Origin of the sequence: Paucibacter sp. PLA-PC-4, assembly GCF_026241155.1 — a bacterium.
GTDB lineage: Bacteria > Pseudomonadota > Gammaproteobacteria > Burkholderiales > Burkholderiaceae_C > Roseateles_E.
Genome location: NZ_JAPFGP010000013.1, coordinates 111,913 through 169,583 on the forward strand (window position 1 = coordinate 111,913; position 57,671 = coordinate 169,583).

The 57,671-nt window shown below is 66.2% G+C and carries 44 protein-coding genes and 1 riboswitch (2 of these 45 only partly in view); of the genes, 19 read left to right on the forward strand and 25 right to left on the reverse strand.

From position 1 onward, the window contains the following. Positions 1-298, reverse strand: the 5' portion of a protein-coding gene (locus OOZ63_RS19615; protein WP_266007285.1) for a (2Fe-2S)-binding protein. 176 nt of this gene lie to the left of the window's left edge; only the first 298 of its 474 coding nucleotides appear in the window; it begins with the start codon at positions 296-298; the stop codon falls past the left edge of the window. Between the two features lie 57 nt (positions 299-355). Between OOZ63_RS19615 and ypfH the strand changes: the two genes are divergently transcribed. The 5 genes from ypfH to OOZ63_RS19640 all read left to right on the forward strand — a co-directional run bounded on the left by ypfH (position 356) and on the right by OOZ63_RS19640 (position 9,252). Beyond that, positions 356-1,075, forward strand: a complete 720-nt coding sequence (gene ypfH, locus OOZ63_RS19620; RefSeq protein WP_266007286.1) for an esterase — start codon at positions 356-358, stop codon at positions 1,073-1,075. A 16-nt stretch (positions 1,076-1,091) separates the two neighbouring features. After that, on the forward strand, positions 1,092-4,109 hold the full coding sequence (locus OOZ63_RS19625) for an ATP-binding protein (protein ID WP_266007287.1): 3,018 nt from the start codon (positions 1,092-1,094) through the stop codon (positions 4,107-4,109). Positions 4,110-4,275: 166 nt separating this feature from the next. Next, on the forward strand, positions 4,276-4,968 hold the full coding sequence (locus tag OOZ63_RS19630) for a PEP-CTERM sorting domain-containing protein (RefSeq protein WP_266007288.1): 693 nt from the start codon (positions 4,276-4,278) through the stop codon (positions 4,966-4,968). Between the two features lies 1 nt (position 4,969). Next, positions 4,970-8,455: a beta strand repeat-containing protein gene (locus OOZ63_RS19635; RefSeq protein WP_266007290.1), complete on the forward strand. Its 3,486-nt coding sequence runs from the start codon at positions 4,970-4,972 to the stop codon at positions 8,453-8,455. A gap of 65 nt (positions 8,456-8,520) precedes the next feature. Continuing rightward, positions 8,521-9,252 carry a PEP-CTERM sorting domain-containing protein gene (locus OOZ63_RS19640; protein WP_266007291.1) on the forward strand — a complete coding sequence of 244 codons (732 nt, stop codon included), beginning with the start codon at positions 8,521-8,523 and terminating at the stop codon, positions 9,250-9,252. A gap of 67 nt (positions 9,253-9,319) precedes the next feature. On the opposite strand, the gene OOZ63_RS19645 is transcribed toward OOZ63_RS19640, so the two are convergent. The 10 genes from OOZ63_RS19645 to OOZ63_RS19690 form a co-directional block, all read right to left on the reverse strand. After that, positions 9,320-11,023 (reverse strand): M14 family metallopeptidase, encoded by a 1,704-nt coding sequence (locus OOZ63_RS19645; protein WP_266007292.1) that lies wholly within the window; start codon positions 11,021-11,023, stop codon positions 9,320-9,322. 104 nt (positions 11,024-11,127) lie between these two features. Next, complete coding sequence (locus tag OOZ63_RS19650; RefSeq protein ID WP_266007293.1) at positions 11,128-13,515, reverse strand: putative Ig domain-containing protein; 2,388 nt, start codon at positions 13,513-13,515, stop codon at positions 11,128-11,130. Between the two features lie 62 nt (positions 13,516-13,577). After that, positions 13,578-13,664, reverse strand: a riboswitch (cyclic di-GMP riboswitch). A gap of 200 nt (positions 13,665-13,864) precedes the next feature. After that, entirely contained in the window at positions 13,865-14,620 is a 756-nt protein-coding gene (locus OOZ63_RS19655) for a LytR/AlgR family response regulator transcription factor (RefSeq protein WP_266007294.1), read from the reverse strand. Further along, positions 14,617-15,690 carry a sensor histidine kinase gene (locus tag OOZ63_RS19660; RefSeq protein WP_266007295.1) on the reverse strand — a complete coding sequence of 358 codons (1,074 nt, stop codon included), beginning with the start codon at positions 15,688-15,690 and terminating at the stop codon, positions 14,617-14,619. The genes OOZ63_RS19655 and OOZ63_RS19660 overlap by 4 nt, the downstream gene beginning before the upstream one ends. Before the next feature lie 78 nt (positions 15,691-15,768). Further along, positions 15,769-16,527, reverse strand: coding sequence for a class II glutamine amidotransferase (locus tag OOZ63_RS19665; RefSeq protein WP_266007296.1), 759 nt, complete (start codon positions 16,525-16,527; stop codon positions 15,769-15,771). A gap of 5 nt (positions 16,528-16,532) precedes the next feature. Then, positions 16,533-17,753 carry an NAD(P)/FAD-dependent oxidoreductase gene (locus OOZ63_RS19670; RefSeq protein WP_266007298.1) on the reverse strand — a complete coding sequence of 407 codons (1,221 nt, stop codon included), beginning with the start codon at positions 17,751-17,753 and terminating at the stop codon, positions 16,533-16,535. A gap of 84 nt (positions 17,754-17,837) precedes the next feature. After that, positions 17,838-20,513, reverse strand: a complete 2,676-nt coding sequence (locus tag OOZ63_RS19675; RefSeq protein ID WP_266007300.1) for a TonB-dependent receptor — start codon at positions 20,511-20,513, stop codon at positions 17,838-17,840. Between the two features lie 335 nt (positions 20,514-20,848). After that, complete coding sequence (locus OOZ63_RS19680) at positions 20,849-23,803, reverse strand: TonB-dependent receptor plug domain-containing protein (RefSeq protein WP_266007301.1); 2,955 nt, start codon at positions 23,801-23,803, stop codon at positions 20,849-20,851. Between the two features lie 240 nt (positions 23,804-24,043). After that, entirely contained in the window at positions 24,044-26,221 is a 2,178-nt protein-coding gene (locus tag OOZ63_RS19685) for a malate synthase G (RefSeq protein ID WP_266007302.1), read from the reverse strand. Between the two features lie 190 nt (positions 26,222-26,411). Further along, complete coding sequence (locus tag OOZ63_RS19690) at positions 26,412-29,309, reverse strand: TonB-dependent receptor domain-containing protein (protein ID WP_266007303.1); 2,898 nt, start codon at positions 29,307-29,309, stop codon at positions 26,412-26,414. A 432-nt stretch (positions 29,310-29,741) separates the two neighbouring features. On the opposite strand from OOZ63_RS19690, the gene OOZ63_RS19695 reads away from it, so the two are divergent. Further along, positions 29,742-30,665 carry a LysR family transcriptional regulator gene (locus OOZ63_RS19695; RefSeq protein ID WP_266007304.1) on the forward strand — a complete coding sequence of 308 codons (924 nt, stop codon included), beginning with the start codon at positions 29,742-29,744 and terminating at the stop codon, positions 30,663-30,665. A gap of 4 nt (positions 30,666-30,669) precedes the next feature. On the opposite strand, the gene OOZ63_RS19700 is transcribed toward OOZ63_RS19695, so the two are convergent. Next, positions 30,670-30,966 carry a PsiF family protein gene (locus tag OOZ63_RS19700; protein ID WP_416234763.1) on the reverse strand — a complete coding sequence of 99 codons (297 nt, stop codon included), beginning with the start codon at positions 30,964-30,966 and terminating at the stop codon, positions 30,670-30,672. A gap of 103 nt (positions 30,967-31,069) precedes the next feature. Beyond that, complete coding sequence (locus OOZ63_RS19705; RefSeq protein WP_266007305.1) at positions 31,070-32,437, reverse strand: serine/threonine-protein kinase; 1,368 nt, start codon at positions 32,435-32,437, stop codon at positions 31,070-31,072. 37 nt (positions 32,438-32,474) lie between these two features. Here OOZ63_RS19705 and argS point away from each other — a divergent pair, with 37 nt between their 5' ends. The 9 genes from argS (at position 32,475) to OOZ63_RS19750 (ending at position 43,105) form a co-directional block, all read left to right on the forward strand. Beyond that, positions 32,475-34,181 (forward strand): arginine--tRNA ligase, encoded by a 1,707-nt coding sequence (gene argS / locus OOZ63_RS19710; protein ID WP_266007306.1) that lies wholly within the window; start codon positions 32,475-32,477, stop codon positions 34,179-34,181. Beyond that, positions 34,178-34,837 carry an SPOR domain-containing protein gene (locus OOZ63_RS19715; RefSeq protein ID WP_266007307.1) on the forward strand — a complete coding sequence of 220 codons (660 nt, stop codon included), beginning with the start codon at positions 34,178-34,180 and terminating at the stop codon, positions 34,835-34,837. Before argS ends, OOZ63_RS19715 begins: the two co-directional genes overlap by 4 nt. Positions 34,838-34,899: 62 nt before the next feature. Beyond that, the gene (locus OOZ63_RS19720; RefSeq protein ID WP_266007308.1) at positions 34,900-35,568 is read left to right on the forward strand and encodes a thiol:disulfide interchange protein DsbA/DsbL; all 669 of its coding nucleotides are present in this window, start codon (positions 34,900-34,902) and stop codon (positions 35,566-35,568) included. Between the two features lie 83 nt (positions 35,569-35,651). Next, positions 35,652-36,251: a lipopolysaccharide transport periplasmic protein LptA gene (gene lptA / locus OOZ63_RS19725; protein ID WP_266007309.1), complete on the forward strand. Its 600-nt coding sequence runs from the start codon at positions 35,652-35,654 to the stop codon at positions 36,249-36,251. Then, positions 36,248-37,021 (forward strand): LPS export ABC transporter ATP-binding protein, encoded by a 774-nt coding sequence (gene lptB / locus OOZ63_RS19730; RefSeq protein WP_266007310.1) that lies wholly within the window; start codon positions 36,248-36,250, stop codon positions 37,019-37,021. The genes lptA and lptB overlap by 4 nt, the downstream gene beginning before the upstream one ends. 4 nt (positions 37,022-37,025) lie before the next feature. Further along, positions 37,026-38,531 (forward strand): RNA polymerase factor sigma-54, encoded by a 1,506-nt coding sequence (locus OOZ63_RS19735; protein WP_266007311.1) that lies wholly within the window; start codon positions 37,026-37,028, stop codon positions 38,529-38,531. 22 nt (positions 38,532-38,553) lie between these two features. Further along, complete coding sequence (locus OOZ63_RS19740) at positions 38,554-38,997, forward strand: hypothetical protein (RefSeq protein ID WP_266007312.1); 444 nt, start codon at positions 38,554-38,556, stop codon at positions 38,995-38,997. Positions 38,998-39,068: 71 nt separating this feature from the next. Next, positions 39,069-41,792 (forward strand): EAL domain-containing protein, encoded by a 2,724-nt coding sequence (locus tag OOZ63_RS19745; RefSeq protein WP_266007313.1) that lies wholly within the window; start codon positions 39,069-39,071, stop codon positions 41,790-41,792. 44 nt (positions 41,793-41,836) lie between these two features. After that, positions 41,837-43,105, forward strand: coding sequence for a THUMP domain-containing class I SAM-dependent RNA methyltransferase (locus OOZ63_RS19750; RefSeq protein ID WP_266007314.1), 1,269 nt, complete (start codon positions 41,837-41,839; stop codon positions 43,103-43,105). On the opposite strand, the gene OOZ63_RS19755 is transcribed toward OOZ63_RS19750, so the two are convergent. Beyond that, on the reverse strand, positions 43,099-43,647 hold the full coding sequence (locus OOZ63_RS19755; protein ID WP_266007315.1) for a PEP-CTERM sorting domain-containing protein: 549 nt from the start codon (positions 43,645-43,647) through the stop codon (positions 43,099-43,101). The two genes, OOZ63_RS19750 and OOZ63_RS19755, sit on opposite strands and share 7 nt — an antisense overlap. 120 nt (positions 43,648-43,767) lie before the next feature. Beyond that, positions 43,768-44,835 carry an alpha/beta fold hydrolase gene (locus OOZ63_RS19760; RefSeq protein ID WP_266007316.1) on the reverse strand — a complete coding sequence of 356 codons (1,068 nt, stop codon included), beginning with the start codon at positions 44,833-44,835 and terminating at the stop codon, positions 43,768-43,770. 168 nt (positions 44,836-45,003) lie between these two features. Here OOZ63_RS19760 and OOZ63_RS19765 point away from each other — a divergent pair, with 168 nt between their 5' ends. Continuing rightward, positions 45,004-45,138: a hypothetical protein gene (locus OOZ63_RS19765; protein WP_266007317.1), complete on the forward strand. Its 135-nt coding sequence runs from the start codon at positions 45,004-45,006 to the stop codon at positions 45,136-45,138. Between the two features lie 69 nt (positions 45,139-45,207). On the opposite strand, the gene OOZ63_RS19770 is transcribed toward OOZ63_RS19765, so the two are convergent. The 6 genes from OOZ63_RS19770 to OOZ63_RS19795 form a co-directional block, all read right to left on the reverse strand. Beyond that, positions 45,208-45,930, reverse strand: coding sequence for a 16S rRNA (uracil(1498)-N(3))-methyltransferase (locus OOZ63_RS19770; protein ID WP_266007318.1), 723 nt, complete (start codon positions 45,928-45,930; stop codon positions 45,208-45,210). A gap of 46 nt (positions 45,931-45,976) precedes the next feature. Continuing rightward, a complete protein-coding gene (locus tag OOZ63_RS19775; protein WP_266007319.1) occupies positions 45,977-46,465 on the reverse strand; it encodes a hypothetical protein in 489 nt (162 codons plus the stop codon). Positions 46,466-46,535: 70 nt separating this feature from the next. Further along, on the reverse strand, positions 46,536-48,209 hold the full coding sequence (locus tag OOZ63_RS19780; RefSeq protein ID WP_266007320.1) for a long-chain-fatty-acid--CoA ligase: 1,674 nt from the start codon (positions 48,207-48,209) through the stop codon (positions 46,536-46,538). Between the two features lie 132 nt (positions 48,210-48,341). After that, positions 48,342-49,766, reverse strand: coding sequence for an NAD(P)(+) transhydrogenase (Re/Si-specific) subunit beta (locus OOZ63_RS19785; protein WP_266007321.1), 1,425 nt, complete (start codon positions 49,764-49,766; stop codon positions 48,342-48,344). Continuing rightward, positions 49,766-50,083, reverse strand: coding sequence for an NAD(P) transhydrogenase subunit alpha (locus OOZ63_RS19790; protein WP_266007322.1), 318 nt, complete (start codon positions 50,081-50,083; stop codon positions 49,766-49,768). Before OOZ63_RS19790 ends, OOZ63_RS19785 begins: the two co-directional genes overlap by 1 nt. 5 nt (positions 50,084-50,088) lie before the next feature. Beyond that, positions 50,089-51,219 (reverse strand): Re/Si-specific NAD(P)(+) transhydrogenase subunit alpha, encoded by a 1,131-nt coding sequence (locus OOZ63_RS19795; RefSeq protein WP_266007323.1) that lies wholly within the window; start codon positions 51,217-51,219, stop codon positions 50,089-50,091. Between the two features lie 147 nt (positions 51,220-51,366). Here OOZ63_RS19795 and OOZ63_RS19800 point away from each other — a divergent pair, with 147 nt between their 5' ends. After that, positions 51,367-51,876 (forward strand): NUDIX domain-containing protein, encoded by a 510-nt coding sequence (locus tag OOZ63_RS19800; protein WP_266007324.1) that lies wholly within the window; start codon positions 51,367-51,369, stop codon positions 51,874-51,876. Here OOZ63_RS19800 and OOZ63_RS19805 read toward each other — a convergent pair. From OOZ63_RS19805 to OOZ63_RS19820, 4 genes are all read right to left on the reverse strand, one after another. Next, a complete protein-coding gene (locus OOZ63_RS19805) occupies positions 51,866-52,714 on the reverse strand; it encodes a lysophospholipid acyltransferase family protein (RefSeq protein WP_266007325.1) in 849 nt (282 codons plus the stop codon). The genes OOZ63_RS19800 and OOZ63_RS19805 overlap by 11 nt on opposite strands. Position 52,715: 1 nt before the next feature. After that, positions 52,716-52,985, reverse strand: coding sequence for an acyl carrier protein (locus OOZ63_RS19810; protein ID WP_266007326.1), 270 nt, complete (start codon positions 52,983-52,985; stop codon positions 52,716-52,718). A gap of 225 nt (positions 52,986-53,210) precedes the next feature. After that, positions 53,211-53,798 (reverse strand): PEP-CTERM sorting domain-containing protein, encoded by a 588-nt coding sequence (locus OOZ63_RS19815; RefSeq protein WP_266007327.1) that lies wholly within the window; start codon positions 53,796-53,798, stop codon positions 53,211-53,213. 58 nt (positions 53,799-53,856) lie between these two features. Further along, positions 53,857-55,953: a family 10 glycosylhydrolase gene (locus OOZ63_RS19820; protein ID WP_266007328.1), complete on the reverse strand. Its 2,097-nt coding sequence runs from the start codon at positions 55,951-55,953 to the stop codon at positions 53,857-53,859. A gap of 272 nt (positions 55,954-56,225) precedes the next feature. On the opposite strand from OOZ63_RS19820, the gene mnmA reads away from it, so the two are divergent. Continuing rightward, positions 56,226-57,347: a tRNA 2-thiouridine(34) synthase MnmA gene (gene mnmA, locus OOZ63_RS19825; protein ID WP_266007329.1), complete on the forward strand. Its 1,122-nt coding sequence runs from the start codon at positions 56,226-56,228 to the stop codon at positions 57,345-57,347. Positions 57,348-57,408: 61 nt separating this feature from the next. Further along, on the forward strand, positions 57,409-57,671 hold the start of the coding sequence (locus OOZ63_RS19830) for a sensor histidine kinase (RefSeq protein WP_266007330.1). Its footprint extends 982 nt past the window's final position; only the first 263 of its 1,245 coding nucleotides appear in the window; the start codon lies at positions 57,409-57,411; its stop codon lies off the right edge, out of view.

The window sequence follows — 57,671 nt, forward strand, 5'->3', positions numbered from 1 at the left end:
TCTGGCAGTAGCCGCACTGCGGCACCTGATGAGCGATCCAGGCCTGCTGCAGCGCGCCGGCGGCCAGACCCTCGATGGTGGTAATTGCCTTGCCCTGCACGCTGGCCAGCGGCGTCACGCAGGCACGCGCGGCCTGGCCGTCGACATGCACGGTGCAGGCACCGCAGGCCGCGACGCCGCAGCCGTACTTGGTGCCAGTCAGGTTCAGGCCGTCACGCAGCACCCACAGCAGCGGCATCGCGGCATCGTTCGCATGCGCGGGCAGCGCGTGGGCCTGCCCATTGACCTTCAGCTCCATTCCCGCCCTCTCTCCGCTTGAGACGCCGCTTGGCGTTCTGCGATTCACAATAGCACCATGAGCAAGCCCAACCTCCACACGCCCACCCTGATGCTGCTGCCCGATGGCCAGGCGCCGCAGCTGCTGTTCCTGCTGTTTCACGGCCTGGGCCGCGACGGCTCGCAGATGGCGCCGCTGGCCCAGGCCCTGCGCGCTCAGTATCCGCAGGCAGCGGTGCTGAGTATCGACGCCCCGGAGCGCTTTGACGGCGCGGCCGATGGGGAGACAGGTTACCAATGGTTCTCGCTGCAGCGGATCGACGACGCCAGCCGCATCGAGCGGGTCGCTGCGGCGCTGCCCAGTTTCATCGCCAGCGTGAGGCACTGGGCCGCCCACTTCGAGCTGCCCTGGGAGCGCGTGGCTCTGGGCGGCTTCTCACAAGGCGCCATCATGGCGCTGGAGGCGGTACAAGTCGAGCCTCGGCTGGCCGGCCGCGTGCTGGCCTTCGGCGGCCGCTATGCCAGGCTGCCTCAGCACGTGCCCGAGGAGGTCAGCCTGCACTTGCTGCACGGCATGGCCGACGAGCGCATGCCCTACCGCGACATCGTGCAGGCCGCCCAGATTTTGGTGCAGCTGGGCGCCGATGTCACCGCCGACGTCAAGCCCGGCATCGGCCATGAGCTGCACCCCGAGCTGATCGCCAAGGCGATGGAGCAGCTGCGCACATTTGTGCCGGCCCGGCTGTGGCGCGAGGCGGTGCTGGCGGCGGCCGAGCAGGACCGCCAACAGCAGGGCTGAGCGCAGCGGCCCGCCGATGCTGCGCCTGACGGATCTGCCGGCCTGGGTGCCCCCGAGCGGGACGCCACAGCCGCTGCCGTGCACCCTGCCGGGCGCGCTGCTTCTGGTGCTGGCCGCCAGCGAGGGCTGGCAGTCCCGCGAGCGGCTGGCCGCCCTGCTCTGGCCCGACTGCGAGCCCGCCGAGGGCCTGCACCATCTGCGCGTCAATCTGCACCGCAGTCGCGTCCTGCTGCAACGCTGGGGTGTGGCGGACCGGCTGCTGACCCAGGGCTCGCAGCTGCAGCTTCAGCTGCCCACTGACCTGCCGGCCTGGCAGGCTGCGGCCGAGGGCCCGCCCCTGGACCCGCAGGACTGGCCGCGCGGCTGGCGGCTGACGGGCCACGAGGGCCTGGCGCAGTGGTGCTTGCAAACCGCCCAGGCCCTACACCGGCGCTGGCTGCAGCAGGGCCGCCAGATGCGCCCTACCAGCGATCAGGAGGCGCCACCGCCGCCCGCGCGCGAGGCCCAGCACCGGCAGCTGCGCGGCAGCCCCGCACCCGCCCTGCTGCTGCTGGGCGAGCCCGGCGCCGGCAAAAGCAGCCTGCTGGCCGCCGCCTTCCCGCATGCGCCCTGCCTGCGCGGCCTGGAGGGTCTGCACGGGATGCCCTACCGACCGCTACTGGATGCGCTGCGGGCGCAGCGCCCGCGGCTGGAGGCTGCCCTGCAGGATGCGCACGGTGGCCTGCGCCCCTATCGCCTGGACCTCGCCCGCGTGCTGCCCGAACTGGCTCCCGAGGAGCCCCTGCCCCCGCTGGACGCACTCACAGCTCAGGCGCGCCTGGCGGAAGCGCTGACGCGCGCCTTCGAGGCCCTGACGCCGGTGCTGCTGGTGGACGACCTGCAGTGGTGCGACCCGGCCACCCTCGAGTGGCTGCAGATGCTGGCCCATGGCGAGCGCCTGCGCTGGCGCGCCGCCGCGCGCCCGCACGAGATGCCCGAGGCGCTGCGCCAGGCCCTGCAGCCGCTGGAGGCCGCCGGCCGCCTGGAGCAGCTGGCACTGCCAGCGCTGAGCCGAGCCGAGCTGGCCCGGGTCTGCCAGGCGCGCTGGCCCGCGCAGCGCTTTAGCGACGCTCAGCTGGACCGTCTACACGCAGCCAGCGCCGGCAACCCCTTTGCGCTAGGCGAGCTGGTGAAGGCCGGCGGTGCCGAGGCGCAGGACAGCGCCGGCGCCTTGCCGGAGCGGGTGCGCCAGATGGTGAACCGCCGCCTGCAGGCCTTGACGCCGGCAGCGCGTCAGGCCGTCGAGGCCGCCGCCGTCGGCCTACAGCCTCTGCCTGAGTCGGCGCTGCGCATGATGATGGGACTGCCCGAGGGGACAGCAGGCGACGCCGCTTGGGCCGTGGCGCGCGACGAGGCCCTGGCCGCCGGCATGCTGCGGCCACAGGCGCCAGGCCTGGCCTGCTCGCACGACCTGATTCGCCATGCCACCGTGGCCGGCCTGGCGGCGCCGCGCCGCCTTGTGCTGCACCGCCATGCCGCGCTCTGGCTGGCCCAGCAGCCATGGGCCGACGCCATGGCGGTGGCCGAACACTGGCGCGTCGCCGGCGAGCCGCAGACCGCTCTGGGCTGGCAGCACCTGGGTGCGGAGCAGCTCAAGGCGCTGGGCCAGTACGAGCGGGCGCGGGCGGTCTGGCAGGCCGTGGCCGAGGACTCGCTGGACATGGCCCAGTCGCTGCGCGCCCGGCTGGAGCTGGCTGCCTGCGACCTGCTGGAGGACCTGTCCCGCGCCGAGCAGGCGTTGCTGGCCATCCGGGTCCAACTCGACGGGGTGGCCGACGCCGAGCAGCGCCAGCAGATCGAAGGCCGGCTGTGCGCCGCCTTGGTGGACAACCGCGTCTTCGCCGGCGACCTGCCCAGCGCCATCCGGCATGCCGCCCGGCTGCGCGAACTGCTGCCGGCGCTGCCGGCGCGCGAACGCATCCACGCCTTCGAGGTGCTGATCGAGCTGGCGATGCGCGAGCCCGACATCCCCGCCGCCTGGCGCCTGCTGGCCCAGCTTCGCGAGGCCGCGCCGCGGCTGCCTGCGACTTTGAGCTTCGAAGGCCAGATTCACTGGTTCGGCGGCCAGGTGCGCGCTGCGCATGACGCGCTGGCGCGCCTCCTGGAGCTGCATCCTGACTACTGCCGAGGCATCACAGTCGAGAACGATCTCGCCGTGATGCTGCAGGCCATGGGCGAGGTGGCGCAGGCCGAGGCCCTGGCCCGGCGCAGCCTGCAGAGCTGGGCCGGCGTGGTGCACACCGAATGCCTGTCCAAGCTCGTGCTGGGCAGCGTGCTGACCAGCGCGGGGCGCCATGCCGAGGCCGAGGCAGCCCTGCGCGAGGCGCTGGACCTGGCGCAAGCGCAGTCCAGCGGTCTGTTCGAGGCCGAGGCCCGGCTGCGCCTGGCACGGCTGTGGCTGCAATGCGGCCGTCCCGGCGACGCCGCCCAGGCGCTGGCCGCCGCCACGCCGCTGCTGCGAGAGGCCCGGGAGCCGCTGCGCGTGTCGAACTGGGCGCTGGTGTCGGTGCTGGTGGCCTGCGCCCTGGACCGGCACCCGGCTGCAGAGGCCCTGGACCGCCTGCGCGACGCCAGCCAGCGCCTGCAGCACCCGATGGTGCAGGCGCGCGAGGCTCGCGCCGATGCCGAGCTGGCCCTGCTGAGAGGCGACGGGCCTGCCGCAGCCGCCGCCGCCGAGCGCCAGGCCGCAGTGGCGCGCAGCGCCGGCATGCAGGAATGGGCCACCGAGGCAGCGCTGCTGAGCGTGCGCGCCCGCGTGCTCAGCGGCGAGCCAGACGAGGCGCTGCGCCCGCTGGCCCAGCAGACCGCCGACCTGGCGGCCGCCAAGGGCTATGCCGACCTGCACTGGCGCGCCTGCGCCTGGCTGGCCGCCCACGGCGGCACGCCCGCCGACGCCCGACGTGCGCGCGCCGCACTGGCGGCGCTGCGTGGCAGCGAGCACCCCTCGCTGTTCGACGCCCGGGCCGCTGCCCGCCGCGAGCCGCGCTGGGCCTGAGCACGGGCTGATCGGTACCGACACCCCTCGGGTGCGGGGGGCGTCTGCGGCCCGGCATGCCAATCCCCGACACGGCTGAGACGCCGCTGAGACGCCGGCTGGGCAACATGGTGGCCTTCATTCACCGCCGCACGAGCGCCCCCACAACGCCTGAGCTGACACGACCATGACCCAAGCCCCCCGCACGTTCCCCGCACGGCCGCAAGCCACCACGGCCCGCCGCATGCTGGCACTGATCGCCACGCTGGCCCTCGCAGCCAGCGCGCAGGCGGCCTCCAAGGTTTACACCAGCGAGGCTGACTTCCTGGCCGCCGTCGGCGTGGTCCGCACGGAGGACTTCAACCGCTTCGGCCGCGACATCTCTGGCGCCTCCGACCACCCGGCCTCGGGCGGCAATTTCGGCGGCGACTTCACACTGCAGGGCTCCTGGCGGATCGACTCGCCCGACACCGCGCGGGACATCGACGGCAGCACCAACCTGTTCTTCGGCATGAGCTCCGCCAGCTGGGCGGACCTGAATTTCAACGCTCCCCTGCGGGCCTTCGGCGCCTGGTTCAACGGCGCGCCGCCCGTCTTCAAGATCGACGCCAACAGCCTGGAGGGCCTGGGCTCTTACCGCCACGTCGCCACGCTGGAACCCACCGGTAGCGGCCTGCAGTTCATCGGCTTCACCTCGGACCAGACCTTCAATCGCCTGGTGTTCGAAAGCGCGCTCTGCTGCGCGGCCAGCTTCGCCATTGACAAGCTCAGCTACGCCGCCACCCTGGCCCCGGTGCCCGAGCCCAAGAGCTGGGCGCTGATGGCCGCAGGTCTGGCCGGCCTGGGCCTGTGGACGCGCCGCCGCGCGCTGAGGAGCTGACATGCGCCGACACCTCGCCTTGCAGGCTCTGCCCGCCGCCCTGTCCACCGCGTTCGCACTGGTCGGCCTGCTTCCCGCCCCGGGCGGCGCCGCCGTCCACCTGTGGACCGGCAGCGCCAGCACCAAATGGAGCGAGGCCGCCAACTGGACGGGCGGCCTGCCCGTGGCCGGCGGTGAGCTGCTGATGGACAGCGCCGCCCGCCCGGCCAGTTTCAACGACCTGGCCGGCGGCTTGACGCTGCTGGGGCTGACGCTGGGCGTCAACGCTGCGGCGCCCACGCTCAGCGGCAATGCGCTGCGCTTCGGGGGCTCGGGCGCCTACCTGCGCATGCTGTCCAACGGCGGCCACGGTACGGTGGACAACGCACTGGCGCTGGACGGCACGCTCAACATCACCGGCGGCCCGAGCGCGGGCAGCCAGCTCTTTCTGCGTGGCGACATCGGCGGCAGCGGCGGCTTGACCGTGGCGGGCGGCCGCACGGTGTTGAGCGGCAACAACAGCTTTGCCGGGATCACCACCGTGGCCTCAGGTGCCGCGCTGGGCATCGCAGGTGGCGCGCTGGCGGGCAGCAGCGGCATCGAGGTGGCGACCGGCGGCGAGCTGCAGTTCGTCAGCGCCAACGTCTCGACCTCGCTGAACCGGCCCGTTGCGCTGGGTGGCCGCCTGAGCAGCAGCGCGGCGGACGTCAGCACACCGTTCGGCAAGGTGGCCGGCGCCAGCGTGGCCGGCGCCATCACACTGACGGCCCGCGCCGAGGTCGTGGCATTGGCCGGCACTGCGCCCGCGCCCGTGCGCTTGGTGGTGAACGGCCCGGTCGACCGCGCCGGCCAGACCCTCACGGTCGCCACGGCAGGCGCGAACAACATGGTCAGCGTCGCCACAGTCACCGGCGCCGGCGAGCTGGTGCTTCGGCCCAACGGCGGCACGGTCAGTATCGGCGATGTCGCCGGCTCAGGCGAGCTTGCGGCGATAGGCCCGGCCGGCACCGCCACCGTGGGCAGCCTGGGCGGCGACGGCCGCGTGCTGGTGAACTTCGATGACAGCTTCGGCCGGCTCATCATCACCGGCGCGCTGGACGGTCAGCGCGATCTCGATGTGCGCAACGGCACACTGACCCTGGCCACCAACACCCCGCGCAGCCTCACGGGCCAGATCACGCTGCGCGGCAACGGCACGCTGGACATCGGCCGCGAAAGCGCGCTGGGTAGCGCCAGCCCGGTGCTGAGCTTCGAGGGTGGCGGCCGCCTCCTGGTGCGCGATGGCTTCCACCTGGCGCGCGACATTGTCACCACCGGCGGCAACGGCACGCTGCAGCTGGGCGGCGGCAGCAACACCGTGAGCAGCAATATCAGCGGCGACGGCGGCTTCAGTCTCATCGGCGGCATCATCACAGCCACCGGCAACAACAGCTTCTCGGGCGGGCTGGGGGTCTTCAACGACGGCACCATCAATTCGAACGGCCAACCTAACACGACGACGCTGCGCTTCGTGCACGATGGCAACCTGGGCCAGGCCGGCCAGGGCATCAAGCTAGGCGGCAGCCTGGCGCTGCCCGACGGCTACGACCTGAGCCGCCCGCTCACGCTGGCCGGTACGGCCGCCGGGATCAACGGCAGCGGCGACCACACCATCAGCAGCACGATCAGCGGCGACGGCCGTCTCAACCTCGGCGGCGCCGCACGCTACGTGCTGGCCGGCAGTGCCAGCCACAGCGGTGGCGTGACGCTGGCCGGGCAATCCAGCGGCCAAGCCGCGGTGCTGGTGATCGACGGCGACGCCCGGCTGGGCGCGGCGACCGGCGTGCTGAACATCGGCCGCGCCAGCGGCTTCTTCTCGCTGCCCGGCACCCTGGTGGCCGCCGGTCACCTGGACATTGCCGTCACGCGCAGCACGAGCTTTCGCGACATGACGGTGGACAGCAACGGCTTCGACGTCGTGTTCAACCAGCCGATCAACGGACTGGGCATGACCAAGGCCGGCGCCGGCCGCTGGACGCTCAATACCGCCAACACCAACAGCAGCGGCGACAACCGGGTCGAGGTGCAGCAAGGCACGCTGGCCCTGGGCGTGAACGAAGCGCTCGGTACGCGCAGTCTGGTGAACGTGGCCACCGGCGCGCAGCTGGCGCTGGGCGGGCGGCTGCTGACCATCACCTCGCTGGACAGCGCCGCCGGCAGCAGCGTGGACCTGGGCGCGGGCGGCACGCTGCGCCCGCTGTTCGGCACGCTGGACGGCATATTGGCTGGCCAGGGCCACCTCGTCGTCGGCCGCGCGGGCTTCTCGCCCGGAGCTGTCACGTTGGGCGGCGCCAACGGCTTCACCGGCACGGTGGAGGTCACCAACGGCAGCCGCCTGACGCTGAACCACGCGCAGGCGCTAGGCGCCGCCGGCAACCTGATCCTGCTGGACAACGGCTCGCTGGAGGTCACCAACCGGTTGGCGGTGCCGCTGGTTATCACGGCAGCCACCAACCTGCAGATCGGCCCCGGCGGCGCAGGCTTCGTCGCCAACGGCCAGTCCATCATCGTCCAGAGCGCCCTCGGCGGCGGCGCGCCGCTGCGAATTCAGGGCGGCAGCCTGCCAGGCAGCACCGACAAATTCGACGTGCGCCTGGCCCACAGCGCCAACAGCTTCAGCGGCGACCTGGTACTGGGCGACCCGCAGGGCTTTGGCAGCGCGGTGTTGGGCATCACAGCCGACGGCTCGCTGGGCGCGGCGGGCAACCGGCTGGTGCTGGGCAGGAGCTTCTACGACGGCGAAACCACCCGCAGCGCCCAGGGGGGCCTGCGCGCCTGGGACTCGCTAACGCTGGCCGCCACGCGCAGCGTGCTGCTGGACGGCGAGTCAGGCAGCGACGCCGGCTTCATCGACACCAACGGCCACACGCTGGTGGTGGCCGGCAGCATCGGCGAGCTGGCCTCGGGCCTGGGCCTGCTCAAGACGGGCGAGGGTACGCTGGTGCTCAACGGCGTGCAGGCCTACACCGGCCTCACCCAGATCAAGGCCGGCACGCTGGGCGGGCGCGGCGAGGTGGAGCGGCTGGCCGTGCAGGCCGCCACGCTGGCACCGGGCGACAGCGCCGGTCTGTTCAGCGTGCGCCAGGACCTGAGCTTCAGCGGCGGCGCCCTGCTGTCCTTGACGCTGGGCGGCCCCACGCGCGACAGCGGCCATGGCGCACTGAGCGTGGGCGCGCTGCTGGACCTGGGGCAGGACACTACGTTGCGCTTGAGCTTGAGCCAGGGCTTCAGCGCCCAAGCCGGTCAGCAGTTCGACCTGCTGGACTGGGGCATCCTGCAAGGCCAGTTCAGCACGATCGACAGCAGCGGCCTCGTGCTGGCGCAAGGCATGCGACTGGACGTGTCGCGCCTGTACATCGACGGTGTGGTCGGTGTGACGGCCGTGCCCGAGCCCCAGTCCTGGGCCTTGCTGCTGAGCGGCGTGCTGGGCCTGCTGGCCTGGCGGCGTCGCGAGCTCCGTCCGGCCTGAACCGCACGGCTCGCACACCCGTGCCTGGCTCAACTCTTTCTGTCACTCCCAGGGAGTTCTCACTCATGACACTGCACAAGACCCCAGAACGCCGGGGCCGCCGTCTCGGCACTGGGCTGGCGCTGCTCGCAGCCGCCACCGGCAGCCTGGCCGCCGAGCCCGTTTTCTTCGGCCCGACCGCCTATCTGTCGGCAGCCGACATCCCGGTAGGCTTTTACGCCGGTGGCTCGCCCAACCTGCTCGACACTCTGGAGGACGGCAGCCTGCATGCCAGTCTGGCAGGCAGCGACGGCAGCGTGCTGACGGGCCGCGGGCCTAGCGGCGTCGACTCGGTGGATGCCGACGACGGCGCGATCGACGGTTCCTGCGCAACCGCAGCCCCCTTGCTGTGCCGCAGCTGGTTCTTTGGTGACGGCAACAAAGGTGTGCGCTTCAGCTACCAGGGCAACGGTCCGCTGCCCACGGCCTTCGGTCTGGTCTGGACCGACGGGGTGGGCACCATCAGCTTCAGCGCCACAGGCTCGGACGGCCAGAACCTGGGCAGCTTCACCGCCACTGGCTTTGCCGATGGCAGCTTTGGCGGCACCACCGGCGAAGACCGCTTCTTCGGCGTTCAGTTCGCAGGCGGCATCCGCTCCATTCACATCAGCAACAGCGCCGGCGGCATCGAGGTGGATCACATCCAGTACGGCCAGAGGGCCCCGGTGCCTGAGCCCGCCGCCTGGGCGCTGATGACCGCCGGGCTACTGGGTATCGCCGCCCGGCGCCGCCTCGCCACCACCGGGCGGCGATCATGAGCCGCTGATCCGCCCTTGCTGCGCACTCAGCCTCGGACAAGCCACTTGGCTTGTCCTCGGTTCGATCTCAGTCCAGCACCACCTCGGTCCGGACCGTCCCGGCGCGCTCGGCGCTGGCGCTGAGCGCCAGCCGGGTGCCCTTGGGCGCGCGCACCACCCACTCGCCGACGGCCCGGTCGGCCGTGACGTCGCGACTGGGCAGGAAGGCCTGCTGCGACTGCTTGGGCGCGTGGCCCTCCAGCTGCGGGCCTTCGATGCGCTCCTTGCCGCCGAGCAGGCTGATCTCCGGATTGCCGGGCGGCAGATGGATTTCGAACATCACGCCGCGCACCACCTTGCGCTCCAGCGCCCGCTTGGTGATGTAGGCAGGCAGATAGCCACTATTGGCCACCGCCAGACGCACGCGCCAGGTGTCTGATCCGAGCGCGCGCACCTCGGTGCGCAGGAGCTCCAGCTTGGGCAGGGACAGCGCGATCTGGTTCATCCAGCCCGGGAAACGAGCGGCCTCGCGCTCGCGCAAATGCGGCGGCGGATTGCGCCAGTAGTTCATCTTGTCCCAGCCGCCGATCTCGACCGCGCCGAGCTGCGGGTGCTGAAAGGGTCGCCAGTCCACATGGGCCCGGCCCTCGCACTGCTCGTCGCTCCACTTCAGAAGCTTCAGGTCGTCCTCGACCGGATGGTCGCGATACCAGTCGATCCACTTATAGCCCTCGATGCCGGCCTCCTTGTTGGGCGACCAGATCTCGACCACCCAGAACAGCGCGCCCAGGTGCTCGTAGACCCAGTCCTGAGTGCCGGAGATGACTTCCTTGGGGTGGTATTTGAAGTCGTGCCAGATGCTGATGGCAGGGTAGCCGCTGTGCTTGACGCCCAGCTCCGAGAAGCGCTTGTAGGCCCACAGGTCCTCGGGAATCATGTCCTCGTCGCTGTGACCGCCCATCGGGCGCAGGATCACGCCACTGTGGGTGTGATAGCTGATGGCCGCGCCGATATTGGGGTGGCAGGTGATGAAGTCCACCATGGCCCGCACCTCGGGCTCGCTGGTCGGGTAGGGTCCGGCGCCGACCTGCTTGTACTCCTGGCGCCACTCGCTAGGGAAGTTGCGGTTCAGGTCCAGGCCCTCGCGGTCGCGGTTGACGGCGACCGTCAGGCCGTCATGGTTCTTGATGAATCCTTCGGGGATCAGCCGGTAATACTCCCCGCCGAACTCGCCGGGCTCGCGCGCGACCATCAGGCGCGGGTCCTGCTCATGCTTCTTGTAGCCGCCGTGGGGATCGGGTACCCGCATGGTCAGGATGCGGCCGTCGCCGTCAACGTCCTCGATGGTCAGGCCCTCGACCGGCTCCTCGTCGTAAGGGTAGCGGCGGGTCGAGGAGCGGATGTGGCGGGGGCGGTCGGCCAGGGCCAGCTCGGCGCCATCGGGATTCAGGCGCGGCACCATATAGATCACGCGCGTGTCCAGCAGCTGGGTCACCTGCGCATCGTGGCCGTACTTGAGCAGCAGGTCGTTGAGGTAGTACAGGCAAGTGGTCGAGGCGGTCAGCTCGGCGGCGTGGATATTGCCGTCCAGCCAGAAGGCTGGCTTGTCGACATCGGCGCCGGTAGCCGTATTGGTCAGAACCAACACCCAGATGTCGCGACCCTCGTAGCTCTTGCCGATGCTGCGCACCGAGACTAGATTGGGCCGCGCCTCGGCATAGGCGAACAGGAGCTGGGTCAGCTCCTCGTAGCGGTAGAACTCGTCGAAACGGGGAGCAGGGAACGCAGCCATCGGTTCTTCTTTGCATCGGGTGAAAACGATGCGGGCATTGTGCCCAAGCGCGGGGCTTCGTGCGGTGGGGACTCCCCTGCCTGCCGCAGCGGCTTCCAGGCCGCCTACCTGGCCGCGATGGTGATCGGCAGGGTGGCCGTGGCGGTTTGACCGGTGTTGTCCCGCACCACAATGTTCAAGCTATAGCGGCCCGACACCGGCTTGGCCCAGCTGAGGCTGACGGTCGATCCGCTGGCGGAGAACATCATGCCCAGAGGGGCTCCCGAGATCGAGATCGACAGGGCCGTGGCGCCGGGCGCGGACACATTGATGCGGCCGGTGAGCGCCTTGCCGGCCACGCCGTTGAGGGCCGCGGCGCTAATCTGCGGCGCGCCGGCCGTGATGTTCAGGCTGATTGCGGCCTGGGCGCTCAAGGCGGTCTTACTGTCCTTGACCGTCACCGTCACCTTGTGGGCCCCAAGCACCGGCTTGGCCCAACTCAACACGCCGCTGGCATTCACGCTCAAGCCGCCAGGCGCGGCGCCGAGGCTGTAGGTCAGCGGATTGAGGGACTTCGTGACCAGGGCGTAGCTCAAGGGCACGCCAGCCCTGCCGGCCAGCGTGGCGGCGGCGACCTGGGGGCTGGCCCCAACAGGCGCTGCGCTCACACTGATGCTGTAGACCGCCTGCCCGCTCAGCCCGGTCATGCCGTCCTTGGCGACCACCGTGACCGCATAGCTGCCGGCCACCGGGCTGGGCCAGCTGACCACGCCGGAGCTGGCCGAGATCGACATGCCGGCCGGCGCTCCGCTGAGGCTGAAGCTCAGCACATTCGGGCCGCTGGCGGAGGCGGTAAAGCTCAGCGCTGTACCGACCTTGCCGCTGATGCCGGCGGGTGTCACCACCGGGGCAGCGGCTGCAGGGTTGGCGACGCCGCTGCCGAGCACACTCAGCAAGCCGGCACCATGGGGCGTGCCCAGACCGGTAGCGGTGTCGTAGCCGATCTTGGCAGCGCAGGTGCTGCAGCTGCCATTGGCACCGCGATTGATGTCGGAAAAGCTGGCTGCGTAGTGCCCGGGAACGCTGGCGATGCTGCCGTACAGGGTCGGGTGGGCGGCGCCCAGGACCGCCTTGCCAGCCAGCGCTCGCACCGAATTGGCCACGGCCAGCAGGCCGGCCCATTGCGGGGTGGCCAGGCTGGTGCCACCGGCACTGATCCAGCTGAGGGCGCCGCTGGTCGACTGAACCGCAACATACTGCCCGGTGCTGGGGTCGGCGTTGAAGGCGACATCGGCCACGCTGCGCCGCAGCGGCGTGCCCATGCCGGGCACGGCAGCGCTCTGGTAGGCCGGCTTGCTGGTGTAGGCGCTGACGCCACCGCCGGTGCCGGTCCAGGCCACTTCGCTGCGGGGTCCGCTGCCGCTGTAGCTCAGGCTGGTACCGCTGACGGCCAGGACATTGGGCGACACGGCCGGCCAGGAGACGGCCGCGCCGGAGTCGCCGGTGGCAGCCAGATAGCTCATGCCGGCGGCGGAGAAGGCCGCATCCACCGAGGCGGTGTAGCCGCCCTCGTTGGCGCCGAAGCTCATGGACACCACGCCGGGGCCCATGGCGTTGGCCAGCTTGATGCCACCAAGAAGACTGTTGAGCGAGGCATCTGCGGCTTCGATCAAGACGATGCGGGCCAGCGGCGCCGTGGCATGGGCCCATTGCACATCGAGCGCGATCTCGGTCGCCCACCCCGCGTTATAGGGCGGGGCGCTAGACGTCATCCTGCCTGCTGCCGTGCTGTAGACCTGGCTGAATTCACACGCGGTGCCGGAGGCCTTGGCCAGCGGCAAAGGCGCATTGCTGGCGATTGCCTTGCTCGTGCAGGCCGGCAGCCCGAAGCGTTGGTTGAAGGCGGCCAACTCAGCGACGATATAGGGGTCGTGCATGGCATTGACGATGTAGATCGTCTGCCCGGCGCCCAGCTGGGCGGCTTGCGCCGACGTCAGGGCCGCGCCGACCGCAGGCAAAGGCGGCAAGCCATAGGCTGCGCGGATCTGCGCCGGCGTGAAAGTGGAGACGACGCCGCTGCCTGCCATAGGCTTGAGCACATCGGTCGGTTTGGCGCTAAGGGCCTGGCGGCGTATCGAAGCCTCCAGGACTTGCACCGTCAGGCCGTGCGTGGGCAGGCCGCTGAGTTCCGCGGGTACGACTTGCTGACGTGGCCCCATCGCTGCCGATGCGTTGGGATTGCGCATGTCGAGCTCGCCGGGCGCGTCCAGAATCACCGGCGCCATATGAAAACTCGGTCTGGCCTCCAGCTGAGCAGCAGCGTCGGGCCAGTCGTCCGGCTGCAGTTCCAAGCTGCTGGTCGCACTGGCCAAAGGCGCCATGCTGGGCTCGGCACTGCTTTCGGGCTGCCCGCCGCCGCAGGCGCTCAGCAGCAAACACCAGAATCCGGCCAGTGCCGCAAGGGTGGAACGCGAGCGCGAGCCAACGTGTGAAGGGCGAAGAGACTGCTGCATGACCAAGGCGCTCCTGAAAAAATTGAGCGAGGGCCACGCCTGATCAAGAACTCCAAAGAGTTCCTGGCAACCCCGCTGCCCTGGCGCTGCTGCGCGGTAGGCCGGTGGCTTTGCGTCCCCGCCTTTCGACGGGTTTGCCCTCTGATTCCTCACCCTGCCGGACATGATTGCATGGCAGGATGATTATCAAATGTATCGTTTTAAACAGAAAAACTCACATTTCAGCAGGAGAATATCATGATTTATTCAACGCATTTCGGCAAAAATGCTGAGATCAAGTCAGGTGAGTTGGTATCGAATTTGTCATTTGATACCCTGCCAGAGCCGAGCCGCCCGGTACGTCCACGCTTCATTGTCCCTTGAACAGCCCCTGGAACTGCCGCGACACCGGCAGTGTCTCGGCCCGGCCCTTGAGGGTGATGTGCATGCTGTTCTCGTCCACCCGCACCGCGCTGGCGATGCAGCGGCTGTTGACCAGCACCGAGCGGTGCACCTGCCAGAACTGCTGCTCATCCAGTGTGGCCAGCAGCTCCTTCAGCGGCGTGCGGATCAGGGCCTCGCCGCCGTGGTGGACGACCCGGGTGTAGCGGTTGTCGCTCTCGAAATAGATCACCTCCTCGGGGGCGATCATTTTCACCTCGCGGCCCAGCGAAGCCTGGATCATGCGCGGCCGCTGCGGCGCCGGCAGCAACTGCTCGAGCAAGGCCTGTAGATCCGGGCCCGGCTGCATGCGCTGCAACCGGGTCTTGACGCGGCCGATGGCCTGGCGCAAGCGTTCGTCATCCACCGGTTTCATCACATAGTCCACCGCGCCGGCATCGAAGGCCGACAGCGCATGGTCGCCATAGGCGGTGACGAACACCACCTGCGGAGGCCGGTCGGTGGCCGCCATGCGGCGGGCCACTTCCAGGCCGTTCAGACCGGGCATGCGGATGTCGAGGAAGCAGACCTGCGGCTCATGGGCCAGGAAATCGTCCCAGGCATCCACCCCGTGGATGCTGGCGGCCGCAATCTCCAGCTCGGGCCACAGGCGCGCCAGCGCGGTGCGCAGCTGTTCGCGCGGGCCTTCTTCATCATCGGCAATCAGGGCTTTGATCTGGTTCATGGATTTCGGGCAAGGATGATGCGGGACAGACAGCCAGGCTGCTGCGGCAGGACTTCGAGCCGGGCCTGATCGCCATGCAGCTGGGCCAGGCGGGCGCGGGTGTTGGCGAGGCCGACGCCATCACAGGGCGTGCCCACAAGGCCGGCACCGTCGTCGCGAACCTCGATCAGCACCTGGCCGTGTTCGGCGAGCACCTGCAGCTCGATACGGCCGCCGCGAAGGCTGGGCTCGATGCCATGGGCGATCGCGTTCTCGACCAGAGTCAGTAGAGCGCCGGGCGGCAGCAGCAGCGCATCAAGCCCCGGCTCGGCCCGCAACTCCCAGTTCAGCCGCTCGCCGAGCCGGGCCTGCATCACTTCCAGATAACTGCGCACGATGGCGAGCTCGTCTGTCAGGCTCAGCGCATCGCGCTCGAACATCGGCAGGGTGGCACGCAGATAACGGGTGAAGGAGCGCAAGGTGGGGCCGGCGCGGCTGTCCTGCGTATCAACCCAGTGCTGCAGCGAGGCCAGGGTGTTGAACAGGAAGTGCGGCTGGATCTGGGCTGCGGCCAGGCGGCGCGCCAGACTCAGGCTGCGGGCCTGCTCGCCCAGCTCTGCCAGCCGGGCCTCGATCTGCTGCACCCGGTACAGGGTCAGAAACCACCAGGCGCTCAGCGCCGTCACCAGCGCGCCGGTCACCACCAGCAGCGGCAGCATCGGCACCGGATGACCCCAACCCTGGTAGAGCAGCAGGCCCAGCAGGAACACCAGGGTGAGCAACCAGCTAGCCAGGTTCAGACGCAGCCGGCTCGGCTGTCGCCACAGCCAGCGGGCGACCCCCAGCGCGCCCGCCGCTGCACCGAGGCTCAGCAGCAGCACCGGCAGGCCCCAGCCCTCGGGCAGCTCGGCACTGAAGATCAGCAGCATCATCAGGGCGTTGCCGTAGACATAGTGGTCGATGCCGCGCGGCCAGGCTTGGGTGCCGGCGCGCGCCAGTTCCTCGGCGGCGAAGACCCGGCGCGGGCCGGGGCACAGCCACTGGGTCCAGTCCAGCGCGGCGGGCTTGCGGGTGGCGGGAGATTCGCTCATAGGCGCAGTCTAGGCAGACGCCGGACACCGGACGCCGGTGCTGCGGCGAATGGCGGATTCGGCGGATGGGTGGAGACTTCAGCGCGACAGCAGGACGCCATCGACAAAGACCTTCAGCTCGCCGGGCGCGAACGCAACCCAGGCTTCATCGCGAGTCAGCGGCTCAGTTGCGATCACCGCGACGCGGTCGCGCGCGGTCGTGTGGTGGGCAAAGTCGACGCTCAGGTCCTCGTCGCTAAGCCGGGCCGGACCGAAGGGATGGGCCCGCAGCAGATAGTGCAGATGGGTGGAGCCATGAGCCCACAGCGCCTGGCCGTTGGACAAAAGCATATTGAAGGTGCCGTGGCGCGCCAGTTGCGGCATCAGCTCGGCCAGCGTGGCGCTGAGCTCGGCGATGCTGGGCACATCGCAATGGGCCTTGGCCAGCTCCTGCATCAGCCAGCAGAAGGCGCGCTCGCTGTCGGTCTGGCCGACCGGCTTGAAGGCTGCATGCAGGCGCGGGTTGAAGTCGACCAGATTGCCGTTGTGCGCGAACACCCAGTAGCGCCCCCACAGCTCACGCTGGAAGGGATGGGTGTTCTCCAGCGCCACCTGGCCCTGCGTGGCCTTGCGGATATGGGCGATGACGTTGTCGCTCTTGATCGGGTAGTGCTTGACCAGCTCAGCCAGCGGCGAGGCGCGGGCGCTGCAGTGGTCGACGAAATGGCGCAGGCCGCGGCCCTCGAAGAAGGCGATGCCGAAGCCGTCCTTGTGCTCGTCGGCGCGGGTGGCCAGGCCGGTGAAGCTGAACATCACATCGGTCGGCGTGTTGGCATTCATGCCCAGCAACTGACACATGAGAGCTACTCCAGAAACAAGCGGGTAAGCCCCCTGACAGTGATCAGGCTGCCGGGGTTGCTCGTCTCGTTGAGCACGCCGCTCATGCGCCGCAGGATGCGCGGGCTTTTCTGTGCGCGCCAGATCAGCAAGTCGACCAGCCAGGGCGTGCCATTGATGCGGTCGGCTCGGGCATAGAGATCGAATTTGGGTTTGAGTCCGCGCAGGCCCTGCTCGTAGAGCGCGCGCGCGGCGGCATCGTCCTCGCGATGGGCCAGCACCGCTTCGGCGGCCAGCATGCCGGTCTCCAACGCCTTGCCGATGCCCTCGCCTGTGAACGAGTATGTGGAGCCCGCCGCTTCGCCGGTCACCATCAGGCCGGGGCGGCTCCAACGCGCGCCCTCCAGGCTAAAGCGCAGTGGCGCGCCCTTCAACTCACCGACCAGTTCGCCCTCGCGCATCAGCTGGGCGGCGGGCTCGTAGTGCGTGGTGAAGGCATCGAAGATGGCCCGCAGATTCAACGCCTTCTTGGCACCCTTGCCGGCGGCGGAGCTGTGGCTGCCGGTCACACCGACACCGATATTGAAGCAGTCACCGGGCGCCGGAAAGATCCAGCCATAACCAGGCCGAAGCGCCCGGCTCCAGACCACGTCCATCGCCTTGATGCGGCCCACCATAGAGGGGGCCCGCACATACCCACGCAAGGCCACGCCGCTAGGCGTGTGGCGTTCACACATGCCGGCAGCACTGAGGGCCATCGGCGTCGCGCCGGTAGCGAGCAGTACCCAGCGGGCCTGGATCTCGATCAGCTGCTCGTCCTTGCGCAGCCGAGCACCGACGACACGGCCCTGCCCATCCTCGATCGGCGCCTCGAAACGCCAGGGCGTCAGCACGCGCGCGCCGGCCGCCTGCGCCGCCTCCACCAGCAGCAGATCCAGCACGCGCCGCGGCAGCACCGCCAGATTCCCCGGCACATCGATGCGGCCGCCGCGCGGGCCTATGCAGCCCACGTGCGCGATGCGCTGCGCCTTGGCCATGACCGCGTCCAGTACGCCGAGCCGCGACAGCGCGGCATGGGCATCCGGAATCAGGCCATCGCCGCAGATCTTGTCACGGCCGGGCTTGTGCTGGTCGACCAGCAGCACATCGAGGCCCTGTTGAGCCAGACGCCGAGCGGCTGCCGAGCCGGCCGGGCCGGCGCCGATGATCAGGACATCACAGGAAATGGGCGGCTGGGTGTCTGGCATGGTCAGCATTCTAGGGACAGCACACCAAAAAAAAGCGAGGAGACCTCGCGGCCTCCTCGCTTCTGATGCAAGCCTGAAAAGAACTCAGAACTTGTAATTGCCGCGCAGGTAGAAGGTGCGGCCGATAGCGTCCGCGAAGCGCGGATCGTAGTTGGCCTGGAACAGTTCTTCCTGATTGGAGTACGGAGCTTCCTTGTCCGCCAGATTGCGAATACCAAAGGTCAGAGACGCGGACTTCGTGGCCATCCACGTTCCATACGCGTCAAAGGTAGCGTAGCCGCCAACCTTGTTGCTCGGGTCCTGATCCAAGTAGCCAGACTTGTAGTGAGCGGCAAAGCCTGCCGCGAACTGGCCTTGCGACCAGGTGACCGTGGCGTTGTGCTGCCAGCGGAACACCGGGCCCTCGCCGGAGTAGACACCGACGCGGTTATTCCAGTTCCCACCGGCTTCGGTCTGGTACTTGAACTTAGACACATAGGTGCTGTTGAGCAGGAAGCCAAAATCGCCAACGGAAGCAGTACGCAGGCGATAGTTGGCGCTGAGATCAACACCATTGGTCTTAACGCCGCCCAGGTTCTGGGTTCGCAGGTCGATGTAGCCGCAGGTTGCCGGCAACGGGCATTGCGAGCCGTCGGTCGACAGATCGCCAGCCGGATTGCGATTGAACAGACCGGCATACTTGGTCGGGTTACCGAACACCGTTGTTTCGCTCAGGGCGTTGATCTGCTGCTCAACCTTGACCCACCAGAAATCCGCACCCAGGCTCAGATTCTGAGCGGGCTCGACCACGAAGCCGAAGGTGGCATTCTTGGCCTCTTCTGGCTTCAGATTCAGATTGCCGCCGGTCAGACGCTGGAACTGCACTTGGCAGTTACTGGCCCGTGGCTTGCCGGCAATCGGCGTTCCGCCCGGGCAATTGACCGGGTCGTTCCACTGTCCGGTGTTGGTGTAGGTCTGGGCAGCGTTGAGCTCATAAAGCGAGGGAGCCCGGAAACCGGTCGAGTAGGAGCCGCGCATCAGCACTTCCTTGGTGGGCTGGAAGCGGAAGCTGAATTTCGGGTTGGTCGTCCCGCCGAAGTCGCTGTAATCGTCGTAACGCACGGCGGCCGTGACATCAAGCGTCTTGAGCAGCGGCACGTTCAGTTCGGCATATGTAGCATAGACCTTGCGAGTACCAGCGTTCAATGTCGCCGGATCGAAGCCGGTGCTGGCAATGACCTTCTCGGCAAACTCGACATTGGCGGCATTGCGGAACTTCTCCCGACGCGCCTCCGCGCCGATGGCCACAGCGGCTGCGCGACCCGCACCGAACCAATCGGACAGCTCGCGGCTGGCGCGGGCATCGAGGGTCGTGACCGTGCCCTTGGCAGTCTGCAGAGTACCTGCCAGCGTCGCCTGTTCCAGCAAGGCCGCGCCAGCAGCGGACTGGTCGCCGAATGGGTTGATCACGCCATCCAGCACGCCCTTGGTGATCAGATCACCGTTGCTGTAGCCGGCGAGTTTGTCGGTGAGCTTGTTTTCATTGAAGCTGATCGCGGTCTGGTAGTCCCAGCCGGCCAGCATGCCTTCCAGCGACGCGGTAAAGCGCTGCTGCTTGTTATCGGTGATGCCCTGACGCGGGCCATGGAACAGATCGCGCCACTTGACCGTGATGAAGCCAGGCAGCACGCCCGGCGGCATGAAGGCTTCTGTGTAAGTCGGACTCAGCGGGATGGTAGGCGCGAACGCGCTGCCCGGGTTGCCCGGGTAGTAGGGGTTAGGCGTGCCATCCGGGCGCAGGCGGTTCATCTTCAGGTTGCCGTATGGCACGGGCGCGATCACGCTGTCCACCTCGGCACGGGTGGCAAAGTACTCCAGGCCGAGCTGATGGTTGTCGGTCAGCTTGACCGTCCCCTTGAGCATGCCGGAGACACGCTCGGTTTTAGGGATGTAGTTGACGAAGGCCGCAGTGGCCATGGTGCAGCCCAGTGCACCGTCCGAGATCAGGTTGGGACTGGAGTTGCAATTCGGTGCGGCTGGGTTGGCGCTGTCACCGTCTTGGAAATAGTTGGCGGGGTAGGGAGTCGGCGACAGGCCGCCAGGGGCACGGCTGTTGTAGACACGATCAGGTCCGAGGATGCGGTCTTGCTTTTGGAAGTCCAGGAAGCCAAAGACATTGAAGCCGTTCTTCTCGACGTCGCCGAAACCGTAGCCGAGGTTCACATTGCTGGACTTGCCCCCCTTGTCCTTGGGCGAATCGGCACCGACCGTGATCGTGCCGCCAACGAAGTCCTTGCGGGTGATGAAGTTGATCACACCGCCGATGGCGTCAGTGCCGTACAGCGCCGATGCCCCGTCGCGCAACACCTCGATGCGCTGGATGGCTGCGAACGGGATCGTGTTCAGATCCGGGGCAGAACTGTCGAGTGCGTTATTGGCAATGCGGCGACCGTTGAGCAGCACCAGGGTCTTGTTCGCGCCAATGCCGCGCATGTCGGCAAAGGAGGCACCGCCGGTGCCAGCACCGACAACCTGGCTCGAACCCTGTTGCATCTGCACAGCCGACAGGGCCGTCATCACCTGCTCCACCGAGGTGATGCCTTGCTGCTTCAGGTCCTCGAAGCGGATAACCGTCACCGGGACGGCGGTCTCGGCGTCGATGCGCTTGATCGCTGAGCCGGTCACGACGACGCGCTCCAGCTGTTGGTCTTGGGCCTGGGCCGGCATTGCGGCGGCGGCGGCGGCTGCAATCGCCAGATTCACCGCGTTGAGCTTAAACATGAGAACTCCTTGGATGCTGAAGGTGGCTGCTCGTCAGAGCAGCCTCGCAAACGAATAAAGCTCCGGACAGATTGCCGAAGCTTTGGACTACCAAGTTTGCATGGCAGCACACTCGCGAACGTTTCCGGCTACGCACAGTTGTGCGCAAACAGCCCAGAAGCGAGCCCATCCAAGGGTTTACGCGAAGCTACAAGGCGATGAAAGTTGCAAACAAGCAACGCTCCGCTACCCGCAACATCCGCGCTATGCACAAGCAAAAAAACCCCCGAGGTGAGGACCCCGGGGTTTGACTTGTGCTCGGGCTGTCGCCTCACCGGCGACAGCGGCAGCAGCACTTACATGCTGTAACGCACACCGATGTAGTAGCGACGGCCGATCGGGTCATAGACGCTGGCGTTCGTCTCAGCTCCGGTCGTGTTGCCCGGCAGGCCCGAGATGATCGGAGGGGCCTTGGTGCCCAGCGCATTGTCGATACCCAGGTAGACCTCAGCCTTGCCGAAACGGTAGTGGCCCTGCAGATCCAGGTAGGCCTTTGCCTTCACCTTGGCATCCGACTTCTTCCAGCCCGGGAAGTTGCTATTCATGAACGTGTCGTCCAGATAGACCGTCCCGAAGTAGGTCGTGGTTGCCGCAACGCCCCAGTTACCCATGCTGTAACCCAAGTTCAGGATCCAGCGATTGCGCGGGTTAGTGACGTCGTTTTGCATCTGTCCCTGCGAATAATCCTTGGCAGCTTGAGGGGTCGCCTGGTTGTACGCGGTCATGATGTAGGTGTAGGCCAGGCGCGAGTTCAACGTGCCACCGCCCAGACGGGTCTGATACGAGGCGGTCACGTCAACCCCCTCGACACGGTCACCGCCGGTATTGGCCGCCGTCTCGTCGATGAACTCGATCGACCCGGCGCTGTTCGGGCCGATATCGGCCGGACGGCGCTTGATGAACTGGCAGAACGAGGTGTTGCCGCCGCCATAGCACTGATCCAGAGCGTACTGACGTCCCGGGGTGTTGATGGCGTCCTTGATCTTGATGTCGTAGTAGTCGGCAGTGAAGGTGAAGTTGCGCAGCAGGTCGATCGTCTTAGGCGTGATCACGAAGCCAAAGGTGGTGGACTTGCCCTTCTCAGCCTTCAGGTTCGGATTGCCGCTGTCAAAGCCGCTGATGCCTTGCTGGTCGGGTTGAGTCAGCGTGAACACCCCGCCGTTGGCTGCCATATTGGCCGCCACACCCGGTACGGCCTTGCAGGCCACCGCCGTCGCGCTGGTGTCGGTCGACTTGACGCCCTCGCAAGGATCGGCCAGACCGGTGGGGAAGGTCTGCGACGGCGCCTGGAACAGCTCGTCAATATTCGGTGCACGGGTGGACACCGAGTAGTTGGCACGAACCCGGAAGGTCGAGTTCAGGGCCCAGTCCATCCCGGTATTCCAACTGGTGGTGTTGCCAACCGTCGAGTACTTGCCATGGCGAACCGCAGCTGCAGCATCGAGCGACTTCACGAGGGGCAGATTCTTCAACAAGGGCAGGCGCACTTCGGCGAACAGCTCCTTGACATCAAACTCGCCCTTGGTGTTGGGAAGAGCGTTGCCTGCATTCAAGCCAGTCTGAGTCAGCGCGTCGAATTCAGTGCTCGATGTTTCCTTGCGATACTCCGCGCCAAAAGCCAGGCCCACAGGGCCAGCAGGTAGGGAGAATGGCTCGCCATTGACAGACGCGCCGAGCAGGTTCTGGGTCAGGCGCGTGTTCAAGGACGACGGCGCGTGAATGTACTTGGATGCCTCTGCACTCAGGGTGTTAGCGCCGAAGATGTTCGCCGGCACGCATCCTTGAGCACGTGCGATAGCGTCCTTGCAAATGGCATCAGTCGTACTGCCGTTACCGTTGATGTCATTGACGTCTTGAACGGCGCTGAGCGCGTTCATAAAGTTCATCACATTGACCTGGCCGGTACCGGTCTGACCTTCCTTGGTGAAGGAATGGACCGCATAGGCGTCGTAGGACCAGGTCTTGTTCAGTTCACCCTTCAGCCCACCGACCACACGGAATGTATCTCGGTTGGCCTTGTTGCCACGCACCTCAACATCCGACATCCGGCGTGTGAAGTTGTAGTCCTTCAGACCATCACCATCGCGGTCAACGGCGTTGTTGTAAATCGTATTCGGCACCAATGGGTTGCGGAGCTTCACGCCATTGACCATGAACTCGGCCGGGATCAACCCGCCAAGATCTGTCGAGTCAAGCGGGTAAGGTTCCAGACGGGTCTTCGTCTTGGTAGCCGCGTAATTCGCCTCGAAGTAAACCGAGTGCGCATCGTTCAAGCCGAACTCGCCCTTGCTCGCAAGCATCAGACGGTCCGTAGGGACCGCGATCGTGCGTACCGCAGAACGGTTGTAGCCGGTCGCGCCGACGCCATCTCCGGCGGGACCGTTGGTCGAGAACGGGATTTCAGCGCCGGCGGCGTTATAGGTGAAATTGCGATTGGCAGTTCCGTCGTTGTAGAAGAAACGGCCTTGCGGCGCAAAGCTTGAAAAGAAGGGGCGCTGGATAACGAAGATGTCGCCTACTTCGCCCGTAACAAAGGCACCCTTAGACGCCTGGTCCACAGCGGCGAAGGATCGATCTCGCGAATAGACAGCGCCTTGCTGGCTAGCCGACAGATTGAACATCAGGTTGCTGCGACCGTCGCTGCCGTTCATACCGAAGGTGGCGCTGACTTTCTTCTTCGTATCGTCGCCCTCCTCGCTCTGGCCAACTTGTGCATCGAACTTCATGCCTTGCAAGTTGCGCTTCAGAATCACGTTGACCACGCCAGCCACAGCATCCGAGCCGTAGGTCGACGAGGCGCCGCCTGTCATGATCTCGACGCGCTCGATGAAGTCTGCGGGAATGGTGTTGAAGTCCACCGCAGAAGACCCCGGAACGCCGGACACATAGCGCCGGCCATTGACAAGCACCAAGGTGCGGTTGGAGCCAAGATTGCGCAAGTCAACCGTGGCCACACCGGCGCTGGAAGTGCTGAAGTTCGAGTTATTCCGGCTGATCGCGGGAGTCCCGAACACCGGGCTCTTCAGGAGGAGCTCCTGCAAATTGGCAGCGCCAGACGATGCGATGTCGGCCGCGGACAAGACCTGAATCGGGGCTGCCGACTCAGCATTGAGCGACGAGATACGACTACCGGTCACTTCGACACGCTCGAGTTGGGCGCTTCCGGGCTGGCCCTGTTGAGCGAGCACTGGCGTGGCGTGCAGCGCCACTGTCGCGGCAATCGCAATGGAAATCGGGTTGAGCTTGAACATCAGAAACCTCCAGCTAGTTTCAATAGCCGTCTGGATCAGCGGCTACATAAAAAAATCCCCCTGCGGTTCAGGGGGTGCACAGAGAGTTTCATGTCAGCACAACAACTTTACGTTGCGGGTTATCCCGAAAGTCATGGCGCCGTTGGCGATAAACAACGGCGAACCCGCATAAACCCGACACTATTTGCGATTTCCCGCAGTCGGCCATGCACAGGAAGGGAGCGACTTACTCCACCACAATCAAGCGCGCTCTTTCACCTTTAAGCGCCACGCGTGCAACAGCGGCTCCGTATACCCGCTCGGCTGCTCCTTGCCCTTGAAGACCAGATCCAGCGCCGCCTGGAAGGCCGCGCCTTGCGGGTGGGCGACCAGGCTCTTGTAGGCAGCGTCGCCGGCGTTCTGGCCATCCACCACTGCGGCCATGCGCGCGAAGGTCTCACGCACCTGCGCCTCGCTGACCACGCCGTGGTGCAGCCAGTTGGCGATGTGCTGGCTGGAGATTCGCAGCGTGGCGCGGTCTTCCATCAGGCCAACATTGTGGATGTCAGGCACCTTGGAGCAACCCACACCCTGGTCGATCCAGCGCACCACGTAGCCCAGGATGCCCTGCACGTTGTTGTCCAGTTCCTGCTGGCGCTCGGCGGCGCTCCAGCTGGCCTCGGCCACGACGGGAATGCTCAGCAGCTTGTTCAGGATCTCCTCGCGCTCGCCGTCAGCATCGATCTTCTCCAGCTCCAGTTGCACAGCCGCGACGCTGACCTGGTGGTAGTGCAGCGCATGAAGGGTCGCTGCGGTCGGCGACGGCACCCAGGCGGTGTTGGCGCCGGCCTTGGGGTGGGCGATCTTTTGTTCCAGCATCGCCGCCATCAGATCTGGCATGGCCCACATGCCCTTGCCGATCTGGGCCCGGCCGCGCAAGCCGCAGGACAGGCCAGTCAGTACATTGCTGCGCTCGTAGGCCTGGATCCAGGCACTGCTTTTCATATCACCCTTGCGCAGCATCGGCCCCGCCAGCATCGCGGTGTGCATCTCGTCCCCTGTGCGGTCCAGGAAGCCGGTGTTGATGAAGGCCACGCGGCTGGAGGCCGCGGCGATGCAGGCCTTCAGATTGACGCTGGTGCGGCGCTCCTCGTCCATGATACCCAGCTTGACTGTGCTGTCGGGCAGACCCAGCAGCCGCTCGACGCGGCCGAACAACTCGGCCGCGAACGCCACCTCGGCCGGGCCGTGCATCTTGGGCTTGACGATATAGATCGAGCCGGCGCGCGAGTTGCCGCGCCTCTTCAGATCGTGCAGCGCTATCGTCACCGTGATGACCGCGTCCATGATGCCCTCGGGAATCTCGGCGCCGCCGTCCAGAAGGATGGCCGGATTCGTCATCAGATGACCGACATTGCGCACGAACATCAAGGAGCGTCCATGCAGCACGACTTCGCCGCCGTTAGGGCCGCTGTACTTGCGGTCCGGATTCAGGCGGCGCGTGAAAGTCTTGCCCCCCTTGCTGAGCTCTTCGGCCAAAGTGCCCTGCTGAATGCCCAGCCAGTTGCTATAAGCCAGCAGCTTGTCCTCGGCGTCGACCGCGGCGATCGAGTCTTCCAGATCAAGAATGGTGGACAAGGCCGCTTCGAGCACCAAATCGCTGATACCGGCGGCGTCGCTGGCGCCGATCGGCGTGCTGCGGTCGATCTGGAGATCCAGATGCAGCCCGTTGTGGACCAGGAGCACCGACGAGGGCGCGGCCGCGTCACCCTGATAGCCGACGAACTGGGCCACATCCGCGAGACCCGTGGCCGAACCACCAAGCAAGGCCACCACCAGGCGGCCGCCCTCGACCCGGTAGCCGACCGCGTCCTTGTGCGAGGCACCAGCCAGCGGCGCCGCCTGGTCAAGCACCTGGCGGGCAAAGGCGATCACCTTGGCGCCGCGCACCGGGTTATAGGTGCCGGCCCTCTCGGCACCATCGGCCTGCGAGATCGCATCGGTGCCGTAGAGCGCGTCATACAGCGAGCCCCAGCGCGCATTGGCCGCGTTCAGCGCATACCGGGCATTGAGGATCGGCACAACCAGCTGCGGGCCAGCCTGCTGGGCCAGTTCGGCATCGACATTCGAGGTGCTGACGCGCACTGCACTGGGCAGCGGAACCAGATAGCCGATGCGCTCCAGAAACGCACGGTAAGCCGGCATGTCGGTGATTGGCCCTGGGTGGGCGCGATGCCAGGTGTCGAGCTCGATCTGCAGACGGTCGCGCTCGGCCAGCAGCGCGGCATTCTTGGGCGCCAGATCATGGGCGATGGCATCGAAGCCGGCCCAGAAGGTAGCGCTTGCGATACCCGTGTCAGGCAAGACCTGCTGTTCGATGAAGCGGTGCAGCGAGGTCGCGATCTGAAGGCGATGAACGGCGGTATAGGAAGTACTCATGGCGAGGCCCGATGAAGGTTGGTGACGATGGGTGTTGGCAGCTGCCGGAGCGCCCGCCATTCTGGAAGAAACTGTAGGGCTTGCTTCGCCAAGATTCGATATGGACAGGACACAAGATCTTTGCGCCCGCCGCACAAACAAAAAAAGCGGGCCCGAAGGCCCGCTTTGCTAGGAGGCATGTGCTGCCGGCTCAGAACTTCAGAGTCGCGCCCACCGTGATGTAACGTCCGACGACGTCGTAGACCTGCGGGAAGGTGTTACCGCTATTGGCCGTGGTCGTGCCGATGGTGTTGCCCACCTCGGGCGCCTTCTCATCAAACGCGTTGTTGACGCTCAGGTTCAAGCGCAGGTTCTTGTGCACATTCCAGGCTGCAGACAGGTCCACATAGTTGTAGGCCTTGATCTTGGAGTAGGCCGGCAGGAAGTTCGTGCCGCCCGGCTCCTCAAGCATCTTGCCGATACGCCGCCAGTTGTAGCCCAGAGTCCAGTCGCCAAACATCCAGGTGGCGCGCTGGGTGAACTTCGACTTAGGCATAAAGCCCGAGGCCGTACCGTTCAAGTTGCCGCAGGCGATCGAGTAATAGCCCAGGCAGTCACGCTTGACCGAAGCCGGTGTCGGCTGGATGGCGTGCTTCTCGGCGATATTGGCATTCAAGCCGATGTCGACCTTGCCCCACTTCGGGTCAGCACCGAGCTTGCGCAGATCCACCAGATAGCTGACGCCGATGTCGACACCTGCGGTCCACAGCTTGCCCAGATTCGACTGGGGCGTCACGACGCCGGGAGAGTCTGCGCCGTTGAAGGTCCCCAGCGGGCCACGCAGCACCAGTTGGCAGGCGGCGTTCAGTGCCAGGCCGGTGTTGCGGGACGGGTCATAGCAGTCTGTCAGGATGTCGGTGACGCTAGGGCTGGAGACCGCCTTCTTCAGGTTGATCTTGTAGTAGTCCAGCGACAAGGTCAGGTTGTCCACCATCGAGGGCTGGAACACGAAGCCAACCGTAGTGGTGTCAGCCTCCTCTGGGCCGAGGGTTGGGTTGCCGCCGGTGCGGTTGTTGATCTGGCCGGCCGCCGGCGCAGGCAGATTACCCACCGAAGCCAGCGGCACGCCGGTCAGTCGGCACAGGTTGGACAGCGTGCCTGCGGTATTGGCATCGCCCTGATTGATTCGATTGCCCTGGCAGGGATCGGTGGCCAGGTTCGACAGACCCGACACCAACGGCGCATAGAGCTCGTTAATGTTAGGCGCACGGGTGGCGCGCTGCTGCATCGCGCGGACGCGGAAGCCCTTCACCGGCTCCCAGTCGCCACCGACCTTCCAGCTGCCATAGTCAACGCTGTTGGTGGTCTTGAACTCAGTGTGTCGATAACCCAACTCAAGTCCCAACTTGTGGGCCAGCGGCTTGTTCTTCAGCAGGGGAATGCTGGCTTCAACATACAGCTCGTCGAGCTTGAGCTTGCCCGAACGGTCCGGCGTCGGTGCGCCCGTGCCCAGCACTTCACCCTGGATCTGGGACGCGCTGTCGGAGAAGTTTGACGCCGTGACCTCACGGCTCTCGATACCGGCGGCAACGCCGATCGGATCGGTCGACCAGGGGCTCTTGAAGCGCCCCAGGTCACCCGACACATTGGCGGCCATGACCTGCTGCTCGACCTTGCTCTGCAAAATCGCGCTGAGGTTGATGAAGCGCAGCATTTCCGGCGTGATCGAGCCCTCGGCGCCGAAAACATTCAGGGGCACGCAACCGTTGGCAGTATTGCGGCAGGTCGTGGTGTTGACCGCATCCAGCGCCTGACGGACCTTGGAGAGCGAACCCCAGTTGCCGCGAGTCTGCACCTGGGTCGATTCGCCCTTGGAGATATAGGCGTCGTAACTCCAGGTGTCGTTGATCGCACCCTTCAGGCCGACCGTGCCCTGCATGGACTTGTTGTTGAAGTCATTGATACGGGGACCGAGCTCGGTGAAGCGACGGCCGATGGCCATCGGCACCATTGTGGTGTTGCCCAGCACGCAGTTGGCCGCGTCGATGCCGCGCACCTGGCAGATCTGCTGGCGAGCCGTCTCCGGGATGAAGGGGTTGCCGATAGGCACCTGGTAGGTATTCAGGAAGCTGCCGCTGGGCGCCAAATTCGACAGCACATCCGACCGCGAATAGAACAGGTCGGCATAGACCTCGGCATGGTCATTGATGACGAAGTTGCCGAGCGCCGTCGCCTGCATGCGATCCAGCGGCGTGACGTAAAAGTTCAGCGGGTTGAAGTTGTAGGTGTTGAACGGTGCATCCAACCGACCGGTGGCCGGGTTAATCTGCACATCGGCCAGGCTGGGCGTTCCGGCCGGCAGTCCGAGGATGGAGCCGATCTGGATTGCCGAGGGCACACCGGTCGGCGAACCCTGGGGCAAACCGGTACCCGAGGAACGCGAAGTCGAACCGATAGAGCGATCGCCTTGACGCAGCTCATCGGTCTTGGTTGTGCCGAGACTCAGCACCATGCTGCCACGGCCATCGCCGAAGGCGCCGCCCATGGTCAGATCAGTGCGGCGGCGGCCGGCATCGCCGCGGTCGGACTTGCCATAAGTCGTGCTGAGCTCAACGCCCTTGAACTGGCGGTTCAGCACAAAATTGGCCACACCAGACACGGCGTCGGCGCCATAAACGGCCGAGGCACCACCGGTCACCAGATCAATGCGGCGCAGCAGGGCCACCGGGATGGAGTTGGTGTCGACCTGGGCATTCAGGTCAAACGGCACCATGCGACGGCCGTCCACCAGGACCAGCGAGCGGTAGCTTCCCAAGCCGCGCAAGTCGATGGTGGCGCCACCGCCGCTGCCGTTGTTGGTAGCGGCACCGATTGCAGGCACGGCAGCCGGCAATCCCTTGATCACCTCTTCAATCGCCACCGGCTGACTTGAATTGATCTCAGCCACGCCGATCGAGGTCACAGGACTGCTCGAGACCGCGCTGATGGTCTTGATGCGCGTGCCGGTGATCTCGACCCGTTCCAGGGTCTCTTGCGCCAGCACGGGCGCATACATGGCCGCACCGAGGCACAAAAGTGCGGCGGTGCTGAGGGGACTGCGTTTAAACATGGGCGCTCCTTATGAAAGCTTGCCGGTGGCGCCGCCCGGCTAGGCCGGTCGGTGCGATTGGGGGTAGGGATGAAACGCTTGTGCGTTGTGCGTTCACGAGATGCGGAGTCTTCACGTTCCCTTCACCCCCAACGACTCGGGTTCGCCCCAATAGAGTCTCTGTGCGGCGCTCTTCCCTGGGATTTCAGAGCAAATTCAGGAGAAAACCCCTAGCTCTTGAGCACCGCCAATTGCATCCATTTGTTGTCGATGCGCGACAAGCGCCCAAAGTCGCCAGTCCATCAACCCGAGCGGTCAATGGCTCCATGACGAATCGCACTGTTCAAGCGCCATGGAACTTGTGTGCTTCGTCACTTCAATTGCGATTAAAAAAGTTCTGAATTAGCAAACAATTTTGTTGATTCAGCCGCAAAAAATACTTACCCTGGCGTCATGGACCGCCTCAAGCAGATCGAATCCTTCGCCCTGGTGGCCACCAAGGGCAGCCTCACGGCGGCCGCCCAGACCGAGGGGGTGGCGCCGGCGGTGATGGGGCGGCGTATCGATGCGCTGGAGGAGCGGCTGGGGGTCAAGCTCTTGGTGCGCACGACGCGGCGCATCACCCTGACGCACGAGGGCAGCGCTTTTCTGGAGGACTGCCAGCGCCTGCTGGTCGAGTTCGCCGATGCCGAGGCCAGCGTCAGCGCCGGCGGGCTCAAGGCCAGCGGTCATTTACGCATCACTGCGCCGGCCGGCTTCGGGCGCCGCCATGTGGCGCCACTGGTGCCCGAGTTCCTTGCCAGCCATCAGGAACTGAGCATCTCGCTGAACCTCAGTGACCGGGTGGTGGACATCGCCGGCGAGGGCTTCGACTGCGCGGTGCGGGTCGGCGATCTGGTCGACTCCAGCCTGGTCAGCATGCGTCTGGCCGACAACCGGCGCCTGTGCGTGGCCACGCCGGGCTATCTGAAGCGCGCCGGCGTGCCGCAGCACCCGTCCGAGCTGGCGCGCCAGCAATGCCTGGGCCTGAGCTCGGACGCCAGCCAGACGCGTGGCTGGGCTTTCATGGTGGACGGCGAGTTGCTGCACTGGCGGCCCAGCGGCCGACTCGATTGCAGCGATGGCCAGGTGCTGCACGACTGGTGCCTGGCCGGCCTGGGCCTGGCATGGCGCAGCATCTGGGAAGTTGAGTCCGACATCAAGGCCGGACGGCTGCAGGCGGTACTGGAGGACTTTGCCGCGCCACCCAACGGCATCTTCGCGGTGGTGCCCCAGCGTAAGCACCTGCCGCTGCGGGTGCGGCTGTGGATAGATTTCCTAAAGCTCAATTACGGGGACCCTGGCTACTGGGCCCGGGCCGCCGGTAGGGAGCGCTGATCGCTCAGCCCTTGGCGCTCAGACACTCCTTCATGAAGGCCTTGCGCTCATCGCCGGTCTTGCCCTTGGCATCGGCATTACAGGTCTTCATTTTCTCCTGCTGAGGCGTACCCTGGGCCGCAGCGGTAGGCTTGGCCGACAGACATTCCTTCATGAAGGCCTTGCGCTCGTCGCCGGTCTTCCCCTTCGCATCGGCATTGCAGGTCTTCATCTTCTGCTGCTGCGGCGTGACCGCCTTCTCTTCGGCATGGGCACCGAAGGCGGCGATCGCCAGGCCGAGCATGATGGTGATGGACTTCATGGGCTGTTCCTTCCCTGTGGGGGTATGGGTTGCGGATCCGGCGAGGACCCTGACGGATTCCAACACAGCAACGCCAGCGACTCAACACCGGTTTACTGGGTCATCACAGAATGCGGCGCGGGTGCGCAATGGTTTCATGGGCCGCATGCAGACGACGCACCAGCACCTGGATGAAAGCGCGGTCGAATCGATGCTGGCATTCGGGGCTCAGCAAGCCCAGCGACTCGGGCGTGAACGAGATCGTCGTACAGATCTCGCTGACCTTGATGTCGGTGCTGTGGCGGCGCAGATCGGGGTTAGGCGCCAAGTAAGCCATCTCTCCGACCGAAGTGCCGGCGCCCAAGGTGGCCACCTTGGCGCCGTCGCGAAACACCTCGACCTCGCCCTGGGCAATGATGTGGAAGGTATTGCCCTCCTGGCCGCGCTTGTAGAGCGCATGCTCAAGCGGAAAGCGCCGCCAACGGGCCCGGTGCACCACCTCCCACAGCTCGACATCGCCGAAGTCGGCAAAGAACTCCAGCTCACGTAAAAGATTGAAACGCTCGGAGTCTTTGACCTCGTAGAGCCGCGCCAGCGGAACCAGTTGGCGCGCCACCAGCTCCGAGAGCGCACGGCCGAAGCTGTCCCAGTCCGGGTAGCGATCGGCCGGCTGCTTGGCCAGCGCGCGCTGTATCACCGCATCCAGCTCGACGGTGACGCCGCCGCGCAGACCCACGAGCGAAGGAGGTGCCTGGTGATAGATCTGGTGCATCAAGGCCATCTGGCTGGGCGCATCGAAAGGCGCACGCCCCGCCACCAGGTGGTACAGCACGGCACCGAGCGCGTAGATGTCGGCGCGGCAATCAACATCGCCGCCCTCGATCTGCTCGGGCGGCATATAGGCCAGCGAGCCGACCCGGTGCACCTGGGTCGCGTCGGAGCGCAGGTTCAGCGCGCTGCCGAAGTCACTGACCTTGACATCGGTGACTTGGCCCTGCGCGTCGAGAACCGCCAGCAGATTGGCCGGCTTGACGTCGCGGTGGATCACGCCCTGGCGGAACACATAGTCCAGCGCCATCGCACACTTAAAGCCGAGCTCAACGATCTGATCCAGCGGCAGCAGCCGGTCGCTGCGGCAAAAGCTCTTCAGGGTCAGGCCCGGCACATATTCCATCACCAGATAAGGCGCATCCTGCTCGGGCACCGCATCCAGGATCTGCACGACATTGGGATGTTGCAGCCGGCCCGCCAGCGCGGCCTCGGCGGCATAGAAGCGGTTGGCCTGCGTGTCCGGCCCGCCACGGCTGGTTAGCGCCCAGGCGCGCACCCGCTTGATCGCGACCTCTTTGGCCTTGAATTCGTCCAGGCCCAAGAAGACATCGCTGGTGGCCCCCTCGCCGAGGCGGCGCAACACACGATACTTGCCGATATAGGTCGGCAAGTCGGCATGGGCGGCGGGAATAGAAGAGCTGGGGCCGGAGTCCGTGACCATGGCGGGCATCATATGCGCGCCCCGTAGAATTGCGCCCATGATTCAAGCCAAGCAGGATTTGCTCGCCGCCCTCGGCGAGGCCATCCAAGAACTGAGCCCCGGCGCCGAACTGGCCGCCGCTTTCGAGTCCCCCAAGCAGGCCAGCCACGGCGACCTGGCTTGCACCGCCGCAATGCAGCTGGCGCGACCGCTGAAGAAGAATCCGCGCGAACTCGCGCAAGCCCTGATCGAGGCTTTGCAGCGCCGAGCAGCCTTCCAGCAATGGGTGGACGCGCTTGAGATTGCCGGGCCCGGCTTCATCAATATCCGCCTGAAGGCCGCCGCCAAGCAAGCCGTCGTCGCCGAGGTGCTGAGCGCCGGCGCCGGCTTCGGCGCGCAACCGGCCAATGGCCAGCATGTGATGGTGGAGTTCGTCTCGGCCAACCCGACCGGCCCGCTGCACCTGGGCCATGCACGTCAGGCCGCGCTGGGCGATTCGATCTGCAGCCTGTTCGCATCTCAGGGCTGGGACGTCACCCGCGAGTTCTATTACAACGACGCCGGCGTGCAGATTGCGACCCTGGCCAACTCCACTCAGTGCCGCCTCAAGGGCCTGAAGCCCGGCGATGCCGGCTGGCCCGAGTCGGCCTACAACGGGGAGTACATCCAGGACATCGCCGACGACTTCCTGGCCAGGAAAACCGTCAAGGCCGATGACCGTGAATTCACCGCCTCCGGCGACATCGAAGACCTGGAGAGCATCCGCCAGTTCGCCGTCGCCTATCTGCGCCATGAGCAGGACCTGGACCTGCAGGCCTTTGGCCTGAAGTTCAACAATTACTTCCTCGAGTCCAGCCTCTATCAAACCGGCGCTGTCGAAGCCACCGTTGCCAAGCTGCTTGCCTCCGGCAAGACCTTTGAGGAAGGCGGCGCGCTGTGGCTGCGCAGCACCGACTACGGTGACGACAAGGACCGCGTGATGCGCAAGTCCGACGGCAGCTACACCTACTTCCTGCCCGATGTGGCATACCACATCAACAAGTTCCAGCGCGGCTACACCAAGTGCATCAATGTGCAGGGCACCGACCACCACGGCACGATCGCCCGGGTGCGCGGCGGCCTGCAGGCTGCCGATGTCGGCATTCCGCAGGGCTTCCCCGACTATGTGCTGCACAAGATGGTGCTGGTGATGCGCGGCGGCGAGGAAGTCAAGCTCTCCAAGCGCGCGGGCTCCTACGTCACCATGCGCGACCTGATTGACTGGACCAGCCGCGACGCGGTGCGCTTCTTTCTGACCAGCCGCAAGGCCGACACCGAGTTCACCTTCGACATCGATCTGGCGCTGAAGCAAAACGACGAGAACCCGGTGTTCTACGTGCAGTACGCCCACGCCCGCATCTGCTCCATCATCCGCAACTGGGTGGCCGCCGGCGGCGACGAGAGCCAGCTCGGCGGTGCTGATCTGAGCCTGCTGACGGCGCCGACCGAGGCCGCGCTGATGCTCAAGCTGGCCGACTATCCGCGCATGCTCAGCGGCGCGGCCGAGGGCCTGGCGCCGCACGATGTGGCCTTCTATCTGCGAGATCTGGCCGGTGCCTTCCATAGCTACTATGCGGCCGAACGCGTGCTTGACCAGGCACCGGAGTTGACCCGCGCCCGCGCCGCATTGCTGGCCGCCACCCGCCAGGTGCTGCGCAATGCGCTGGCCGTGCTGGGCGTCAGCGCACCGGAAGTGATGTCACGTGAAACTCTGGAGAATTCATGAGCCGAGCTCAAGCGCAGCGTCAGCAGCGGGGTGGATTTGTACTGGGATTGATTGTCGGGCTCTTGCTGGGGCTGGGCATCGCACTCGGTGTGGCGCTCTACATCACCAAGGTACCGATTCCCTTCATCAACAAGGTGCCGCAACGCACGGCCGACCATGACGCGCAAGAAGCCGAACGCAACCGCAACTGGGACCCCAATGCCGCGCTGAGCCCCCGTCCCGGCGCCAAGGCGGCCAGCGGCGTGCTGAGTCCTGCGCCTGTACCGGCGACGCCGCCTGCCGCCACAGCGCCAGCGCCCGCGCCCGCGCCCGCCAGCCCCACCCCGATCACAGCAGCCGCGCCGGCCGCCAGCGCCAAGCCCATCACAACCTCGCCCGCCACGGCCACGGCCCCGGCCAAGGCGGCGAGTGCCGCCGATGCCTACCTCTACTTCGTCCAGGCCGGGGCTTACACCCGCTCCGACGATGCCGAGCAGCAGCGCGCCAAGCTGGCGATGCAGGGCTTCAGCGCCAAGGTCTACGAGCGAGAGCAGTCGGGCCGCGTGGTGTTTCGTGTGCGCATCGGGCCGATGGACGGCCGCGACGAGGCCGAGGGCCTGCAACGCAAAGTCGAGGCCGCTGGGATCGAGGCAAATCTGGTGCGCGTCCAGCGCTGACCAGTCAACTCGCTTAGGATGCGGGCGTTGTCTGTTACTGCTGCCTCGCAAAGGATTTCAGAATGAAGCGTCGTGATTTTTCTGCCCAGCTGGGCCTGTCTGGTCTGGCCCTGGCTGTGCCGGGCCTGAGTCTGGCCCAGGGCGGACCGCAAGAGGGCAAGCATTACCAGCGCCTGGCGCAGCCGCTGGCAGGCACGCCGGGCAAGATCGAGGTGGTGGAATTCTTCTGGTACGGCTGCCCGCACTGCAATGCGTTCGAGCCGGTGGTGGCAGACTGGGTCAAGCAGCTGCCCGCGGACGTCAGCTTCCGCCATGTGCATGTGGCCTTCCGCGCCAATGTGAAGCTGCACCAGCGCCTGTTCTACGCGCTCGAAGCGCTGGGCAAGGAAAAGGATGTACGCGCCCGCGTCTTCGCCGCGATGCACCGCGAGGGCAAGGCCCTCGACAGCGTCAAGGCCATGACCGAATTCCTGACGCCCCTTGGCATCGAGGCGGACAAGTTCACCCAGGCCTACAACTCATTTGGCGTGCAGACCAAATGCACCCAGGCCGAGAAGCTCAGCGAGGCCTACCGCATCGACGGCGTGCCGGCTCTGGGCGTCGGCGGCCGCTTCTGGACCTCACCGGCACTGGCCTCTGCCGGCCAGCGCGTCAGCGAGATCGAATCGGGTCAGCGCGCGTTGGCCACGGTCGACTTCCTGATCCAGCGTTTGCGCAGCGGCAAGGCCTGAGCCCGCCCCAGCCCCAATCCGGGGCTAGAATGGTCTGCAAGAATTGTGCCGCCATGAACAACAGACCTGTCCTACTTCGATCGATGCTGCTTGCCCTGGCGCTGGCCACCGGCGGCTGGGCGGGTTCCGCACAGGCCGAAAAGGCCGACCGCAACAAGCCCATCAATATCGACTACGACCGCGGCGGGGTCGACTTCGTCAAGCAGCGCACCGAGTTCAGTGGCAACGTGGTGCTCAGCAAGGGCAGCATGGTCATGCGCGCGGCCCGCATGGATGTGCGCGAGACCAGCGACGGCTACCAGCAGGCCTATGCCAGCGGCGAGGCCGGCAAGCCGGTGACCTTCCGCCAGGCCCGCGACGTGCCGGGCGAGGCGGTTGAGGGCTCGGCCGACCAGGTCGAGTACGACAGTCGCTCTGACACCGTGCGCTTTGTCGGCAATGCTGTGGTGCGGCGCATGCGTGGCGCCACCGTGGCCGACGAAGTGGTCGGCGCTGTGATCCACTACGACAACCGCTCCGAGGTCTTCAGCATAGAGGGCGGGCAGGCCTCGCCCCATCCTGCCGGCCGCGGTCGCATGGTGCTGATGCCGCGCGCGGCCGCCGCCTCCGAGCCGGCGGCCTCCGAGCCGGCCCTGCCGCTGCAGACCAGCCCGGGCTTGCAACAGCCGCGCAAGCCTTCATGACGGCCGCGACCCCGGAACCCAGCGCCGCCGTCAGCCGCCTGGAGGCTGAGGGCCTGCAGAAAAGCTATGGTGTGCGCAAGGTGGTCAAGAACGTCCATCTCGATGTGCACAGCGGCGAGGTGGTCGGCCTGCTCGGCCCCAATGGCGCCGGCAAAACCACCAGCTTCTACATGATTGTCGGTCTGGTGCGCGCCGATGCCGGTGAGATCCGCATCGACGGCCAGGCTGTGCAACGCCTGCCCATCCACCAGCGCTCGCGCCTGGGCCTGTCCTATTTGCCGCAGGAAGCCTCGATCTTTCGCAAGCTGACTGTCGAGGAGAACATCCGCGCGGTGCTGGAGTTGCAGCAAGACGAGAATGGCCGCGCGTGGCCGACCGCCCGCATCAACGAGGCGCTAGAAAAGCTGCTGGACGAGCTGAGCATCGAGAAGCTGCGAGACAGCCCGGCACCGGCGCTCTCGGGCGGCGAGCGCCGTCGTGTCGAGATCGCCCGCGCGCTGGCCACCCAGCCACGCTTCATCTTGCTGGACGAACCCTTTGCCGGCGTTGATCCGATCGCGGTGCTGGAGATCCAGCGCATCATCCGCTTCCTAAAGAGCCGCGGCATCGGTGTGCTGATCACCGACCACAATGTGCGCGAGACTCTGGGCATCTGCGACCGCGCCTACATCATCAGCGAGGGCACGGTGCTGGCCGAGGGCACGCCGCACGAGATCGTCGACAACGCCGACGTGCGCAAGGTCTATCTGGGCGAACATTTCCGAATGTGAGCCCATGAAGCAAAGCTTACAGGTCCGCCTCAGCCAGCATCTGGCGCTCACGCCACAGCTCCAGCAGTCGATCCGTTTGCTGCAGCTGTCTACCCTGGAGCTGAACCAGGAAGTCGAGCAGATGCTGGCCCAGAACCCTCTGCTCGAGACCGAAGAGGAATTTCCCGACGCGCCGGCCGCAGCCGAGCTGCCCGAGATCCGTAAGGCCCAGGACGAGATCGGCGCCGACAGCGGCGCCGGCGAGCCCGAGACCACACCCGAGATCCAGGCCGAGGACTTCGGCGCCACCGAGCGCGAAGACTGGGAAAACGGCACCGAGCGCGATGACTTCGACGGCATTCGCGAGCTGCCCAGCAACAGCGGCTCGGGCAGCGGCGACGAAGACGGCGAGCGCCCCGAACAAGATTCGCCGGGTCTGAGCCTGCAGGAACATCTGAACCAGCAGCTGGCCGGCATGATGCTGAGCCCGGAGGACCGCGCCGCGCTCTATGTGCTGATCGAGTCGCTCAATGAGGACGGCTATCTGGAGGACAGCCTCGAAGAGCTGGTCGAATCGCTGGCCGGCGAGGCCGATGCCGAGGCGCGCGACGAGCTGCTCGACCGGCTGCGCTGCGCGCTCAAATGGCTGCAAAGCCTGGAGCCGCTGGGCGTCGGCGCCCGCGACCTGCCCGAGTGCCTGATCCTGCAGTTGCGCGCGCGGCCGCGTAGCGAGGCCCAGGTGGTGGCCATCCTGGTGTGCAAGCAGCATCTGGAGCTGCTGGCCAAACGCGACTTGAAGAAGTTGATGGCGCTGACCGGTGCCGACGAGGCCTTGCTGCGCGAGGCCCAGGCACTGATCACCAGTCTGGAGCCCAAGCCCGGTCGCCAGTTCGCGCGCGGGCAGGCCCAGGCGGTGATCCCGGACGTGATCGTTCACAAGGCCGGCCGCGAGTTCCGCGTGATGCTGAACCCCGAGGTCGCACCCAAGCTGCGTATCAACGAGCTCTATGCCCAGGCACTGCGCGCCACTCGCGGCGGCGTCAGCAATTCGCCGCTGGGAGCCCAGCTGCAGGAGGCACGCTGGTTCATCAAAAACATCCAGCAGCGCTTCGACACCATCCTGCGGGTCTCGCAGGCCATCGTCGAGCGGCAAAAGGGCTTCTTCACCCATGGCGAGCTGGCGATGAAGCCGCTGGTGCTGCGGGAGATCGCCGACGAGCTGGGACTTCACGAGTCAACCATCTCCCGGGTGACGAATGCCAAGTACATGGCAACCCGCTTCGGCACCTTTGAGCTGAAGTACTTCTTCGGCTCCGGCCTGAACACCGAGGCGGGTGGCAATGCCTCCAGCACGGCGGTGCGTGCGCTGATCAAGCAGTTCGTCGCCGCCGAGGACGTGGCCAAGCCGCTGTCCGACAGCGCGCTGTCGAACATGCTCGAAGAGCAAGGCATCCAGGTCGCGCGCCGCACGGTCGCCAAGTACCGCGAAGCGCTGAAAATCGCGCCGGCGAATCTGCGCAAGGCGATGTGAAAGCTCCGCAATAAGGATGGCCATGAAAGCTCAGACTACAAGCGCGCTGTTGATCCTGCTGTGCAACTCAGCATTGGCGATCGATGATGCGGCGGTTCGTCAATGCCGCAGCCTGAACGAAACTCAGGCCCGCCTGGCCTGCTACGACGCCTTGCCGCTGGCGGATACCAGCCCGATGGCCACCGCAAAACCGGCGCCCGCTGCGTCAACCGAGCAGTTCGGCCTTCAACGGCCGCCGGGACAGATCGACGCCATCCAGAGCCACATCCCGGGTCGCTTTGACGGTTGGCGGCCACAGCAAACCCTGCGCCTGGCCAATGGCCAGCTCTGGCAGATCAGTGACGACAGCAGCGGCGTCCACGGCATCGAGAACCCGAAAGTGACGATACGGCGCGGCTTCATGGGCGCTTTCTATATGGAGATCGAAGGTCGGACTCAGGCGCCGCGCGTCCAACGCCTGCGCTGAAGCGAAGTCCGTCTATTGACTTAAATCAAGAGCGTTGACGCGATTCGTGGCTACTGTGCCAACCCGCGCCCATGCTCTTGACCGATCTCGCCCCCCTCCGCCCGCCGACCTACATCGCCCGCCAATGGCTGGCCCTGCTCGTCGCGGCCAGCCTTGCCTGGATCGCAGCGGCCTGGTGGCTGCAGACCGAGCGCAGCGCACTGCAGCGGCATGAGAGCGAAAAGCTGCAAGTGCTGGTGCAGACGCTGGATGGCATCGTCTCGCAACAGATGCTGGCGATCAAGGCGGCGCTGGACACCGTAGCCGTGCAGCGCCAGGGCTGGCGCGCCGAGCAACTGCCGCTGGACAGCGCCGCGCTGCTGCAGACGCTGGCGCGGGCCATGCCCGGCGTGCGCGTGCTGATGCTGGTCGATGCCCAGGGCCGGGTGCGAGCCAGCTCGGTGCCGCAACTGCTTGGCCTGGATGTTCAGACGCGCGACTACTTCAGCGTGCCGCGACAGCGGCCCGACCCCGGGCTGCTCTATGTCTCACCGCCGTTTCGCAGCGTCATGGGCGTGCATACACTGACCCTGGCGCGGGCCTTGTTTGATGCCCAGGGCCGTTTCGAGGGCGTGGTCACCGCCAGCCTGGATCCGGACTACTTCCGCCTGGTGCTGGAGACCGCACAGCCGTCGCCCGACACCTGGAGTGCACTGGCTCATACCGGCGGCCTGCTGTTCAGCATGACGCCGCCCGATGAGCGCTGGATCGGTCGCAATCTGCTGGCCATGCCGGACTCCATCCTGGCTCGCCATCTGGCCAGCGGCCAAAGCGCCAGCCTGCATCGTATGCGCGCCCAGATCAGCCAGGACGAGCGCCTGGCCGCAGCCCGCCATGTCAGCCCGGCCGGCTTGCGCACCGATGCAGGCCTTCTCGTGGCAGTCGGGCGGGCACTCCAAGGCATCGAGGCGCCCTGGCGGCGCCAGCTCCATGCAGTGCTGCTGATCGGCGGCCTGCTGTCGCTTGGCATGGCAGCGGCGCTGCTGCTTTGGCAGCGCCGTCAGCGCCTGATCTTCGCGACGGCCCAGCAGGCCGCCTTTAAGCTGCAGGAGCAGGCCCAACACACCCAGGCCATCCTTGATCATATGGTGGACGCGGTGATCACGATCGACAGCACCGGGCAGATCGCCTCCTTCAACCCGGCGGCGGAGCGCATCTTCGGCTATCCGGCCGCGGAGGCCATTGGCCGCAATATCAGCCTGCTGATGCCCGAGCCCGACAGCGGGCGGCACGACGACTATTTGACGCGATATCTGGCCGGCGGGCCGGCGCGCGTGATCGGCCAGGGCCGCGATGTCGACGGCCGGCGCAAGAGCGGCGAGGTGTTTCCCATGAGTTTGGCCGTCTCGCGCATCGAGCGTCGTGGCCAGACCCTGTTCATCGGCCTGGCCCGCGACATCTCCGATCGCAAGCGCGCCGAGGCTGCGATCGAACGGCTGGCCTTCTACGACCCGCTGACCACCCTGCCGAATCGCCGCCTGCTGCTGGACCGGCTGGCGCAGAGCCTGGCTGCCAGCCAGCGCAGCGGCCGGCATGGCGCGGTACTGTTCATCGACATCGACAACTTCAAATCGCTCAACGACACCCTGGGCCACGGCATGGGCGACCGACTGCTCAAAAGCATGGCCCAGCGCCTGCAGGCCGCGCTGCGCGCGCAGGACTCGGTGGCGCGCTGGGGCGGTGACGAGTTCGTTGTGCTGCTGCAGGACCTCGGCGCGGACGCCGGTGTAGCCGCCCTGCATGCGGAGGCGGCCGCCGAAAAGCTGCTGCGCGTGCTGGGCCAGCCCTACCAGCTCGACGAACTCCTGCACCACAGCACGCCCAGCATTGGCATAGTGATCTGGGGCGCGGGCGATACCAGCAGCGAAGACCTGCTCAAGCATGCCGACCATGCGATGTACCAGGCCAAGGCGGCCGGGCGCAACCAGCTGTGCTTCTTCGACCCGCTCACCCAGGCGGCGCTGGCCGAGCGTGCCGCGCTGGAGGCCGACCTGCGCGAGGCCTTGCCGCTCGGACAGCTGGAGCTGCACTACCAGGCCCAGGTCGGCCGCGACGGCGCGCTGCTGGGCGCCGAAACCCTGCTGCGCTGGCGCCATCCGGCGCGCGGCTATGTCTCGCCTGCCGTATTCATACCGCTGGCCGAACAGACCGGCCTGATCGGCCCGTTGGGCGAATGGGTGATGCAGCAGGCCTGCACCCGGCTGGCCGCCTGGGCCAGCCAGCCGGCTCTGGCCGGCCTTAGTCTGGCCGTCAATGTCAGCGCCCACCAGTTCCGCCAGAAGGGCTTTCTGGGCCTGATGCAGCAGCTGCTGGCACGCAGCGGCGCGCCGACCGAGCGGCTCAAGATCGAGTTGACCGAGAGCGCCCTGGTCAACGATGTCGAGGCCGTGATAGCGCTCATGAACGAGCTGCGCCGGCTCGGCCTGGCGGTCTCGCTGGACGATTTCGGCACCGGCTACTCCTCGCTGGCCTATCTGAAGCGCCTGCCGCTAAACCAGTTGAAGATAGACCAGAGCTTTGTGCGCGACCTGATCAGCGAGGCGAACGCCCGCGCGATCGCTCGCACCGTCATCCAGCTCGGCGACAGTCTGGGCCTGCAGGTCATCGCCGAGGGCGTCGAGACCGAGGCCCAGTGCGCGCTGCTGGCCGAGCTGGGCTGCCATGCCTTTCAGGGCTATTTGTTCAGCCGGCCGCTGCCGGTGGCCGCGTTCGAGGCGCTGGCGGGGGGCTGGAACGCCGTGGGCAAGGCCGCCTAGACAGAAAGGGGACAATACGGCCCTGCTTCCTCGCATCTTGAGCCATGTCCCAGAACGAAACCCTGCATCTCTTCCTGTCCTGCGCCAGCGGCGTCGAGCCCTGGCTGGAACAGGAGGTGCGCGCCATCCTGCCCAAGACCCACACCGAGGCCTTGCGCGGCGGCGTCGCGGTCAAGAGCAATGCCGACGGCGTGATGAAGCTCAATCTGGAGAGCCGACTGGCGCAGCGCGTGCTGATCGAGCTGATTGACGGTCCCTACCGCCATGAGGACGACCTCTACACGTTGGCACGCAAGATCGACTGGACCCAGTGGATCACGCCGGCCCACACGATACGGGTCGATATCGTCGCGCAGCGCTCGCCGCTGCAAAGCCTGAACTTCACGACCTTGCGTATCAAGGACGCGATCTGCGATGTGATGCGCGAGGCTACCGGAGAGCGCCCCAGCGTCGACACCCGCCACCCCGACCTGCCCATCATCATGCATGTGGGCCCGGAGTTCGCGACCATCTATGTGGACAGCTCCGGCGAGCCGCTGTTCAAGCGCGGCTGGCGCGAGGACAAGGGCGATGCGCCGCTGAAGGAAACCCTGGCCGCCGCGATGCTGGCGGCTGCCGGCTGGAAGGGCACGCCCGAGACCGGCGGCGCGCTGCTCGACCCCTGCTGCGGCTCGGGCACCATCGCCGTCGAGGCCGCGCAGATTGCCTGTGGCATGGCCGCCGGCATGCAGCGCCGCTTCGCCTTCGAGCGCCAGCTGCCTTTTGTGCCGCTGCGAGGCCGCTTCCAGGCCATCAAACAGGCCGCCAAGGACCGCGAGCATGCGCCGGCCGTGCCGATCTTCTGCAGCGATGTGGCCTTTCGCATGGTGGACTTCGCGCGCCGCAATGCCGAACGTGCCGGCGTTGCCCAGTACATCCAGTTCAACGGCGGCGACGCGCTGGAGCGCCCCGCGCCCGAGCTGCCGGAGGGCATGCCCGGCACTGTGATGCTGAACCCACCCTATGGCGAACGCATTGAGGTGCGCGGCAAGGCCGGTGTGCAATCGATGAGCCGCGACGCCGGCGGCTCCGAGGCCCGTGATGGCGGCGATGATTTCTTCCCGCGCTTGGCCGCGCACTGGAAACGCGCCTACACGCAAAACCCGGCCGGCTGGACCGCCTGGCTGCTGTGCCCCGATATGAAACTGCCCAGCAAGATGCGGCTCAAGGAGTCGCGCAAGATCCCGATGTGGAACGGCCCGATCGAATGCCGCATGTTCAAGTTCGAGCTGGTGGCCGGCTCGGCGCGCAAGGAAAAGCCCGCTGATCAGTGAGCAGCGCTACGGCGCACAGCCCAGGGCAGGCACAGGCCCAGGCCGGCCAGCAGCAGCCAGGCGCTCGACGGCTCCGGCACCAGACCGATGGAGCCGCTGTATTGAAGCGCCGCCACCGCACTGGTGGCGCTGGTGAAGACACCGCTGCCCGTCAGCACGGCGCTGCCGCTGGCACCGTTGAACCTGCCGGTGCCGCCTGTGAAGGTGGCCAGCCCCGTCAGCCCGATCAGATGGGCCTCGGCGCCGGGAATCACCTGCACGCTGAAGCTGCCGTAGAGCTCGTCACCATTGCCCGCGACAAAGCGGTTGCTGCCGCTGCCCACGCCGGTCGACATGTCGATGACGTCGGCGGAGAAGTAGCTCAGCAGATCGAACGAGCCGCTGCCGCTGGCCTTGGTCTCGAAACTCAGCACCGGGCCGACCGGATTGACCACGGCCACCACCTGGCTGAGCCCGTTGTAGCTGGCGGTGAAGGGCAGGCTGGCGGCGCCGGCGGCCGCGCTCAGGCTCACGGCGGCCAGGACAAGAGGCGTTTTCTTCATTGCAGGTCTCCTTGAAGGGGACCTTGATTGAGCGCCGCGCCGGCTGCGCCGCACAGAGGACCGCCGTCCCGACACCCCTGCACCGAGGCCCGCCCACCGGGACAAGCGTCCCGACCGGCCTCAGCCGAAGCCCAGCTCTCGCGCGCGCACCACAGCCTGCGGACGCCCCTCGACGCCCAGGCTGGCGTAGAGCTGCGACAGGCCGTTGCGCACCGTCTTCTCGGCCAGGCCTAGACGGGCGGCAATCTGCAGATTGTCCAGGCCCTGGGCTACGAGGGCCAGCAGCGCGCGTTCACGCGGCGTGAACGCGCGGTCGGCCGCCGCGCCCGAGCGGTCGCGCACGAAGTCGCCCACCAGGCCGCAAAAGCGCTCGAAGGCCGGCTCTCCGGCCAGCGGAATATGGTTGCGCGAGGGCAGGCTCTCAAAACGGGCGCCTGGGATCGCTGCCGCCAGCTCGCGCCCCAGCTCCACCGCCACCATGCCGTCGCCCTCGCAATGCATCACCAGGGTCGGGCAGCGCAGCTGCGGCAGGTACTCGCGCACATCAAGGGCCACACGGGCTCGCAGGATGGCGGCGGCGCGTGCGCCCGAGCAGGACAGGCGCTGCTGCTCATTGAGCGCGCGGGCCTGTTCGGGGCTGCCGTCGGGAATCATCTGGGCGGTGAAGAACTGCTGGACGGCCGCATCGCGCTGCCCCCAGCCATACTCCATGAGCTGGGCGCTGGCCTCGAACAGCGCGAGCTTGGCTGCCGAAGGGTGGCGATGCAGCAGGCCATGGGTGTAACCGCCCAGCAGCAGCAGATGCGAGACCCGCTGCGGGTGACGCGCCGCAAATACCAGGGCCGGCGCCACCGCACCCGACATGCCCAGCAGGGCCACCGGGCTCTTGCCCAGCGCAGCGAAGACAGTGTCCAGTTCTTCTACCGCCGCCTCCAACCCCAGCGGGCTGTCATCTGGACCCGACAAGCCGCAGCCGCGCTCGTCATAGCGCACCAGCTGCACCTCCCGGCCCAGCCGCTCCAGCCAGGGCCGCCAGATCGGAGATTCATGGTCATGCTGCACATGGGTCATCCAATGCGCGGCGCGCAGCAGCACCGGTCCCTGGCCGCTGGTGGCCCACGCGATGCGCGTGCCCGAGTACAGGTGGGTAAAGCGCAGCTCCTGAAGCGGGGACGATGGCGACGGCATGCCAACACTCTAGGGCGGCCCCGGGAGGGGGTCAACGCGGCGGTGCGTCGAATCACTGCCCCCTGAATCAGCGACTTGTCGCGGCCGCGTGCCAACGCCTGGCTAACGCGCCCCTAACGCTGCCGCAGCTCAATCACCCGACCGACATCTGCAGCCAGGCGACCGCTCATGAACCGCCGCCTCGTTCCGATCACCAGCACCGTGCTGAGCCTGGTCATCGCCGCCATCTCGACACAAGCCAGCTTGGCACAGCCGACCCAGGGCGTGTCGATGGCCTTCAACTATACCGACTCCAGCGGCTGAAACGCCTACGGCAGCGCCAGCGCCGCCAACAGCACGCCGGGCAAACGACGCTCAGCAGGCGCCTGCGCCTCAGGACAGCGCCAGCCAGGCCAGCACCGCCAGCGGTGCGGTGTCGGCCCGCAGGATGCGCGGCCCCAGATTCATCGCGACAAAACCGCGCTCGCGCGCCGCGGCCTCCTCGGCCGCGCTAAGCCCGCCTTCCGGCCCGCTCAGTACAAGAGTGCGCGGGGCGGCGGCCTGAGCGGCCAGCGGCTGCGCTGAGGCGGGGCTCAGCAGCCAGCGACGTTGCTGCAGCGGATCATGCGGGCTCAGGTCTTGCAGCCAGGCCGCCAGCGTGCGCACCGGCGCGATGCGCGGCGGCCGGCTGCGGCCGCTTTGCTCACAGGCGGCGATCGCCACGCCGCTCCAGTGCGCCACCTTTTTCTCGGCCCGCTCGGCGCTGAGCCGCAGCACCGAGCGCTCGCCCATCAGCGGCTGTATGCCCGCCGCGCCCAACTCGGTGGCCTTCTCGACCAGGCCGTCCATGCGGTCATTGGCAGGCATCACGACGGCCAAGGTCACGTCTTGCCCAAGCTCGCGCTGCGCCGACTGGCGGCCGAGCAAGCGCACCCGCACCTCGCTACGACCCATCGCAAGCACCTCGGCCTGCCAATCGTCACCGCTGCCGTCGAACAGCGTGATGAGCGCGCCGGGCTGCAGGCGCAAGACCTGCACATGGCGGGCGCAAGCCGGGGGAAGACTCAGCTCACCGGGGGTGGCGAGCGCTTGATCGACAAAGAAACGCGGGGGCATGGCAACAACTCCTGGGCCGCCAGTGTGCCAGCAGTCACCGCCTTCCTCAGGCCTTCAGGCCCAGCGCCTGGCGCAGTTCGGCAGCGGCGCCCTCACCCTTGCTCTGCTGGACCCGCTCCACCAGGCTCTGCGCCAGCTTCTGAAGCTCAGCCAGGTCCTGGCACTGCTCGACCTCGAGCGCAAACACATAGCCCTTCATCAGACCCAGCTGCTTGGTGGCCTGGCTGCTGAGGTAGGCGTAGAGCTGCTGATAGTCGAGCCGAACTTCGGCACTCGTCGGCGCTGGGGCGGGCACAGGCTGCGGCGCAGCGGCCTGTTTAGCGACAGCGGCTGCTCCCGGGGCAATCAGCCCTTGCTCGATCAGATAGGCGATATCGGCCTCGCCGACGCCCTGGACCATGCCCAGCCATTGCCGGGCGCTGCGGCTGCCATCGAGCACCAGCAATAGATTGCGGGTGCTGCGCGACAGCGGCAGCGCGCGCGCTTTGATCTCGGTACGGCCCGCCTCGGTCTTGATATAGCTCTGGTCCAGCATCGGTGTCTACCTCCGCCGCGACCTTAGCGCGGCGATGGCCGCCCGAGCGAGGGGCGACCTGCGCGCGGACTCACTTCTTGTCGCGTAATTCACGCCGAAGTATTTTGCCGACCGGAGTCTTGGGCAGCTCGGTGCGGAACTCCACCACCTTCGGCCGCTTGTAGCCGGTCAGATTGGCCTCGCAGTAGGCACGCACATCAGCCTCGCTGAGTGCCGGGTTTTTCTTGACGATAACCACCTTGACCGCCTCGCCGGCCTTGGCATCGGGCACGCCGACAGCGGCAGCCTCCAGCACGCCGTCCATCTGCGTGATCACATCCTCGATCTCGTTCGGATAGACGTTGAAGCCGCTGACCAAAATCATGTCCTTTTTGCGATCAACGATGCGGAAAAAACCACGTTCATCCACCGTGCCGATATCGCCGGTGCGGAAGAAGCCATCGGCCGTCATCACCTTGGCGGTCTCGTCGGGGCGCTGCCAGTAGCCAGCCATCACCTGCGGGCCGCGGATCGCGATCTCGCCGCTGGCGCCAGGTGCGACCTCCTTGCCCTCGTCGTCGAGCAGGCACAGCTCGGTGCTGGGCAGGGGCAGGCCGATCGAGCCGGTGTAGGTGCTGCTGTCGGTCGGGTTGCAGCTGGCCACCGGTGAGGTCTCGGACAGGCCGTAGCCCTCGACGATGGGGCAGCCCGTCTTCTCCAGCCACAGTTTGGCCGTGGCCTGCTGCACGGCCATGCCGCCGCCGACCGAGATCACCAGAGCGCTCCAGTCCACCGTGTTGAACTCGGCATGGTTGGCCATTGCCAAGAACAGGGTGTTGACCGCCGGTAGGCTGTGGAAGCGGTGCTTGGACAACTCCTTGAACACGGCCGGCAGATCGCGCGGATTCGGGATCAGGATGTTGCAGCCGCCCACATGCATGGACAGCATCATGTTCGTTGTGAAGCCGAAGATGTGATACAGCGGCAACGCGCAGACGCTCATCAGCTGCTCGCCCTGCGGCACTTTCTTCAGCGCCGGCTGATACCAGGCCTCGGCCTGCAAGGTATTGGCCACCAGATTGCGGTGCAGCAGCACCGCACCCTTGGACACGCCGGTCGTGCCGCCGGTGTACTGCAGCACCGCGATGTCGCCGGGGGCGACCTTGGGTGCCTTGTAGCTCAGGCCGCGGCCCTTGGCCACCGCGTCGTTGAAGCGCACGGCGCCGGGCAGCTCGTAGGGCGGCACCAGCTTCTTCACCTTGCGCACGACGTAATTGACGATCAGCCCCTTCGGGAAACCCAGCATCTCGCCCATCGAGGCCAGCACAATGTGCTTGGTCGGCACCGCATTGAGGCATTGCTGCAAGGTGGCGGCAAAGTTCTCCAGGATCACGATGGCCTTGGCGCCGGCATCCTTGAGCTGATGCTCCAACTCGCGCGGTGTGTACAGCGGGTTGACATTGACCACCACCAGGCCGGCGCGCAGCACGGCGGCCACGGCCACCGGGTACTGCATCACATTGGGCATCATCAGCGCGACACGGTCGCCCTTCTCTAGGCCCAGGCTCTGGAAGTAAGCGGCCAGCGCGCGCGAGGCTTCATCGATCTCGCCAAAGCTGATGGCGCGGCCCAGCATCTTGTAGGCCGCTTGCTCCGGATACTTCTTGAACGCCCCCTCCATCAGATCCACCAAGGACGGATACAGGTCCGCATTGATGTCCGCCGGCACGCCGGCTGGGTAGTTCTTGAGCCAAATCTTCTCCATCAATGTCTCCATGTCGCGCCCGCGATTCTCTCCGATGCCAGCTGTTGCCAGCATCAGGGGATTCGATAGCGGTGCGCGGCGTACCCGATCTGGTGTCGTCGGGCACTGTTCTGGGGCTTGCGCCGGCTGCTTTTACTCGACCGCCTTGAGCATGTCCTCGACGACTTTCTTCGCGTCGCCAAACACCATCATGGTCTTGTCCATATAGAAGAGTTCATTGTCCAGGCCCGCATAGCCGGCCGCCATCGAGCGCTTGTTGACGATGATGGTCTTGGCTTTGTAGGCCTCCAGGATGGGCATGCCGTAGATCGCGCTGCCCTTGGTGTGGGCGGCAGGGTTCACCACATCGTTGGCGCCCAAGATGATGGCCACATCGGCCTGGCCGAACTCGGCATTGATGTCCTCCATCTCGAACACCTGGTCATAGGGCACTTCGGCCTCAGCCAGCAAGACGTTCATATGGCCGGGCATGCGGCCGGCCACTGGATGGATCGCGTACTTAACCGTCACGCCCTTCTCAGTGAGCTTCGCGGCCAGCTCCTTGACCGCATGCTGGGCGCGCGCAACGGCCAAGCCATAACCCGGCACGATGATGACGCTCTCGGCATTGCCCATGATGAAGGCAGCATCGTCGGCGCTGCCGCTCTTGACGCTGCGCTGCGCGCCGCCGCCGGCCGCCGCCGTGGTGGTGTCGCCACCAAACCCGCCCAGAATCACATTGAAGAAGGAGCGGTTCATCGCCTTGCACATGATGTAGCTCAGGATCGCACCCGATGACCCCACGAGCGATCCGGCAATGATCAACATGCTGTTGTTCAGCGAGAAGCCGATGCCGGCGGCCGCCCAGCCCGAGTAGCTGTTCAGCATCGAAACCACCACCGGCATGTCGGCGCCGCCGATCGGGATGATCAGCAGCACGCCCAGCACCAGGCCCAGCGCAATGATGATGCCGAAATCCATCCAGCTCTCGGAGTGCCAGTAGCCGAAGCAGAAGAAGGCCGCCGCCAGGCCCAAGGCCAGATTGAGCTTGTGCTGGCCAGCAAAGCTGACCGGCGCGCCCTGGAACAATCTGAACTTGTATTTGCCCGACAGCTTGCCGAAGGCGATCACCGAGCCGCTGAAGGTGATGGCGCCAATGAATGCGCCCAAAGCGAGCTCGATCCGGTTGCCGCCGGGGATGGCGCCTGCCTTGGCAGTGATACCGAAGGCCCAGGGCTCGACCACCGCAGTGGCCGCGATGAAGACAGCCGCAAGACCAATCATGCTGTGCATAAAAGCCACCAGCTCAGGCATCTTGGTCATCTCGACCTTGTTGGCCATATAGGCACCGATACCGCCACCGATCACCAGGCCGGCCAGCACATAGCTCATGCCCAGGGCGCGGCCATCGGCGAGCTTGACAATCAGCGCCGCCGTGGTCAGCACGGCGATTGTCATGCCGACCATGCCAAACAGATTGCCGCGGATCGAGGTGGTCGGGTGCGACAGGCCTTTGAGCGCCTGGATAAAGCAGACGCTGGCGACCAGATAAAGCAGCGTGACGACATCGAGGCTCATCACTTGCCCTCCTTCTTGGTTGCGGGCTTGTCCTTCTTCTTGAACATCTCGAGCATCCGGCGCGTCACCAGAAAGCCGCCGAAAACATTCACAGCGGCCAGCGCGACGGCCAGCGTGCCCATGATCTTGCCGGCGTTGGTCTCGGTCAGCGCGGCGGCCAGCATCGCGCCAACGATGACGATGGCCGAGATCGCGTTGGTGACAGCCATGAGCGGCGTGTGCAGGGCCGGGGTGACGGTCCAGACCACGTGGTAGCCGACATAGATGGCCAGCACGAAGATGATCAGATTGGTGATGGTGGGGTTGACGATATCCATGGGGTTCAGCTCCGTGTGACTTGACCGTCGCGACTCACCAGGCAGGCCGCCACGATGTCGTCGTCCATCGGCAGCTGGAACGCCCCCTCCTTCGTGAACACGAGCTTGAGGAAGTCCAGCACATTGCGCGCATACAGGGCCGAGGCATCGGCCGCAACCAGGGCCGGCAGATTGGTCTCGCCGACCAGGGTCACGCCATGCTTGACTACGGTCCGGCCCGCCTCGGTCAGCGGGCAATTGCCGCCCACCCCGTCGGGGCCCTTGCCGGCCGCGATGTCGACGATCACCGAGCCCGGCTTCATGCTCTTGACCATCTCCTCGCTCACCAGCACCGGCGCGGCGCGGCCCGGGATCAACGCGGTGGTGATCACCACATCGGCCTGGGCCACGCGCTTGGCCACCTCGACGCGCTGGCGTTCCAGCCAGCCTGTCGGCATCGGCTTGGCATAGCCACCGACACCGACCGCCGCCTCCTTCTCCTCATCGGTCTCGTAGGCCACGTCGATGAACTTGGCGCCCAGCGACTCGACCTGTTCCTTCACTGCGGGTCGCACATCCGAGGCCTCGATCACCGCACCCAGGCGCTTGGCCGTCGCGATCGCCTGCAGGCCCGCGACGCCGACGCCCAGCACCACGACGCGCGCCGCCTTGACCGTGCCGGCCGCCGTCATCAACATCGGAAAAAAGCGCTGGTAGCGATCGGCCGCGATCATCACGGCCTTGTAGCCAGCAATATTGGCCTGCGAGCTCAGTACATCCATACTCTGCGCCCGCGTCGTGCGCGGCGCGGCCTCCAGCGCGAAGCCGGTCAGCCCGGCCGCGGCAAGTGCCTCGAGCCCGGACCGGTCAAAGGGGTTCAGCATGCCCACCAGCACCGTGCCCGGCTTGACCAGACCGAGCTCCTCGGTGCTGGGGCTGCGCACCTTCAGCAGCAGCTCGGCGGCGAAGGCGGCGGCGCGCTCGACGATCTCGGCGCCGGCGGCGGCATAGGCCTCGTCGGTGACGCTGGCGGCAAGACCTGCCCCCGTCTCGACGAGCAAGACATGACCCTGCGCCTTCAGCTTCTTGGCCGTCTCCGGGGTGAGGGCCACACGGGTTTCTCCGGCCGCGCTTTCGCGCGGAACACCTATCAGCATCGGGAGTTCCTCCTGTTGCCGGCCTCGACCCCGGACGGGGCTCGTCGCCGACGGACCAACTTGCACCGAGCTTACATGGGGTTTTTGGCGATCCGTGTTGCCGCTGCGACAGGGTTTTACCTAGCGGCCAGACGGCACAATGGCGAGATGCAAGTCGCGCATCGCTTCAAACCCTCGGTCACCGTCGCCGCCATCATCGAACGCGGGGGCCTGTACCTGCTGGTCGAGGAGCACACGCCCGAGGGGCTCAAGCTCAACAACCCAGCAGGCCATCTGGAGCAGGGCGAGACGCCGCTGCAGGGCGCGCTGCGCGAGACGCTGGAGGAAACGGCCCACCGCTTCCGGGCGGAGGCCTTGTTGGGTCTGTATATGTCGCGATTCCAACGCCCCCAAACCGATGAGGATGTGACCTATCTGCGCATCGCCTACTGCGGCGGCATCGAAGGCGAGGGGCCGGTACCCGGGCTGGTGCTGGACAAAGGCATCGTGCGCTGGCTGTGGTTAAGCCCAGAAGAGATCGCAGCTGCGCGCGCGGCCGGCCGCCTGCGCAGCCCGCTGGTCTGGCAGTGCCTGCAGGACCATCGGGCCGGACAGCGCTTGCCGCTGGACCTGATCCAGGCCGACGACAGCCTGTTCAGGCCGCAAATCAAGCAGTGATCGGCGTGCGCCAGCGCTTGTAAGACCAGTACCAGTGCTCGGGGTGCTGGCGTATCACCTGCTCAAAGCGCCGGTAGACCCGCCCCATCGCCCAAGCCAGCTCTGCTGGCTGGCGCGGCAGCGGGTGCTCGACCAGGGTCTCGAAGACCACGCGATAGCGGCCAGCCTCGCTGAGCACCGCATAGCCCAGCAGCAGCGGCTTGCTCGCCAGCGCGGCCAGCATCACCGCACCACCCGGCGCCTGAGTGGCGTGACCGAAGAAGTTGACAGGCATATCGCTGCCGTAGTGATCGCCGTGCAAGGTGACATAGCCGCCGCGTTTGGCAGCGCGGACAAGCTCGAAGAACCCACCGGGCTTGTTTTTGTGAACGCAGGCTATGCCAGCCGCCTGGTAGAGCCGACTCACGCAGCGCAGATGCGGCGGGATGTTGGACATCGTGGTGGAGCGCCCTGTCAGCCGCTGCACGGCCAGCGCCACTACCTCGTAGCAGCCCATATGCAGGGTCACGATGCTGGCCCCGCCTCCGCCCTCAATGATGCGGCGTGCGGCGCTGTCGCTGAACTCGATGTCCAAACGAAGCTTGTCGAGCCAGAAGGTGTCGAGCACTCCCAAGCAGATGTTGCGATAGGAGCGCAGCGCCAGCGTGCGGCGCTGCGCTGCGTCGAGCTGCGGCATGGCGAGCGCCAAATTGGCCGCCAGCCTGGTATCGGTGCGCTTGGCGCAGCGCAAGATCAGCAGCGCCACGATGCCGGCAACGCGCTGACGCTGGCGCGCCGACAGCCGGCCCAGCAGCCCCATCAGCAGAACGACGGCTCGATTGATCAGCCCGGCGCCCATCTCAGGCCAGCGCTGCTTTATTGCCCATCTGCAGCCGGCGCAGCAGATACCGCTCCAGACTGCCGAAGCTGACAAACACCGAGGCGTCGAGTTCGTCATCGGCCAGATCGATCTCGAAGCGCTGCTCTAGCGCCATCACCACCTCCATCACCGACATCGAGTCCAGCTCGGGCACGACACCCAGCAAAAGCGTGTGGGCTCCGAATCCGCTGGTGTTGATGCCCATGGCCTCAGCCAGGATCTCGCGCAGGGTACTGCTTGTTTCCGTCACTGCTTATCTCCCTCTTTCCGCCAAGGCAGCGGGCCTGTTTGCCCGACTGCCGCGGCCCTATCGCGCCGCAGGCGAAATCTATCGGCCCGGCCACTGCCGAGCATGAAGAGGAGATGAGTAGCGACTGAAGACCCCAGGCGGCCAGCCAAACGCTCCCTTTGCGGGACGCCCGATAGGCCTCCCGATCAAGAAAGGCAGCCCGGCGCCGCCTGAGGCTGATGAGGGTCAGCGGTGCCGGCGGCTCGCCACCAAGCCGCAGATCAGCAGGCCGAGGGCCAGCAGCGCAGCGCTGGAGGGTTCAGGAACTGCGCTAACCGAGACGTCGTCAAACTCCCAGTAGCCCGCGAAATTGCCGAAGCTGAAGGCCAGATCGGTCGCGGACGACGCTGCCTGGAAGGTGTAGCTGAACTGGGTGTACTGGAAGGCGTCGGCATTGAGCTGCGTGACTTCGGCCGCGCCGCCATCCCAATTCAACAAGAACGAGTTTGGCTGCTCAGCCGTACCGGCCACGCTGTTCTGCAACCAAAAGCTGACGCGATAGAGGCCGCCGGCCTGCGTAGCCAGCGTCTGCGAAAGCAGGGCCGGGTCGGCCGGCGGAGCGCCAAAGGCTGCCCCGATCAGGCCAGAGTGGGGTGCCACATCGTCAAAGAACGAGAAGGCGGTATTGCCGGACAGGGTCCAGCCCTCGCCCTGGCCGATCTCGAAACCGCCGTTGGTGACCAGCTCGGCCTGCGCCGAAGCTGCACCTGTCAGCAGGGCGCTGCCAACCAGCAGGGATTGAAGGGAACGGGCAATCGCGATGCAAGCAGTCATGACTGAAGAGCTCCGGGGCCATTGTTGTCAAGGAAGTAGGGAGGTGCGCAAGGGCGGTTCAGCGGCCACGCCGCTTGTCAACGGCCACGACGGTCACCGTCGCGTCTGCACTGCAGCCCTGCGAGTTGGTCGCGCGAACCTGGTAGGTGTAGCTGCCTGGGGCGGTCGGGGCAAACTGCGCGGTGGCGCCGTTGATGCCGGTCAGACCGGGCGCTGGCGTCCAGGCAAAGCTGCTGGCAGCGCCGGGCACAGAGTCGGTCGCCGTCAGGGTCAGGGTTTGGGTGCCCACACCGAGCGTGACTGTGTTGGCCGGGAAACCGGTGACGACCTGGCTGCTGTGGCTGATCGCGACGGCGGGCGGGGAAGCGCCGCCCAACACCGTCACCTGGGCGGTGGCGGCGCTTGCCAGGCCCGCCTTGTCGGTGGCTCGCAGCAGCACCTGGTTGACACCGGCATCAGCGCAGCTGAAGACATGCTTGCTCAAACTCAGGGAGGCAATGCCCCAGTTATCGGTGCTGCCTGCATCCACATCGATGGCGCTGATCTCGACCTCACCACCGGCCAGGGTGCGTGTGATGGCCTGCGTCCTGACCTCGGGCGGCGTCGTGTCGTTGCTGGCAGCAGCGCTCGCTGGGCTCTCATCGTGCAGGCGGTTGAGGCCGGTCACGACGTAGTGGTAGTAAGCACCGGCGGCGACGCTGGCGTCGGTGAAGACCGTCTCATCAGCGTTGGTCAGGCCCAGCAGATTGGCGGGGTCCTCCAGGTCGATCGGGGCATGCTCGGAGCGATACACCGCGTAGCGCCGCACCTTCTCAAACTCGTCGGCGACATCGATCGGGCGCGACCAGGCCAGGCTCACCGAGTCGTTCGCGTTGCGTGTCGCGCTCAGCGACAGCGGTATGCTCGGCACACCACTGCGCTTCCATGGCATGGTCGGCAGCAGCGCGGGCTTCTTGTAGCTGTTGTTCATCAGCTCGGTGCGGTAGCCGAGCAGGTTGGATACCAGAAAGGCCTGGCGGAAGTGGATCTGTCCGCCGATATTGGGTGTACCCCGGTTCAGTTTGATCTGCCGGGCAATCTGGTTGTCCGGGCTGGGCGCGGTCCAACCGCTGGTGTTGAGCTTGTAGTCGGCCAGGCCGATGTAGATGTGCCGGCCCTGCGTGTTCTGGCTCCACCAAGGCAGCAACAACTGATAGTCGGAGCCGGTCTGGCCAATGAACCAATAGACCTGCGGCGCCAAGTAGTCGATCCAGCCCGACTGCAGCCACAGACGGGTATCCGCGAAGCTGCTGGAGTAGTGCTGGAAGGCGCCCGTGCTGGTCCAAGAACCGAGCGAGGGATCAGGCGTGCCACTCGGGTAGTTCGGGTCGCTGCGGTAGATGCCGGAGGGCGAGATACCGAATTTCACCCAAGGCTTTGCGGCTCGGATGCTGGTGCCGATGCGCTCGATCAACAAGGCGACATTGTCCCGGCGCCAGTCGGCCCGGCCGGCCGTGGTGGCCGGGAAACCGCGCGGGTCGGCGGCATAGGCCGCATCGTCGGCGATGACGCCACTTTGATAGAAGTAGTCGTCGAAGTGCAGGCCGTCGATGTCGTAGCGCTGCACGACGTCCATCACCACGCTGTGCACGTAGTCGCGCACCTCGGGCAGCCCCGGATTGAGGATTTTGACGTTGCCTATGGTCAGCAGCCATTCAGGGTGCAGTTTGGACACATGATTGGCGGCGTACTTGAGCGGATCGTTAGCGGCCGATGCATCGGACACCGCCCGGTAGGGGTTAATCCAGGCATGAGCCTCCAGGCCGCGCTTGCGCGACTCATCGATCGCGAACTGCAACGGGTCCCACAGCGGGTCGGGTGCCCTGCCCTGGGTGCCGGTCAGGTAGTAGGACCAGGGCTCGACACTGCTCTGGTACATCGCGTCGCCCTGGCTGCGCACCTGGAAGAACACCGAGTTCACGCCGGTAGCCTTGTTGTGATCCAGCAAGGTCATCAAGGCGGCACGCTGCTGAGCCGGGGTCTGGGTGCGGTTGGGCCAGTCCAGGCTCAGGTGCGTGCTGATCCAGACGCCACGCATCTCCCGCTTCGGCGCCGTCTGGGCATGACTTGCGGCCAGCGCACACAGCGCGGCCGCGACGATCAACAGCTTCTTCATACCGGCTTGTCTCCTTGATTGGGCAGGCGTTCGACCAAACCCGGCCTGGTCGCGATAAATATGTACCTTTACAGTACCAATTTATTCACGATTTGCGACCGTGGCACATACCAACAAACCCGATAAATGGCAAAAACCGTCAAATCTCTTCGATCACCACAGGCAATAAAATATGCCAATTTGCATACCAATAGAACATTGTTAGGCGCAAGGTTAAGTCGAGAAGACCGCGCGCCGGCAGCGCGAACTGCGGCTGCGGGACAATCCTGCCCATGAGTCCCATCAAGCACCGCATCGTCGTTGGCCTGTCCGGCGGCGTCGATTCCGCCGTCACCGCACACCTGTTGAAACAAGCCGGCCATGAGGTGGTGGGCATCTTCATGAAGAACTGGGAAGATGACGACGACAGCGAGTTCTGTTCGTCGAACATCGACTTCGTTGACGCGGCGGCGGTGGCCGATGTGATCGGCATCGAGATCGAGCATGTCAACTTCGCCGCCGACTACAAGGACCGGGTGTTCGCCGAGTTCCTGCGCGAGTACCAGGCTGGCCGCACGCCCAACCCCGATGTGCTGTGCAATGCCGAGATCAAGTTCAAGGCCTTTCTGGACCATGCGATGCGTTTGGGCGCCGACAAGATAGCGACCGGGCACTACGCGCGCGTCAGGGAACTCGATGGCGCCTTCCAGTTGCTCAAGGGTCTGGACCCGCTCAAGGACCAGAGTTACTTCCTTCACCGGCTCAACCAGGCCCAGCTGGCCAAGACCCTCTTCCCGGTCGGCGAGTTGGCCAAGACCGAGGTACGTCGCATCGCCGAAGCCATTGGCCTGCCGAACGCGAAGAAGAAGGACTCGACCGGCATTTGCTTTATCGGCGAGCGGCCCTTCCGCGAGTTCCTGAACCGCTATCTGTCGCAGCAGCCGGGGCCTATCAAGGACGAGCGCGGCCGCAAGCTCGGCGAGCATGTCGGCCTGTCTTTCTACACGCTGGGCCAGCGCCAGGGCCTGGGCATTGGCGGCGTGAAGGAGAAGGGCTCGCCACGCGGTGGTGGCGAGCACGAGCCCTGGTTCGTCGCCCGCAAGGACCTGGACAGCAACACCCTGGTGGTCGTGCAAGGTCATGACCATCCGCTGCTGCAAAGCCGCGCGCTGCTGGCCGACGATCTGAGCTGGACCGCCGGCGTCATGCCTGCTGATTCGACCGAGCTGGGCGGCTACGGCGCGAAAACCCGCTACCGCCAGTCCGATGCGGCCTGCATGCTGACACCGCAGCCCGGCGGCATCCGGCTGGACTTCGCCCAGGCGCAGTGGGCGGTGACACCGGGCCAGAGTGCAGTGCTCTACGACGGCGAGGTCTGCCTCGGCGGCGGCGTGATCGCCGAGGCAATGGCATGACCTTCGGCACAGCCTGCAGACCCGCAGGCTGTGGCAGCCTCGCGGCTTTGCCGATTTCCTCTTGAACAACGCCCTGGACCGCCTGCTCGCCCGCATTGCCCAGCCCGGCTTTGTGCTGCGCGTCGCAGCACTGGCGGTCTGTGTGCTGGAGCTGTGGTCCATCGTCGCGGCGCTGCGCGGGCGGCCGCAGACCGATCCTTACGACGGCGCGCTGGCCTCGCTGCACCTGCTGCGCGGCGGCAATACCAGTGACACCGGCCTGATGCTGGCCAGTTTCGCGCTGGTGCTGCTGTTCGCCGCCGGCTTCTGGTGGCTGGCCCGCCG

What these genes read in the sequence shown, in the direction of transcription:
- ypfH (WP_266007286.1), top strand. Translation starts at nt 356, where the DNA reads ATGAGCAAGCCCAACCTCCACACGCCCACCCTGATGCTGCTGCCCGAT.
- OOZ63_RS19625 (WP_266007287.1), top strand. Translation starts at nt 1,092, where the DNA reads ATGCTGCGCCTGACGGATCTGCCGGCCTGGGTGCCCCCGAGCGGGACG.
- OOZ63_RS19630 (WP_266007288.1), top strand. Translation starts at nt 4,276, where the DNA reads ATGACCCAAGCCCCCCGCACGTTCCCCGCACGGCCGCAAGCCACCACG.
- OOZ63_RS19635 (WP_266007290.1), top strand. Translation starts at nt 4,970, where the DNA reads ATGCGCCGACACCTCGCCTTGCAGGCTCTGCCCGCCGCCCTGTCCACC.
- OOZ63_RS19640 (WP_266007291.1), top strand. Translation starts at nt 8,521, where the DNA reads ATGACACTGCACAAGACCCCAGAACGCCGGGGCCGCCGTCTCGGCACT.
- OOZ63_RS19645 (WP_266007292.1), bottom strand. Translation starts at nt 11,023, where the DNA reads ATGGCTGCGTTCCCTGCTCCCCGTTTCGACGAGTTCTACCGCTACGAG.
- OOZ63_RS19650 (WP_266007293.1), bottom strand. Translation starts at nt 13,515, where the DNA reads ATGCAGCAGTCTCTTCGCCCTTCACACGTTGGCTCGCGCTCGCGTTCC.
- OOZ63_RS19655 (WP_266007294.1), bottom strand. Translation starts at nt 14,620, where the DNA reads ATGAACCAGATCAAAGCCCTGATTGCCGATGATGAAGAAGGCCCGCGC.
- OOZ63_RS19660 (WP_266007295.1), bottom strand. Translation starts at nt 15,690, where the DNA reads ATGAGCGAATCTCCCGCCACCCGCAAGCCCGCCGCGCTGGACTGGACC.
- OOZ63_RS19665 (WP_266007296.1), bottom strand. Translation starts at nt 16,527, where the DNA reads ATGTGTCAGTTGCTGGGCATGAATGCCAACACGCCGACCGATGTGATG.
- OOZ63_RS19670 (WP_266007298.1), bottom strand. Translation starts at nt 17,753, where the DNA reads ATGCCAGACACCCAGCCGCCCATTTCCTGTGATGTCCTGATCATCGGC.
- OOZ63_RS19675 (WP_266007300.1), bottom strand. Translation starts at nt 20,513, where the DNA reads ATGTTTAAGCTCAACGCGGTGAATCTGGCGATTGCAGCCGCCGCCGCC.
- OOZ63_RS19680 (WP_266007301.1), bottom strand. Translation starts at nt 23,803, where the DNA reads ATGTTCAAGCTCAACCCGATTTCCATTGCGATTGCCGCGACAGTGGCG.
- OOZ63_RS19685 (WP_266007302.1), bottom strand. Translation starts at nt 26,221, where the DNA reads ATGAGTACTTCCTATACCGCCGTTCATCGCCTTCAGATCGCGACCTCG.
- OOZ63_RS19690 (WP_266007303.1), bottom strand. Translation starts at nt 29,309, where the DNA reads ATGTTTAAACGCAGTCCCCTCAGCACCGCCGCACTTTTGTGCCTCGGT.
- OOZ63_RS19695 (WP_266007304.1), top strand. Translation starts at nt 29,742, where the DNA reads ATGGACCGCCTCAAGCAGATCGAATCCTTCGCCCTGGTGGCCACCAAG.
- OOZ63_RS19700 (WP_416234763.1), bottom strand. Translation starts at nt 30,966, where the DNA reads ATGAAGTCCATCACCATCATGCTCGGCCTGGCGATCGCCGCCTTCGGT.
- OOZ63_RS19705 (WP_266007305.1), bottom strand. Translation starts at nt 32,437, where the DNA reads ATGGTCACGGACTCCGGCCCCAGCTCTTCTATTCCCGCCGCCCATGCC.
- argS (WP_266007306.1), top strand. Translation starts at nt 32,475, where the DNA reads ATGATTCAAGCCAAGCAGGATTTGCTCGCCGCCCTCGGCGAGGCCATC.
- OOZ63_RS19715 (WP_266007307.1), top strand. Translation starts at nt 34,178, where the DNA reads ATGAGCCGAGCTCAAGCGCAGCGTCAGCAGCGGGGTGGATTTGTACTG.
- OOZ63_RS19720 (WP_266007308.1), top strand. Translation starts at nt 34,900, where the DNA reads ATGAAGCGTCGTGATTTTTCTGCCCAGCTGGGCCTGTCTGGTCTGGCC.
- lptA (WP_266007309.1), top strand. Translation starts at nt 35,652, where the DNA reads ATGCTGCTTGCCCTGGCGCTGGCCACCGGCGGCTGGGCGGGTTCCGCA.
- lptB (WP_266007310.1), top strand. Translation starts at nt 36,248, where the DNA reads ATGACGGCCGCGACCCCGGAACCCAGCGCCGCCGTCAGCCGCCTGGAG.
- OOZ63_RS19735 (WP_266007311.1), top strand. Translation starts at nt 37,026, where the DNA reads ATGAAGCAAAGCTTACAGGTCCGCCTCAGCCAGCATCTGGCGCTCACG.
- OOZ63_RS19740 (WP_266007312.1), top strand. Translation starts at nt 38,554, where the DNA reads ATGAAAGCTCAGACTACAAGCGCGCTGTTGATCCTGCTGTGCAACTCA.
- OOZ63_RS19745 (WP_266007313.1), top strand. Translation starts at nt 39,069, where the DNA reads ATGCTCTTGACCGATCTCGCCCCCCTCCGCCCGCCGACCTACATCGCC.
- OOZ63_RS19750 (WP_266007314.1), top strand. Translation starts at nt 41,837, where the DNA reads ATGTCCCAGAACGAAACCCTGCATCTCTTCCTGTCCTGCGCCAGCGGC.
- OOZ63_RS19755 (WP_266007315.1), bottom strand. Translation starts at nt 43,647, where the DNA reads ATGAAGAAAACGCCTCTTGTCCTGGCCGCCGTGAGCCTGAGCGCGGCC.
- OOZ63_RS19760 (WP_266007316.1), bottom strand. Translation starts at nt 44,835, where the DNA reads ATGCCGTCGCCATCGTCCCCGCTTCAGGAGCTGCGCTTTACCCACCTG.
- OOZ63_RS19765 (WP_266007317.1), top strand. Translation starts at nt 45,004, where the DNA reads ATGAACCGCCGCCTCGTTCCGATCACCAGCACCGTGCTGAGCCTGGTC.
- OOZ63_RS19770 (WP_266007318.1), bottom strand. Translation starts at nt 45,930, where the DNA reads ATGCCCCCGCGTTTCTTTGTCGATCAAGCGCTCGCCACCCCCGGTGAG.
- OOZ63_RS19775 (WP_266007319.1), bottom strand. Translation starts at nt 46,465, where the DNA reads ATGCTGGACCAGAGCTATATCAAGACCGAGGCGGGCCGTACCGAGATC.
- OOZ63_RS19780 (WP_266007320.1), bottom strand. Translation starts at nt 48,209, where the DNA reads ATGGAGAAGATTTGGCTCAAGAACTACCCAGCCGGCGTGCCGGCGGAC.
- OOZ63_RS19785 (WP_266007321.1), bottom strand. Translation starts at nt 49,766, where the DNA reads ATGAGCCTCGATGTCGTCACGCTGCTTTATCTGGTCGCCAGCGTCTGC.
- OOZ63_RS19790 (WP_266007322.1), bottom strand. Translation starts at nt 50,083, where the DNA reads ATGGATATCGTCAACCCCACCATCACCAATCTGATCATCTTCGTGCTG.
- OOZ63_RS19795 (WP_266007323.1), bottom strand. Translation starts at nt 51,219, where the DNA reads ATGCTGATAGGTGTTCCGCGCGAAAGCGCGGCCGGAGAAACCCGTGTG.
- OOZ63_RS19800 (WP_266007324.1), top strand. Translation starts at nt 51,367, where the DNA reads ATGCAAGTCGCGCATCGCTTCAAACCCTCGGTCACCGTCGCCGCCATC.
- OOZ63_RS19805 (WP_266007325.1), bottom strand. Translation starts at nt 52,714, where the DNA reads ATGGGCGCCGGGCTGATCAATCGAGCCGTCGTTCTGCTGATGGGGCTG.
- OOZ63_RS19815 (WP_266007327.1), bottom strand. Translation starts at nt 53,798, where the DNA reads ATGACTGCTTGCATCGCGATTGCCCGTTCCCTTCAATCCCTGCTGGTT.
- OOZ63_RS19820 (WP_266007328.1), bottom strand. Translation starts at nt 55,953, where the DNA reads ATGAAGAAGCTGTTGATCGTCGCGGCCGCGCTGTGTGCGCTGGCCGCA.
- mnmA (WP_266007329.1), top strand. Translation starts at nt 56,226, where the DNA reads ATGAGTCCCATCAAGCACCGCATCGTCGTTGGCCTGTCCGGCGGCGTC.